The organism is Candidatus Solirubrobacter pratensis (assembly GCF_000425945.1).
In the GTDB taxonomy this organism is placed as follows: domain Bacteria; phylum Actinomycetota; class Thermoleophilia; order Solirubrobacterales; family Solirubrobacteraceae; genus Solirubrobacter; species Solirubrobacter pratensis.
The window spans coordinates 55,696-110,146 of the sequence record NZ_AUEK01000010.1; the positions used below are offsets into that span (position 1 = coordinate 55,696).

Below are 54,451 nucleotides of genomic sequence, written 5' to 3' on the forward strand. Positions count from 1 at the left end.
TCGAGCAGGCCATGCAGGACTGGGCCGCGATGACGTCGCTGGCGATCGCCGACGGGAAGGCGGGCTTCGACCGCGTCGCGTCGCTGATCGACGCGGGCTTCGCGTTCTTCGCCACCCATCACGACTTCGTCGTGATCTGGCGGCGGGAGGCGATCGAGGGCGGCGGGCGGCTCGAGCAGGCGATGGCCGACCACATGCGGCCGTTCCTCGAGCAGGCCGTCGAGTTCCTCCGGCGCGAGACGGCGGCGGGGCGGCTGCGCGAGCACGACCCGTTCGAGCTGATGCAGGTCGCCTACGGGGCGGTGATGTCGTTCTTCTCCGACGCGGGCTTCCGCGCGCGGTTGCTCGACGAGGATCGGCCCGGCGGCGTGGAGCGGTTCCGAGACGCGCTCAAGGCGATGCTGCGGGACGTGCTCGAGCCTCGTTGAGGCGCCCGGAGCGGAACGGCTCGCGGTCGATCACGGCGTGGGAGTAGCCGGCCTGCTTGAGCCGGGCGACGATCTCCTGCTCGTTGTCGAGCGCGCGCCGCAGGTCGGGCTCGGCGACCTCGAGGCGGCCGAGGATGCCGTGGTGGCGGACCCTGAGGACGGGGAAGCCGAGCTCGCGGACGGCACGCTCGGCCTCGTCGATCTGCTGGAGCGTCGTCGGGTCGACCGCGGTGCCGTAGGGAATGCGGCTCGCGAGGCATGGGGTGGCGGGCTTCTCGGCGCTCGGCAGGCCGAAGTGGCGCGCGAGGCGGCGCACGGTGACCTTGTCGACGTCGTGCAGCGGATGGACGACGCCATGCTCCGCGGCGGCTCGCAGGCCGGGGCGCCAGTCGCCCTGGTCGTCCTGGTTGGCGCCTGAGAGGAGCGCGTCGAAGCCGCGGCGGGTCGCAAGCTCCGCGAGCCGGTCATAGAGCTCGGTCTTGCAGAAGTAGCAGCGGTCGCGGCCGTTGGCGCGGTAGCCGGGGCGCGCGAGCTCGTCGGTCGCGATCGTCTCGTGGGCGATGCCGATGTGCGCGGCGACCCGGCGCGCGCCCTCGAGCTCGCCCTGCGCGACGGACGGCGACACGGCGGTGACCGCGAGCGTGCGGTCGCGGAGCGCGGCGTGGGCGAGCGCGGCGACGACGGAGGAGTCGACGCCGCCGGAGAAGGCGACGACGGCGGAGCCGAGCGCGGCGATGCGGGCAGCGAGCGCGTCGGCGAGCGCCGCGATCGCGACCGGGTCGCCGGCCGGAGCGTCTGCGGGCGCCGCGATCGCGACCGGGTCGCCGGCCCGCGCGTCTGCGGGCGCCCCCGCCCGCGGGTCTCCGCTCGCCCTCACGCCGGCACCTCGTGGGCCGCGGCCAGCGCGCGGGCCCAGACCGTCTTCACCGGCTCGCCGAGGATGCGGGCGGCGCGCTCGCAGTCGGCGTGCTCGGGCGCGAGGTTGACGATCTTCCCGCCGAGCCGGCCGACCTTGATCCGGATCGGCTCGCCCTCGACTTCCACTGTGTGGCTCTCGCGGTCGAGCTCGATGCGGTCGTAGTGGGCGACGCGGACGCCGAGCGTGCTCGTCTCGCGCAGCATCGCCTCGGCCACCGCGTGCTCGTCCTCCGGGCGGGCGAGGGCGGACATGACGAAGCCGGGGCGACCGCGCTTCATCTGCACGGGGACGGTCCAGACGTCGAGCGCGCCGGCGGCGAAGCAGGCGGCCGCGGCATCAGGCGCGAGCTCGGGGAGCAGGTCGTCGAGGTTGGCCTCGATCAGCGAGACCGGCGCTGCTCGGCGCGCCTCGACGCCGACGATCGCGCGGACCACGTTCGGCACGGCCTCCAGGTCGCGCGTGCCGGCGCCGTAGCCGGTCGCGGCGAGCGTCATCCGCGGGATCGGCCCGTATTCCTCCGCGACCGCCGCGACCAGCGCGGCGCCGGTCGGCGTGACCAGCTCCAGCTCGATCTCCACGCCGTACACCGGCGCCCCCTCGAGCAGCGTCAGCGTCGCGGGCGCGGGCAGCGGCAGCCGCCCGTGGGCCGCGTTCACGAACCCGCGGCCGGCGGGCAGCGGCGAGCAGACCACGCGCTCGATCCTCAGATCGTCCAGCGCGAGCGCGACGCCGCACACCTCGCCGATCGCGTCGACGGCGCCCACCTCGTGGAAGTGCACCTGCTCGGGATCGATCCCGTGAATCCGCCCCTCGGCGTGCGCCAGCCGCCGGAACGCCTCCTGCGCGACGACACGCGCCCGCTCGGGCAGGCCGGCCGCGTCGATCTGCGCGCGGATCGACGACCAGTGCCGGTGCGGCTGCTCGTCCGCGCCGCGCACGATCGCGCGCGTCGCCGCGATCCCGTGGCGGACGGCCGGCTCGGTCTCCAGCTCGAGCCCGTCGACGCCGAGCCCCTCGAGCCCGCGGCGCACGGCATCAACGTCCGCGCCGGCGTCGAGCAGCGCGCCGAGCAGCATGTCGCCCGCGACGCCGCCGATGCAGTCGATGTAGAGCAGCCGGCCCCGGGCTCTCCACGGCCCCGAGGGATTCCCTGACGGCACGCTCCGGGCCCTCCACGGCCCCGAGGGATTCCCTGACGGCGCGCTCACGACGCCGCGGCCCGCGCGATCCGCGCGGCGATCGTCCCCGCGCCGAACCCGTCGTCGATGTTCACGACCGCGACGCCCGCCGCGCAGGACGTCAGCATCGAGAGCAGGGCGCTCACGCCGCCGAACGCCGCGCCGTAGCCGGTGCTCGCCGGCACGCCGATCACCGGCGCCGCCACGAGTCCGCCGACGACCGACGCCAGCGCCGCGTCCCAGCCCGCCACGACGATCACGCAGTCCGCGCGCCGCAGGTCCTCGACCGCCGGCGCCAGCCGGTGCAGGCCGGCGACGCCCGCGTCCTCGTGCACGACCACCTCGGTGCCGAGCAGCTGCGCCCGCACGCGCGCCTCGTGGACGACCGGGCCGTCGCCCGTCCCGCCGGACACGATCGTCACCAGCCCGCGCGATTCGGGCACCGACCGCGCGACCCACGCCAGCCGCGCGCGCTCGTGCTCCTCCGCTTCGGGCGCCGCGCGCCGCAGCGCCGCGCGCGCGTCCGCGTCGGCCCGCGTCACCAGCACGCTCCCGGCGCCTTCGTCGAGCAGGACGCGGGCGATCGCCTCGATCTCCTCCGGCGTCTTGCCCTCGGCCATGATCGCCTCGGGCGCGCCCTGGCGCGCCTCCCGGTCGGTGTCGACCCGCGCGAACCCGAGGTCCGTGAACCCGGTTCCGCGCAGCTGCTGGAGCAGCGCCGTAAGGGATTCCTCGACACCGGACACCACCAGCAGCCTATCCGGGCGCCTTCGTGAGAAGATGCCGGATGCCATGCCGACGGACCTGACGGTGATCCTTCAGGACCGGCCTGGGGAGCTTGCGCGCCTTGGGGAGATCGCCGGCGCCGCGGGCGTGAACATCGAGGGGCTCGCCGCGTTCACCGGCGAAGGGCGCGGGATCGTGCATGTGCTCATCGACGACGGGGCGCTGGCGGCGGCGCGGACGGCGTTGCAGCAGGCCCATCTGGGCGTGGCGGACGAGCGTGAGGTGCTGGTCGTCGACGTCGCCGACCGCCCCGGATCGCTCGGGGAGCTCGCGCGCACGCTGGCCGAGGCCAACGTCAACGTGGACCTGGCATACACGACGTTCGGCGGAGTGCGGATCGTGATCGCCACGGACGACCTGCTGAGCGCTCGCGCGGCGCTGGCCTGACGAGCTTCACGACGGCGGCGGTCGCGACGGCGAGCCCGCGATCGAGACGGTGCAGCCACCTCCGCCGGCTCGAGCCGCGCGTCGCGATCGTGGCAGGATCGCGCGCGTGATCACCCGGAAGACGCTGACGTTCGACCATCCCCTGCTGCGCGATCTCGAGCACCCGTGCTTCGAGGCGCGCGGCGCGCACGACGGCCCGCGGCTGACGCTCATGGCGGGCGTCCACGGCTGCGAGTACAGCTCGATCGCGGCGGCGACCCGTTTCATGCGCGAGCTCGACACCGCCGAGCTGTCGGGCACGATCGTGGCCTTGCCGATCGCGAGCCTGGAGTCCTTCCGCCGCCGTTCGCCGTTCGTGGTCCCAATCGACGGCAAGAACCTCAACCGCTCGTTCCCGGGCGACCCGGACGGTGGCTACACGGACGCGCTCGCCGCCGCGATCCTCCAGACGCTGATCGCGCCGGCCGACGCCGTGATCGACCTCCACGGCGGCGACATGGTCGAGTCGCTCGAGCCGTTCGCGATCTACGAGAGCGACGAGTCCGAGGCGCTCGCCCAGGCGTTCGGGCTGCCCTACGTGACGCGCGCGAAGGCGCCGTCGGGGATGACGTGCTCGGCCGCGGGCGGTCCCGCGATCATCGCCGAGGCCGGTGGCATCGGGCAGCTCGAGGAGGCGGCGGTGGAGCTGCTCGTGGACGGCACCCGCAATGCGCTGCGCCACCTCGGCATGCTCCCCGGCGGCGCCGAGCCCCGGTCGGTGACCACGCTCGGCGAGCACCGCTTCGTCAACGGCGTGCGCGGCGGCTGGTGGGAGACGGCGGTCGCGACCGGCGCGAGCGTGCGCGAGGGCGAGTCCCTCGGGGTCATCAAGGACCTGTTCGGCGACGTGGTCGAGACGGTCGCCTCGCCGCAGGACGGCGTCGTGCTGTGGCAGACCACCAGCCCGGCCGTCGGGGAGAACGGGCTGCTGCTCGGCCTGGCGTGATCAGGCGCCGTGCTTGAGCAGGTAGTCGATGTAGATCGGCCGCTGCGCCTCGACGCGCTCGTCGTCGTCGTCGAACAGCTCCATCACCTGCCGGCTCCAGTGCTCGGTCTGCTCGGCGCCCTGCTCGACGTCGCCCCCGGCCGCATCGGCGGCCGGCGTCTCCTGCAGCAGGCGCCAGAAGAAGCCCACGTCGAGGTGGCGCTTCGCGCGGCTGACCGCGCGGTCGTGGAGCTCTCGCGAAGAGAGCGCGTCGAGTTCCTCGAAGGTCGTCACGCGGGTGAGCCTAGGTCATCGAGGTCCTGGGCGGTGAAGCGGATGACGCCGAAGCCGGCGCGCTTGAGGCCCGCCTCGCGGATCGCGTCCTCGCGACGGGTGCGCAGGCGCGTGTGCCCGGGACCGTCGATCTCCACCACGGCGCCGGGCCACGCGAAGTCCACCTCGAAGCCCGCGATGCGCGTGTTGATCGCGGGCGGCGGGAGCTCTGAGACCAGCTCGAGGAACCGGTCCTCGAGGTCGCTCTTGGTGCCGGCGCCGTCGGCTTGCAGTGCCTCGAGGAGCCGGTGGAGCTTGCGGCGGCCGTTGGCGCGCTCGATCGCGGCGTAGGTGGAGATGCGGTCGAAGCGCTTGCGGAACGCGGCCTCGTGGATGACGTTGGCCAGCTGGGGCGCCGTGAGGGTGTCGGTGAGGTCGACGAGGGTCCGCGCCATGGTGGTGACGGGGATGCCGTCGTGGGTGGTGAAGTCGCGGGCGTGGAGGTGGCGGGTCCGCTGCACGCGAAAGCTCGCTCGCAAACGGCGATTGCCGGGCACGACGACGTGGATCTCGGGAACCTTCCGGCGCCACGCCTGCCACAGCTTCGCGGCGCTCAGGCCGGCGAGCACCGCGCCTTCGCCGGCGGCGAGGACCGCGGCCATGTAACGGCCCTTCTCGGAGAGCTTGGCGTGGCCGACGGCGTACACGCCGCGGTGAAGACGGTGCAAGGTGCCGGCGCTGACCCGCACGCTGAGCGCGGCGTGGGTCAGGCCCAGCGCGGCGAGCTGCGCCGCGGTGACCACTCCATGTTGGCGCGCGGCGAGCTTGGCCAACTGCGCATTAAGGGGCGCGGCAAGGGGTGTGCCACGTTTCTCAACTCCTGCTTGAGGTTCGTGGCGCACCCCCTGAATGTGCCACGCAAGCCGTTGCGTGTCTCGCGCGCTTCGTGCCGTTTCAGCCCATTCTCGGCCCGGGCATCCCGAACAGGAACCCCTGGGCGAACGGGCACCCCAGCTCGCGCAGCACGCGCGCCTGGACCACGTCCTCGACCCCCTCGGCGACGGCGTCGAGCCCGAGGGCGGCCGCGAGGGAGACGATCGCGGCGACGATCGCGGTGTCGCCGTCGGAGACGCCGAGCTCGGAGATGAACGAGCGGTCGATCTTGACGCCGTCGACCGGGTAGTCGCGCAGGTGGCCGAGCGACGAGTAGCCGGTGCCGAAGTCGTCGAGCACCAGGCCGGTGCCGAGCTTCTTGAGCTCGGCCAAGTTGCGGACCCCGGTCATCGGCGCGTGCAGCAGGATCGTCTCGGTCAGCTCGAGGTTCAGGCGCGCGGGCTCGAGCCCGGCAGACGAGAGGCACGACGACACCAGCGCGGCGAGGTCGGGCTGCGCGAGCTGGCGGCCGGAGAGGTTGACCCAGACGGTCGCGCCTGACGCCGCCGCTTCCTCGCACGCGCGCCGCAGGACCCAGGCGCCGATCTCGACGATCAGCGCCGACTCCTCGGCGACCGGGATGAAGTCCGAGGGGCTCGAGGTGCCGCCGTCGGGGCGGTCCCAGCGCAGCAGCGCCTCGTAGGCGATCGCGCGGTCGTCCTGCAGCGACACGATCGGCTGGAACGCGAGCCGGAGCTGCCCGAGCGAGAGCGCGCGCTCGAGCGTCTCGGCCGTGCGGCGGCGCTCGTCGGCGTGCCGGCGCAGGCGCGTGTCGAACACCTCCACGCGCGAGCGCCCCTCGGCCTTCGCGCGGTACGCGGCCGCGTCCGCGTCCGCGAGCAGCGCGTCGGGGCCGACGTCCTCGCTGCCCAGCGCGATCCCGATCGAGGCCGACATCCGGTGCTCGGCGCCGGACACGACGATCGGCTCGCGGATCGCCTCCTCCAGCCGCGCGCCCAGACCGACGGCGCCCTCCTCGGTGATCTCCTCGCAGACGACGACGAACTCGTCGCCCCCCAGGCGCGCGACCGTGTCCGCCGGCCGCACGGTTGCGGCCAGCCTTCGCGCGATCGCGATCAGCAGGTCGTCGCCGGCCGCGTGCCCGTAGACGTCGTTGACGCGCTTGAAGTTGTCGAGGTCGATGAACAGGACGCCCGCGTTCTCATGCGCTCGCGCCGCGCGCGCCAGGGCGTGCGTGAGACGGTCGTAGCAGAGCGCGCGGTTCGCAAGGCCCGTCAGCGGATCGTGCAGCGCCTCGTGCCGCATCCGCGTCTCGTCGCGCCGCCGCCACATCGCCGTGGCGAGCACCGTCGAGACCGCGCGGACGAAGCTCTGCGCGTCCTCGTCCAAGGCATCCGCGGGATGCACGGACACGGCGCCGTCCTCGTGCACGTCGACGCGCTCGATCGGGAGCGTCTCGAGCATCCGCTCGATCGCCTCGGCGGCCAGGTCGGCCGCGTCCGCCCCCGCCAGCGCGCGCTCGCCGAGCGCCGCGACGGCGGCCTGTTGCCCCGACTGCCGCGCCAACCGCGCCTCCGCCTCGCGCCGTTCGGAGATGTCGCGGCCGATCGCCAGCAGCAGCGGCCCGCCGTCGGTCTCGACGATCCCCCAGCTCATCTCGCCGATGAACTCGGTGCCGTCGGCCTTGAGCCCGTACGCGCGCAGCGTGAACCGCAGCGGATGCTCGGTCGAGAAGTACAGCTCCGCGTTGCGCGTGTACTGCTCGCGGCGGCGCTCTGGCCACAGGATCTGGATCGGCTGCCCGATCATCTCCTCGCGCGGGCGCCCGAAGAGCTCCTCCGCAAGTGCGTTGGCGAACACGATCCGCAGGCTGCGATCTGCGGCCACCGTGGCGTCGGGCAGGCCTTCGAGCACCGCGCGGAGCGCGGTCGGCGCGAGGAACAGCCCAGGTTCAGCCACTCGGTCGCAGCCTACGAGGCGCGGGTCCGCGACGGCAATGGGGCGCGTGCCCCATAGACGCCCGCGCCGATGCCTTCTCTGCTCCCGCGCGTCGAGCAGCGGGCCGCCATCGGGCTTGACAGATCCCCGATGAGGTGTACTGTATCGATTAAGTCTAGATCGATTCAGAACGGGAAAGGACAGCCATGATCGACCTCATCTACGGCCCCCGCGCAGTCGCCCGCCTCGCCCACTCGGCCCGGCCTGACGCGCCCGTCGTCCGGGACGCCGCCCCTGCTCGCGCGCGTACGCGGTCCGCCGCCGCCGCGCTCCTGCGCCGCGCCGCCGACCGTCTTGCGCCAGACGCCCGAGGACTCCCCGCGTAATGATGGAGGGGTGGGAGAGCGGCCCACCCTCCAGACCGTCGCGGATCGCCTGGGCGTCTCGCGCGCCACGGTGTCCAACGCCTACAACCGGCCTGACCAGCTGAGTCCCGCGCTGCGCGAGCGCGTGCTCGCCGCGGCGCGGGAGCTCGGCTACGCAGGCCCCGACCCGGCCGCGCGCGGGCTGCGGCTGCGCCGCACGGGCACCGTCGGCGTGCTGCTGGGGGAGTCGCTGACGTATGCGTTCACCGATCCCGCCGCCGCGCTGTTCCTCGAGGGCATCGCGCGCACCGGCGAGAAGCTCGGCACCTCGATGCTGCTGATCCCCTCGCCGGTCGGCGACGACGCGACCAGCGCCGTGCGCAACGCGGTCGTCGACGGCTTCTGCATCTATTGCGTCTCGAACTCGCGCCATCAGCTGAGCGCGGTGATCGAGCGGCGGCTGCCGACGGTGCTGATCGAGGGCGACCCGATCCCGGGCGCCGGGCGCGTGGACATCGACCAGCGCTCGGGCGCGCAGGCCGCCGCCGAGCACCTGCGGCAGCTCGGGCACGAGCGCGTCGGCATCCTCGCCGAGCGGCTGCAGACCGACGCCTTCCGCGGCTGGGTCAGCGACGAGCGGCTCGCCGGCGCGACCGAGCCGGTCAGCCGCGGCCGTGTGCTCGGCTACCGCGAGGCGTTCCCCGACGCGCCCGTGTTCGAGGCGCGCGGCAACCGCTTCGAGGCCGGCTACCAGGCCGCGGCGGAGATGCTCGACGCGCATCCCGAGCTCACCGCGATCCTCGCCGAGACCGACATGCTCGCGTTCGGCACCCAGCGCCTCGCGGCCGAGCGCGGGCTGCGCATCCCCGAGGACCTCTCGCTCGTCGGCTTCGACGACATCCCGCCGGCCGCGCGCAACGAGCCGCCGCTCACGACCGTCCGCCAGCCGCTCGCCGAGAAGGGCCAGGTCGCCTACGACCTGCTGCAGGAGCTGTTCGCCGGCGAGGCGCCGCGCAACGTCATGCTCCCCGTCGAGCTCGTCGTCCGCGAGTCGACGGCGCCGCCGCGCGCGTGATGGGGCCCGGCAGGGCGTTTCGACGGGTTCGGCCCGTCGAGCCCTGCCGGGCCCACTTCCGCTAGCGCTTCGCGCGTGCGAGCAGCGCCTGCTGCGGCGCGGCCAACGTGCGGGCGCCCGCGCCCGCGGGCGCGACGGTCCAGTCGGGATGCCCCGGCATCGGCGGCGTCTTGGTGCCGTAGACCCAGTCATTGAGGAACGCCGTCAGATCCTGCCCGGAGACCTTCGACGCCAGCGCGATGAAGTCCTGGGTCGAGGCGACGCCGTCGCGATGGCGCGACACCCATGCGCGCTCGAGGCGCTGGAACGCGGCATCGCCGATCTGCTGGCGCAGCGCGTAGAGCACGAGCGCCCCGCCCCAGTAGACCTGGACGCTGAACAGCTGGGACGCCTCGCCGCTCAGCGGCCGGCCCACGGGCCCGTCCTCGGCGCGCAGCAGATCGCTGATGTTGTAGACGGCCCGCATCGTGTCGTCGAAGCCCGGGATGCCGATGTCCTCCCCGAGCTCCCCATGCTCGGCCGCCCACGACCACTCGTACCAGGTCGCGTGACCCTCGTTGAGCCAGACGTCGTCCCAGGAGTACGGCGCGACGCTGTCGCCGAACCACATGTGCGACAGCTCGTGCACCATCGTCGGCTCCCAGATGCCGCGCCCGCCATAGGTGCCGTCGAACCAGGGTTTGTCGAACAGCGACAGCGTCTGCGTCTCGAGCGCGAAGCCGAGCGTCGCGTCGACCACCAGCGAGCCGTACGCGTCGAACGGGTAGTCGCCGACGTGATCCTTCATCCAGTCGAGATGCGTCAGCTCGGTCGGCAGCTTGTCCGACAGCAGCGTGGCGAGGCTCGGCGCGATCGCGTCGCGCACGATGATCCCGTCGTGGACGCCGCGGCTGATCGTGTCGTAGCGGCCGACCGCGAGCTGCAGCAGCTCGGTGGCCATCGGCTGGCGCTGCAGGAAGGCGTACCGCGTGCGGCCGCCGGAGGTGGTCTGCGAGACCTTGACGCCGTTGGCGATCGCGGTCGTGCCGGCCGGGACGTCGAAGCGGATGGTGAACGAGGCCTTGTCGCGCGGGTGGTCGTTGGACGGCAGGAAGACGTGCGTGCTGTCGGGCTGGCCGGCGGTCGCCGAGCCGTCGGGCGTGGTGAAGAACGCCGTCGACAGCAGCACGTTCGGATCCGGCTCGCGCGGGTGGGCCGTGTAGTGCGAGACCTGGACGACGAACGCGCGCCCATCGGGCAGCGGCGCGCGCGGCGTGATGACCAGCTCCTCCCCGTCGCGGGCGAACGTCGCGGCGCGGCCATTGACCGACACGCTCCCGACCGAGTCGCCTGCGAAGTCGAGGTCGAAGCGCGACAGCGACTGCGTGGCGCGCGCCAGGATGGTGACGGTGCCGTCGATGCCCTGGGCCGGCGACGCCGTCGCATAGCGCAGGTCGAGGTCGTAGTGCTGGACGTCGTAGCCCCCGTTGCCGAGCGTCGGGAACAGACGGTCGCCGATTCCGGCAGAGCCGGGTGACGGGCGCTGGGACGCGCTCGCCGACGCCGGCAATGCGAGCGCCATCAGCGCCGCGAGACAGATGAAGAACCCTCTCATCCGCGGGACCCTATGCGTTCTGCCGATGCTCAGTGGAGCGTCACGGTCGCTTCGCCGACAGAGTGTCAGCCGCACCGCGCGGTCGCAAACTTGAGCCGACGCCGGACCCGGATGCCGCGACGTCGGCGCCCAGCTGTGGGATCCGCCGGCGCCCGCGTGGCTCGACGAGCCCGGCGACCCGTGGTGCTCGTGACGTGCTCGACCGACTACGAGGGCGACGAGCGGCTCGCGGAGACCGCGGTCCAGGCGCCGTGGTGTGCCACGGCGGCATGGGCATCGTGCAGAAGGCGATCGCGGCCGCGGGTGTCGCGGTGCCGCTCAAGCGCCTGAGCGCGGAGCGGCTGCGTCCCGCGGCGGAGTCCGCGTCCCGGCGACTGCGCGCCGGCGGCGGCCCGGATTCCTTCGCCGATGCCGCCGAGGAGTTGGCGGCAGGCTCGGGACTAGTACTTGAAACCCATGATGCGCTCCTTCGCGGGTAGGGGTGCGCAGCACCTTCGAAGGTGCCGCGTTGCAGGTATTTTCGCTGTCGGCTGCGACCGTGACAGCGGGCTTGATGCCTTCATCGGTCGCCTCGCGCGCCCGCTGAAGGCCTGTAAACGGAATTACCCCGTTCTGGGGAGTAGCCGTCGCCGGTGGGCGTAGCGCTGGACGCGGCGCCCGAAGCCGAGCTCGGCCTCGAAGTCCGCGTCGTCGCCGTGGCGGAACGACAGATCGCCCGACATGAGCAGGCCGGCGAACAGCTCGACGACCTCGCCGTCGAGCTGCTTCCCGGCCACGCGGCGCAGCTCCGCGATCGCCGCCTCCGAGGAGACCGGCTTGCGGTAGGAGTCGCGCGCCGTCATCACGTCATACGTGTCGGCGACGGAGATCAGCCGCGCGGCCTCGGGGATCTCCTCGCCCTCGAGGCCGCGCGGGTAGCCGTTGCCGTCCCAGCGCTCGTGGTGGCTGAGGATGATGTCGGCGACCGGCGCGTACCCGTCGATCCGGCGCACGATCCGCGCGCCGTCGGACGGGTGGCGCTGGACGACCTTGCGCTGCTCCTCGGTCAGCCGCGAGCTGGCGAGCAGGATCGAGTCCGGGAAGGCGAACTTGCCGACGTCGTGCAGGAGCCCGGCGGTGTGCACGACCTCGAGCTCGGACTCCGACCAGCCGAGCGCCTCCGCCATCGCGCCGGCGTAGCGAGCGACGGCGGCGGAGTGGCGCGCCGTCATCCGGTCGCGCAGCGCCAGCGTCTCGATCATCGTCGTGAGCAGCCCGATCTGCATCGCGGCGAGGCGCTCGGCCCGCTCGCGCGAGAGCAGCAGCTGCGTGAGCAGGTACTGGAAGACGACCAGCACGACGACCATCAGGACCATCGCCGCGACGCCGGTGCGCACGTACACGGCGGCGACGAGCGCGCACAGCAGCGCGCTGATCAGCTCGCTCGGCAGCACCGGGACGAAGATCGCGCGGAACTCGTGCGCGAGCGGCTTGCGCTCGTGGAAGCAGTGGTCGCCCGCGATCATCAGGAAGTCGAGCAGGATGGTCACCATGAAGACGGCGAGCACGAGCAGCGGGAAGCCCGCGCCCTCGAGCGAGATGCCGAACGTGTCGATCGCCCACCGCGACAGCAGGCCGCCGACGAGCGGGAACGTCGCGAACGTCGCGACGTTGGTGACCAGCCGCGGCAGCGGGTTGCGCGCGCGGACGTGATCGGCGAGCACCGAGGCGACGCCGATCGCCGCCGCGGGCGCCGGCCCGAGCAGCGTCATCGCGAGCACCAGCGCCAGGAACGAGCCCGAGATCCGCTGGCCCTCGTGGCTGACGGCGAACAGGTCGCTGCCGAGCGCGAGCGCCGTCAGGACCGCCACGAGCCCGGCCGGCTCCCAGTCCGAGCCGGTCGAGCTGAGGGCGGCGATGGCCGCAGCCACGACCAGCAGCGCCCCCTCCGCCGCGACCAGCGCTGTTGATGGCTTCGACATCGAAGCCGCATTTTGCACGCCGCGGGGGCTCGGCAGTCTCGATGTCGGCCCGCTGACGGGGACGGCCGGCGGCGGCGACCGGCCCAGCTTGGGAAGATGCCGGGGAATGGACGTGGAGCTTGATCCGGCCGAGGCCGGGTTCGACGCCGGGCGGCTGGCGCGCATCGACCGCCATTTCGTGCGCTACGTGGACGACGGGCGGCTGGCCGGCTGGCTGGCGGTCGTCGCGCGGCGGGGGAAGGTCGTCCACGTCGCGCAGGCGGGCGTGCGCGACGTCGAGTCCGGCGCGCCGGTGGAGCACGACACGGTCTGGCGCATCTACTCGATGACCAAGCCGATCACGTCGGTGGCGGCGATGATGCTCTATGAGGAGGGCGCCTTCGAGCTCAAGCAGCCCGTCGCGGACTTCATCCCGGCGTTCGCGGACGCGCGCGTGTTCACCGGCGGCTCCGAGCTCAAGCCGGTGACCGAGCCGCTGACCGAGCCGGTGCGGATGTGGCATCTGCTGACGCACACGTCCGGACTCACCTACGGGTTCCACTGGGCGCATCCCGTCGACGCCATCTACCGCCGCAAGGGGTACGAGTGGAGCACGCCGCCCGGCCTGGATCTCGCGGCCTGCTGCGAGCAGTGGGCGGCCATGCCGCTGCTGTTCCAGCCCGGCAGCGAGTGGAACTACGGCGTCTCGACCGACGTGCTGGGCCGCGCCGTGGAGGTGATCTCCGGACAGACGCTGGACGCCTTCTTCCGCGAGCGCATCTTCGCGCCGCTCGGGATGGACGACACCGGCTTCACCGCCCCGGCCGGCCGGCTGGCCACGCTCTACGGCCCGGGGCTCGTGCGCGACGACGCCCTCGGCGAGCTGATCATGCGCGCGCCAGACGCGTTCTTGGGCGGCGGCGGGCTGGCTTCGACGGCCGCCGACTACCAGCGCTTCGCGACGATGCTCCTCAACGAGGGCGAGCTCGACGGCGTGCGGCTGCTCGGCGCGCGCACCGTGCGCTACATGGGGCGCAACCACCTGCCCGGCGGCGCCGACCTCGAGCAGTACGGGCGCCCGCTGTTCTCGGAGACGACCTACGACGGCGTCGGCTTCGGGCTCGGCTTCTCGGTCGTGCTCGACCCCGCTGTCAACCGCGTGCTCTCATCGCCCGGCGAGCTCGCCTGGGGCGGCGCGGCGAGCACGGCGTTCTGGATCGACCGCCAGGAGGCGATCACCGTCCTGTTCTTCACGCAGATGCTGCCCTCCAGCACCTACCCGCTGCGCACGCAGCTGCGCCAGCTCGTCTACCAGGCGCTCGTATGAGGGCGGTCCTCTACGGCACGCCGGGCTCGCACCCGTCGATGAGCGCGGAGCTGATGCTGCGCCACAAGGGCGTGGCCTACCGCCGCCGCGACCTGCCCAACATGACGCACAAGCCGCTGCTGCGGCTGATGGGCTTCGGCGCCCGCACGGTGCCGGTGATGACGCTCGACGGGCGGCGCGTGACGACGACCATGCGCATCGCCCGCGCCCTGGAGGCGGCGGTGCCGCAGCCGGCGATCCTGCCGGTCGACGAGGCGCTCGAGCGGTGGGCCGACGACGACCTGCAGGAGTGCGTGCGCGCCCTCGGCCGCTGGGGTGCGGTGCGCGATCCGGCCTCGATGGCGACCTTCCTCGAACGTCCCGTGCTCGGCATGCCGCCCGGCGCGGTCAAGGCGTCGCTGCCGGTCGTGGGACGGCTGACGGCGCTGCAGATGAAGGTGCCCGACGACGTCGCGCTGGCGCAGCTCGCCGTGCTCCCGGGCCACCTGGACCGTGTGGACGCGCTGCTGGCCGACGGGACGATCGGCGGCGAGCGGCGCAACGCGCTCGACTTCCAGATCGCTCCGTCGGTGCGGTTGGCGATGGCGTTCGACCAGCTCCGCGAGGAGATCGCGGCCCGGCCGGCGGGAGCGTTCGCGGTGCGCGTCTGCCCTGAGTTCGCCGGCCGCTTCGGAGCCGTGCTGCCCGCGTAGGGTTCGCGCGGACTAGCTGATCTCCATGCGCGACACGAGCCCGTCGCGGAACTCGTAGGTGTGGGTCACATGCGTGTCGGACAGCAGCTCGCCGTCCGGCGTGCGCACGACCTGATGCACCTCGACCGCCGTCCTGCCGTCCGGCAGCTCGGTGATCGCGACCGGCTCGACGTGCCCGTCGATCTGCGTGAACTGGTTCGTCCAGTACTCGCGGACCGCCGCGCGCCCGTGCACGCGGCCGCCCGTCATCCCGTTGGCCCAGTCGACGTCGTCGGTCAGGTGCTCGAGGACCGCCTCGATGTCGCGCGCGTTGAACTTGGCGTAGAGGTCGCGGAGCATCCCGTCATCATATGCAACTCGTAGGTTGCGCACAGGGGTCAGGTAGAGGCGCGCGATGAACGGCACGTCGCGCAGGACGTCGTCGCGCACGCGCTCGAGCGTCGCGGGGATGTCCGAGCAGTCGACCACCACGTCGGCGGCGACGAGCGCCTCGCGCGGCCCGAGGTAGACCGACTCCATCTGGCGTACGGCAACGATGCCGTCCTGCCGCAGCAGGCGGTCGCGGACCCGCTCGGCGATCCGCGGCGAGACCGCCTGGTTGGCCAGCAGCGCGCGGTTGCGGCTCGACAGCCGCACGGCGACGTAGGACAGCAGCCCGCCGATCATCAGCGAGGCGACGGCGTCGGGCCATTCCAGCCCGGTGGTCTTGTGCAGGATCAGCGCGACCAGCGCGAGCGCTGCGCCGAGCACGTCGATCGTGTCCTCGAGGTAGATCGTCGTGACCGTCGGATCCGGGCTCTCGCGCAGGAGCTGGCGCATCGAGATGCCCAGGCGCGAAGCCTGCCGGCGCAGCGTGCGGATCGCGACGATGCGGCTGGAGCCGTCGAGCACGAGCGCGATCACGAGGACGGCCACGCCGACCCAGAAGGACTCGAGCTCGGGCGGGTGGAGCAGCGCCCGGATGCCCTGCCAGATCGAGACGGCGCCGCCGACCACGAACATGCCGACGGCGGCCAGCAGCGCCCAGTAGTAGCGCTCCGGGCCGTAGCCGAGCGGGTGCGACGGGTCGGCCGGGCGCCCGCTGCGGCGCACGGCGATCCAGAGCAGGATCTCGTTGCCCGCGTCGGCGATCGTGTGCAGCGTCTCGGCGAACAGCGCCGCCGAGCCCGTGAGCGCCGCGGCGACGCCCTTGGCCACGGCGATCGCGGTGTTCGCCGCCAGGGCGGCGAGGACGCTCAGCAGGCTCTCGTCTTGCACCTGCCGACCATGATGGCGGTGCGCGGGAATAGGCCCGCGGCAATGGCGGCCCGACATGATCCTGCGCGAGACGTGCGAGTTCGCGTTGGTGTACGTCTCCTTCGGCTCGATCGCGCCCGGCATCGGGTTCTTCCCCGACCTGTACCGCCGCGCGATCGACGCGCTGGCGTGGCTGCCGATCCGGCTGCTCGTGACCGTTAGCCGAAGGTGAACGCGTAGCCGGCGACGCCGCTCGAGAAGCGCAGGGCGATCGTGTGCGTCTCCAGCTTCGGCGCCGAGAAGAGGTGGTAGAGCTTCTGCGACGTGATGCGGAGCGTCGTGGTGGGCCTGCCGTCGACGGCGACCTTCACCGTGCCGTCGCCCCGCGCCGGCGGCGAGAGCACGAGGTAGACGTCCTTGCCGGCCACGCGGCCGGTCAGGGACGCGTTCGCGCCGGCGGTCGCCGCCTCGCCGGTGAGCGTCCACGTCCCGCCGAAGGAGAAGTGGCTGAGCGGCAGCTGCCCGCTGTACGGCGTGTAGGTCTTCGTGCCGGCCGTGCTCTTCGCGGGCAGGAAGCGCTCGGCGCGGGCCAGCCCGAGGTAGGTCTCCGGCGTCGCCTGTGCGGCGGGGTCGTAGGTGCGGTCCGGCTTCGCGTCGCCACCGAGCCTCGCGGCGCCCGCCTCCTGCAGGAGCGACCGGATCGCCGCCTCCGTCTTGTCGTAGTCGCCCTCGCCGAAGCCGGCATAGCGAACGTGCCCGCGTGCGTCGATCAGGTACTCGGCCGGCCAGTACTGGTTGCTCCACGCGTCCCAGGTGCCCATGTCGTTGTCCTGGGCGACCGGGTAGCGGATGCCGTCCTGCGCGATCGCGCGCTCGACGTTGGGCGTCTCCTTCTCGAACGAGAACTCCGGCGAGTGCACGCCGACGATCGTCAACCCGTCGCCGCGGTAGGCCCGGTCCAGCGCCGTGAGGTGCGGGAGCGTGCGGATGCAGTTGATGCACGTGTAGGTCCAGAAGTCGATCAGGACGACGCGGCCGCGCAGCGAGGCCAGCTTCAGGGGACGGCTGTTGAGCCAATGCGTGATGCCCGCGAACTCCGGCGCCGGCCCGTAGTCGGGCAGCCCCGAGGACTTCACGCGCGCGGCGTGGGCGAAGCGCGACTCCGGCCGCAGCTCCGTCAGCCGGCTCGCGACCGCGCCGGAGTCCTCCAGCGACTTCGTCGGGTTCACGACCGCCGCCGGGAGGTGGTTCGCGATCGCCGATTGGAAGCGCACGTCGAGCTGGAGCGCCATCGCCACCGCGGTGAGCACCATCACCCCGCCGAGCACGCGCTGCAGCGACGGCCCGCGCGGCACGCGGGCCAGGACCGCCCGGCCCGCGAGGGCCAGCACGAGCAGGACGACGGCGCTGCCCGCGGCGTAGGCCAGGCCGACCGGCAGCGTGCGCCCGGAGGCCGCGCCGACCGACACCACGGCGGCGAGGATCGGCCCGGCGCACGGCGCGTAGACGAAGCCCAGCGCGGCGCCGACGGCGATCCCCGACCAGAAGCCGCGGCCGACCGTGCGCGGCCCGAACCGCGCCAAGCGCGAGAGCGGCGCCTCGAGCCGCGCGGCCACGGCGGGCATCGCGATCAGCAGGCCGAACGCCAGCAGGACCGCGATCGCGACGTCGCGCGTGGCAGAGTCCCCCAACCCGACGCCGTCGACGACCGTCGCGAGCCCGACGATCGTCCCCGTGAAGGTGACGGCGAGCCCCAGCACGATGCCCAGCGGACGCCGCCGCCCACCGGTCGCGCCCGCGCTCAGCAGCGCCGGGAGGACGGGCAGCACGCAGGGGCTCACGGCGGTGCCGGCGCCGGCCACGAACGCGAAGAGGACGAGCAGGGCGATGCCCGATCGTACGCACGCTCAGGCCGGTTGGATCAACGCCTTATGCTGAATTTCGATGGCGTTCATGATCGAGATCTGGTCCGACGTCGTGTGCCCCTGGTGCTACATCGGGAAGCGACGCATGGAAACGGCGCTGGAGCGCTTCGAGCACCGCGGCGACGTCACCCTCACGTGGCGCTCGTTCGAGCTCGACCCGGCGGCCGAGCGCGACCCCGAGGGGGCGCCCGCCGAGCGGCTGGCGTCCAAGTACGGCATGAGCGTCGAGGAGGCCGCGGCCCGGCAGGCGCAGATCGCCGCGCTCGCCGCCGAGGAAGGGCTCGAGTACCACATGGAGCTGACGCGCGGCGGGAACTCGTTCGACGCCCACCGGCTGATCCAGCTCGGCAGGGAGCGCGGGATCCAGGACGCCGTCAAGGAGCGCCTGATGCGCGGCTACTTCACGGAGGGCGCGCGCATCGGCGATCCGGAGACGCTCGTGAGGCTGGCTGTCGAGGCGGGGCTTCCGGAGGCCGAAGCGCGCGCCGTGGTCGAGTCCGACCGGTACGCCGACGCGGTCCGCGAGGACGAGGAGCTCGCCCGCCGCATCGGCATCAACGGCGTCCCGTTCTTCGTGCTCGGCCGCCGCTACGGCGTCTCGGGCGCGCAGCCCGCCGACGTCCTGGTGCAGGCGCTCGACCAGTCCTGGTCGGCGCTCGGCGAGGCGGCGTAGTCTCCCGCACGTGACGCCGCCAGACCGACTGCACTTCACCGACGACGACGCCGCCAACGCGCTGATCGCGACCGACCCCTTCGCGCTTCTGGTCGGCTTCGCGCTCGACCAGCAGGTGACGGTGATGAAGGCGTTCGCCGGCCCGCTGGTGCTCAAGGAGCGCCTCGGCACGCTCGATCCCGCCGCGGTCGCCGCGGCCGACCTCGAGCCGCTGTTCCGCCAGGTGCCGGCGATCCACCGCTTCCCGGGCGCGATGGCGGCGCGCGTGAAGGAGCTCGCCCAGTACATCGTCGACAACTACGACGGCGACGCCGAGCGGGTGTGGACCGACGCGAGCACGCCGGAGGAGTTGCGCGCGAACATCGCGGGGTTGCCCGGCTTCGGCGAGATGAAGATCAAGTCGCTCGGCGCGGTGCTGGCCAAGCGGTTCGGCGTCGAGCATGCCGGGCCGCTCGTCCCGTGGCACCCGACCCTCGGAAACGTCGACTCGCGCGACGCGCTGCGCGAGTATCAGGCGCTCAAGAAGGTCCATAAGGCCGAGTGGTCATCCGCGGCGGGCCCGCCGGCTGCGTAGCGACGCCTTCTCGCCCGGCTTCTTGCAGTCGCCGTCGGGCTTGGAGCCGAACGCGCAGAAGTGCCGCACGCGCTCGCAGTTGCGGACCGTGTAGGCGCTGCTCTGCCAGCGCGTCTGCGCGTAGTCGTGGTCGCCGGGCCCGCAGTCGATCAGCCCGTGGCCGTAGTAGGCGATGATGCGGTCGTTCCCCGTCCCGCCGTAGAGGTTGTTCTTGCCGTGGCTGGGATAGAGGAAGTCGTTGCCGTCGCCTCCGCGCAGGACGTCGGTCTGGTTGCTCGTGTTGCCGTCGAGCTCCCAGTCGCCCCACAGGACGTCCTTGCCGGCGCCCCCGACCACGATGTCGTCGCCGTGGTGGCCGAGCAGCTCGTCGTTGTCGGCTGTCCCGGTGCGCTGATGGTCGCCGCTGTCGAGCACCTTCCACAAAATCCCGGTGATCGGCGGCCAGCCCTTGTGCGAGACGTTGCCGGTTCCGGCGCCGCCAGGCGTCTGGCGCCCGTTGCCCTCGCCGCACTGCTCGCCGGCCTTCGGCGGGCCGCAGCGGCCCTCCTGGTCCTGGGCGAACGCGGGCACGGCGAGGCCGGTGGCGAGCACCAGCGCCAGGGCGAGCTTGAACATGAGAGCGAGACTAACCGCTCCACCAGAGCACGTGCACGGGATCCAGGCGCAGCAGCGGACCGCGCGGCGGCCGCTCCTGGTAGGCGGGATAGCGGGCCGCGAGGGCGGCGACGACGTCATCGCGCAGCTCGAGCACGGCAGCGTTCGCGACGACCTGGATCCACGCCAGCCGCGTCCAGTCGTCGTCGTAGCGGTCGACGGTCAGCGCGCACGCCGGGCACGCGCGCAGCCGCCGCACGCGCGCGAGCTGCTCGCCCGTGCGGCGCTTGGGCTTGTCGTCGACCGCGCTCCACAGCGCCTCGCCGATGCGCGCGAACGTGACGGGCTGCACGCGCGGGCGGCCGGACTCGTCGAGCAGTCCCAGGTGCCCGACCGGCCGCTCCACCAGCAGTGCCTGCGCCCAATCGGGCGCTTCGCTGAGCGAGGCGGCCGCCATCGGCGTCCACGGTAGCCGCCCGCATCCCGGCGTAAGTAGCATCGATCGGGTGAGCGCCACCCGCCTCCGTGGTCCCGATCTCCTGCGCGCCGTCGCGGAGGGGACGGCCGGCGCCGTGGGCGAGGAGTTCCTGCGCTCGCTCGTCCGCAGCGTCGCGGAGGCGTTCGGCTCCAAGCTCGTCTTCGTCGGCGAGGCCCACGACGCGCACGTGACGGTCGTGGCGGGCTACTTCGACGGCGAGTTCATCGGCCCCTTCGGCTACGACACCGAGGGCCAGCCGTGCGCGCTGATCACCGAGTACCCGGTGGTGGCGATCCCGGAGGCGCTGACGGCCGCGTTCCCCGAGGACGTCGCCGCCGCCGACCTCGGGCTGGAGAGCTATCTGGCGGTCTGCCTGCGCGCGTCGGACGGGCGCCATCTCGGCCACCTCGCGGTGCTCGACTCGCGCCGGATGGAGGCCGAGGACGACGACCTGGCCGCGCTGCGCATCTTCGCCGCGCGCGCCGCGGCCGAGCTCGAGCGCCGCGCGCAGGCGGCCGAGCTGGAGGCCTCGCGGGCGCGCGTGGTGGCCGCCGCCGACGCCGAGCGCCGCCGCGTCGGGCGGGATCTGCACGACGGCGCGCAGCAGCGGCTGCTCGCCGTCTCGAACCTCCTCCGCGTCGCGCGCAAGCAGGTCGACGGGCCGGGGCGCGAACTGCTCGACACCGCCGCCGAGGAGCTCCAGCTGGCGCACGCCGAGCTGCGCGAGCTCGCGCGCGGGCTGCACCCCGTCGCGCTCGCCGAGCGCGGGCTGCCGGAGGCGCTCGCCTCGCTGACGGCGGCCGCGACCGTCCCGGTCGAGCTCGAGGTGAGCGACGAGGAGCTGCGCGAGCCCGTCGCCACCGCCGCGTACTTCCTCGTCGCGGAGTGCCTCGCCAACGCCGTCCGCCACGCGTCGGCGCGCGGCATGGCGGTGCGCGTGCAGCGCTCCGCCGAGGCGCTCGAGATCGAGGTCGCCGACGACGGCATCGGCGGTGCCGACCTCACCGCCGGCACCGGCCTGCGCGGGCTGGCCGACCGGCTGGACGTGCTCGGCGGCCGGCTCTCGCTCGACAGTCCGCCGGGCGCCGGCACCCGCGTCCGCGCGACGATCCCGCTCTGACGGGCTAGAGCTCGCCGACGAGGCTCGCGCAGACCCAGTTGCGCGCGCCCGCGCCGCCGTTCCAGAGGCGCCCGGCGAGCCGGTCCTGCTCGGCCTTGGATGCCTGGTAGGCGTGCGCGGTCGAGCCGCCCAGGCCCTTCCAGGTCGAGTCGAGCATCTGGTAGTAGCCGGAGGCGGTCGCGTAGTTGGGCGGCAGGTTCTGCCCGCCCGACTCGCACTGCACGATCGGCCACGGGATCGCCCACGGGCCGCCGGGACCGGCCACGCTCGCGGCGCGGGCCCGGGCGGCGAGCAGCCGGCTCAGCTCCTTCTCGGCCGAGCGCCGGCGCGAGCGCACGTGCGAGAGCGCGGCGAGCCGGGCGGCCTTGGCGCGGGCGAGCGTCTGGCGGCGGGCCTGCAGGCCGGCGGTCATCGTCGCGAGCGCGTCGCGGCGCGCGCGCACTGCGGCGGCGGCCTTCTGCCGGCGCACCTCCAGCGCGGCCAGCTGGACCTGCTCGCGGCCCGCCTCGGCGCGCGCGGCGCGCACGATGTCGAGCACGTTGGTGTCCGCGCGCTCGACGCGGCGCACGAACGCGAGCGTCTCGAGCAGCTGCGGGAAGCCGTCGCTGTGCAGGACGACCGTGAAGACGTCGGGGTGGTCGCCCATGTAGCGCTCGCGCAGCAGGCCGGCGAGCTTCTCGCGCACCTGGGCGAGCCGCTGCCGCAGCCGCGCCACGCGCCTGCGGGCGGCGTCGAGCTGCGCCTGCGTGGTGGCCAGGCGCGTCTCGGCGGCGGTCGTCGCGGCCTGGGCGGCGGCGAGCCGGCCTTCGAGCAGCGTGACCTCGCGCGCGGTCTCGCGCTCGAGCCTCCCGAGCCTGGCGGCGGCGGACGCCAGCGAGCGCTCCTGCGCCTTGCCGGCGCCGATGCGGTTGCGCAGCGTGCCCTCGCTCTGCGCGTGGGCGGGACGGGCCGACAGCGCGACGGCGAGCAGCAGGATGGGGACCAGGCGGCGAGGCAACGGCCGGGTGACGCTAGCGCCGGGGCGCCTCGAGGCCTGCAAGCGTACTGTCAGAGGGGATGCCGAAGCTGTGGACGATCGGGTACGAGCGGCTGCTCCCGGCCGAGCTCGTGGCAGAGCTCGAGGCCGCCGGCGTACGGCGGGTGCTGGACGTGCGCTTCCGGCCGCAATCGCGCCGGCCGGGGATGTCCAAGACGCGGCTCGGCGAGCTGCTCGGCGCATACGGGATCGCGTACGAGCACCGCAAGCCGCTCGGGACGCCGCCCGACCTGCGGGTGCTCTTCCACCAGGGCAAGGTCGCCGAGGCCGCTCCCGCGTTCCGCACGCACGTGGAGGCGACGGCGGGCGACCAGCTCGACAGGCTCGCCGCCGAGCTCGACCACGGGCCCCCGACCGCGCTCCTGTGCCTGGAGGCCGACGCCTCGGTCTGCCACCGGCGCGTGCTCAGCGATGCGCTGCGCGAGCGCCGCCCGCGGCTCGTGGTCGTGGACCTGTAGTCGTATAGGGGCGCCTACACCGCTGAATAGTCTTTCTTGACCGAGGGGGCTTCGCCGGAGAGATTCGTATCGGCGTGTGCCCCTGTATCGGCGTCGGGGGCACACGATCTCCTCCGCAAGGACGCGACAGGGGCGACGGGCGATCGCCCCCGATAGCGTCTATGTCTCATGTCCGCCACCTCGAGGCGTACGAGGACGGTGCCGGGGCCGCTTCCGCCCACCGCGCTGCGCGGCCTGCTGGACGCCACGCCGGCCGCCGTGGGCTGCTTCGACGCCGCCCTGCGGACGGTCTATGCGAACACGGCGTTCACGATGGCGACCGGCCTGCAGGCCGGCAGCGTCGTCGACGACGACCAGCGCGACCTGGCGCCGGCGCTCAAGGAGATGGTGGCGGGGTCCTCCGCGCCCCGCCGCGTGCGGCTCGGCCGCGCGCGGATGCCGGTCTCGGGCACGCTCTTCCGGCTCGACGACGCCTACATCGGCATGGTGCTCGACGCCGGAGCCCACGAGGCGCTCGCGGCGCTGGCCGACGAGCAGTCGGCGTTGCGGCGCGTCGCCGTGCTGGTCGCCGCGGGCTCAGAGCCGGAGGAGATCTTCACCGCCGTCGCGGAGGAGGTCGGGCGCCTGCTCGGCGGCAAGTCGGCCGCGACGATCCGCTACGACGGCGACCTCGCGTGGACGGTGGGGCGATGGAGCGAGGGCGAGACGCGCGGCTTCGCCGTCGGGACCGCCGTCCCGCTGGCCGACAGCGAGGGGCTGACGGCGATCGTCGCGCGCACGGGCGAGCCGGCGCGGATCGACGACTACGCCGGCGTCAAGGGGCACGCCGCCGAGCTGATGCGCCAGAACGGCTACCGCAGCGCGGTCGCGGCGCCGGTCGTGGCGGGTGGGCGGACGTGGGGCCTCGTGCTCGTCGCGTCCTCGACGGGCTCGCTCGGCCAGGACGCCGAGCGCCGCCTTGCGGGCTTCACCGAGCTGCTCGCGCTCGCGCTGGAGAGCGCCGAGACGCGCACGCAGCTCAACGCCTCGCGCGTCCGCATCCTCGAGGCCGGGATCGCGGAGCGGCGCCGCCTGGAGCGCAACCTGCACGACGGCGCGCAGCAGCGGCTCGTCGCGCTGGCGGTCCAGCTGCGCGTGCTGCAGAAGCGCGTCGAGGACCCGGAGCTGGCGCGCACGCTGCTGAGCGCCGCGTCGGAGGAGCTCGAGCAGGCACTCGGCGAGCTGCGCGAGCTCGCCCGCGGCCTGCATCCCGCGGTCCTCGCGGACCGCGGCCTCGCGCCCGCGCTGGAGACGCTCGCGTCGCGCTCGCCGCTGCCGGTGATCGTCGAGGGCGTGCCACAGGAGCGGCTGGCCATGGCGCTCGAGGCCGCCGTCTACTTCGTCGTCGCCGAGAGCCTCACCAACACCGTCAAGCACGCGGAGGCAACCGAGGTGCATGTGCAGATGGCATGCACGAGCGGCGAGGTGATCGTGGAGATCGCCGACAACGGCCACGGCGGCGCCGATCCCGCGGGCGGGTCGGGCTTGCGCGGGCTCGCAGATCGCGTCGAGGCGCTCGGGGGAAGGCTCGCGGTCGAGTCGAGCCCGGGCAGCGGGAGCGTCGTGCGCGCGCAGCTGCCGCTGTCGGAATGACGCCCATTGCGGGGTGTGCTGACATCCGCGGTTGCGGGATTCGCGCATTCGCGCAATCCTGTGCGCATCGACACGAGCGATCCGCCGGACAGTCTAAGGACATCGTCCACTTGCGGCGGGATAACCGCTTGAACCTGGCTCTACAGCCTGGCGGCCGTTAGGCCCCCATATTGAACGGAGGCAGCCCGGGTGGGTGACAGCACCCGGGCGCCCCGCACGCTCAGCGCAGGGTGAAGTCGAAGCTCTTCGCGACGTCGGGCCGCTGCTTCACGAGCCCGATGCCGGCGTCGAAGTCCGCCCAGCGGTCGAGCACGCCCCGGTCGAGCTCGAGGCCCGGCGCGAACACGGGCAGCACCGCGTCGAGCTGGGCGCGCACGAGCGCGGTGTCCTTGGTCTCGGCGGCACGGGCGATCATCGAGACTGCTCCGCCCGGGTCGCGGCGCGTGGCGTCGAGCCCGCCGGCGATCGCCGCGAGCGCGCCCTTGATGCGATCGCGGTGCTTCTTCAGCGTCGCGCCCGAGGTGATCAGCACCACCTCGGGATACGGCGGCGCGCCGTAGTCCTCGACGCGGAACTCCTTCACGTCCAGGCCCGAGCGCTTGAGCGCGACGCCCTCGGCGTTCCAGAACGCGGGCACCGCGTCGACGCGCTTGGTCAGCAGCCGGCTGACGGCGGCGAAGCCGATCGTGACCTGCCTGATCTTGGAGACGTCCCCGCCGTCGTGCTCGACGATCGCCTTCAGGAACGCCGGATCCGACGGCAGGCCGGAGACGCCGACCGTCTTGCCCGCGAGCGCCCGCGGGCGGGAGATGCCCGGCTGCGCGACGAGCGCGGCCAGCGGCTTGCCGACCAGCGCCGCGACGCCGACGACGTCGACACCCTGCTGGCGCGCGATCGCGAGGTCGTGGATGTCGGCGACGCCGAGATCCACCTTCCCGCTCGCGACGAGCTTGAGCGAATCCGGCCCGGAGCCCGGCTTGCGGATCCGGAGGCTGATGCCGTGCGACGGCGCCTTCGCCGCCTCGTAGATCGGGGCGTGGACGGGATTGGGAGTGAAGTCGAGCGCGATCGTGACCGGCTGCGCGCCCGGGGAGGCGGAGTCCGAGCCGCAGGCGGCCGCGAGGAGCGCGAGGATGGCGACGACGACCAGACGCATGCGGGCAGCACCGTAGCCTGTCCGCCGTGCCGGGCTTGTGCGAAAGCGTGCGTCGCCATTGCGCGGCCGTGGCCGGGTCGGCCCGCGACGTGACGATCGACCCGTCCGTCGAGGTCGCCGCCGGGGGCGTCAGCGGGCTCGACGCCGCGCTGCACTTCCTCGAAGGCGAGCCGGAGGACGTGGCGCGCTACGTGCTGATCCTCGACGCGATCAACTTCGGCTCCGGCTGGTTCGCCGCGCTCGGCACCGACACCAACGCGCTGACCGAGCGGCTGACCGCGCACACGCGCGCCCGCGGCGCTCCTTGGAGTGCGTTCGAGCTGCGCGCGCTGACTCCGGCGGACGTCGGCGCGGCGCTCGGGCTCGACCCGGCGTACGAGCTCACGCGCCTGTACGCCGAGGGGCTGGTCCAGCTCGGGTTCTGGCTGGGCGAGCGCAGCGTGATGTCGCGCCTCGGCGACTCCGCGGAGGCGCTCGCGGAGGATCTCGCCGCGATGCCGTTCCTCGCCGACCGCGGCTTCTACAAGCGCGCCCAGATCGCGGCCCACGACCTGCACCTCGCCGGCGTCGTCAGCTTTCCCGACATCGGCCGGCTGACGGTCTTCGCGGACAACCTCGTCCCGCACGTCCTGCGCTCGGAGGGCGTCCTGCGCTACTCGGACGAGCTCGCCGCGCTCGTCGACGAGGGCGTCGAGCTGCCGGCCGGCAGCCGCTACGAGCAGGAGATCCGCGCGTGCGGCGTGCACGCGTGCGAGCTGATCGCGCGGCGGCTGGAGGTCGCACCGGCGCTGCTCGACAACTGGCTCTGGAACCGCGGGCTCGAGCTGCCCGGCCGGCCGCACGTCACGCGCACGACGTTCTATTGAGCGGCGCGCGCCTTGTCGATCGCCGCCTGAAGCGAGTCCTTGTAGCTCTCGCTCGTGTAGGTCGCGCCGGAGACCACGTCGAACCTGGCGCTGCCCGCGGCGAGCGCCCGCCGGCGCAGGATCGGCTCCGCGCGGGCGTTGAGCGCCTGCGTGTGCGCGCCAGCGCCGGTCAGGATCAGCGTGCGGACGTCGGCGAGCCTGCCGTGCCTCATCACGACGCCGACCTGGATCGCCGAGAAGGGCGTCGTGAAGATCGGGCCGGCGACGACGTCGCCCGGTGCCTTCGCGGCCGGGCGCTTCGGCGGCGCCGGCGGGTGCGTCTCGTAGCGCGCCAGCCAGATCACGGCGGCGGCGGTCACGACCAGCGCGGCGATCGCGCGGCGCATCAGAGCGCGAACCGCTCCGTGACGATCCGCCGCACGCCCGCCGCACGCAGGCGCGCGCGCATCGCGTCGACCATCTCCGGCGGGCCGCAGACGTAGACGTCGCGCTCGGCGATGTCGGGGACGAGCGCGAGCAGCCCGTCGCGGTCGCCGCCGACGACATAGTGGACGGAGAAGCCGCGCGCGGCAGCCAGCGCGTCGAGCTCGTCGCGCAGGATCACGTCCTCGGCGCGCGGCGCGCGGTAGACGACGACCAGGTCGCCCGGCATCTCCTCCAGCAGCGCGCGGATCGGCGTGATGCCGGCGCCGCCGGCGATCAGCGCCGCCCTCGGGCGGCGCCGTGCCGCCCTCGTGAACCCGCCGAACGGCCCGTCGGCGAGCACGCGCGTGCCGGGGCGCAGGTCGCGCAGGCCGCGGCTGTGGTCGCCCACGCCCTTGACGGTGATGCGCGCACCGTGCCCGTCCGGCGTCGCCGACAGCGAGAACGGATGCGCCTCGAACCAGCGCCCGCGGGTGAGGAAGCGCCAGCGGAAGAACTGGCCGGGGCGCGCGCGCAGCCGCCCCGCCAGCTCGATGTTGACCACGCCCGGTCCGGCGTCGACCACGCGCTCGACGCGCAGCGGACGCGCCCGCGCGTAGCGCCAGACGATCGCGGCGAGCGTCACCCCGTAGAGCGCGTACCAGTACGTCCGGGCCACGGAGTCGCCCACGAACTCGGTGCCGGTCGCGAGCTGGTGGCTGAACGCGAGCACGATCGCCAGGTAGGTGTACAGGTGGATGAAGTACCACGTCTCGTAGCGCAGCCGGCGCCGCAGCGCGGAGGCGATCACGACCCCGATCAGGATCGCCAGCCCCGCCGTCGCCGTGATCACGCCCGGGAACTCCTCGATCAGCCGCCGCGCCTGCGCGAGGAGCCCGCTGTCGTCGGACCTGGCGTAGCCGGTGGTGATCAGCACGGTGTGGGCGATCAGCAGCCACAGGACCGCGTGGCCCGCCCAGCGATGCCACGCGGACGTCCGCGGCCCGCGCGCCAGCACCAGCAGCTCGACGAGCGAGAGGTAGGCGCCGAGCAGGCCGGTGAGCCGGCCCAGGCTCGTCAGCGGCTCATCGTGCAGCCCACCGCCGTGCAGCCACAGCGCCACCACGGCCACGGCGTTCGCGAACCCGAGCAGCGCGAGCATCCGTGGCACCATCGGGCGGATCTTAGGCGGCTCTTAGCCGCTGCTGAACGTGCCTTGCGATGGTCGCGGCTACGTTGGGGCCGCGATGCAGACTTCCCTCCGCGTCGTGATCATCGGCGCTTCGGCGGCCCTTTCCTTCCCTGGGGCCGCCGAAGCGGCCGCCTTCCGCGATCGCGTGATCTCCAGGGCCGGGCCGACCGCCCGCGCGGCGCAGATCCAGGGCGTGACCAAGCGCTGGCCGGCGGCCGAGACGACGATCCCCGTCACCGTCGCGAGCAGCTTCAAGGGCGATCCCAACGTCGCGGGCACGTACGCGGCGTTCATCGGCACGCTCCCGCACGGGTCGGAGATCGACAGCCTCAAGCTCGCCGTCGTGCCGGCGGCGGAGATCAACGGCGACTGCGGCGGCCAGGACGGCGACGGCATCCTGGCCTGTTACTCGGGCGACGACCAGACGATGATCATCCCCGGCGATCCGCCGCCGGACTCGACGGTCTCGGTCGACTACGTGATCGCGCACGAGTACGGGCACCACATCGCGCGCCATCGCTCCAACGCGCCGCTGTCGGCGCTCGACTTCGGCCCCAAGCGGTGGTCCTCGTACGAGCTCGTGTGCGACAAGGCCGACGACAACAAGGTCATGCCCGGCGACGAGGGGCAGAACTACGCCTACAACCCCGGCGAGGCGTGGGCGGAGACCTACGCGCGGCTGGTCTTCCCCGAGCAGGCGTGGCGGCTCGCCCCGGTGCTCGCACCGGACAAGGGGGCCTACCTCGCGGCCGCGGCAGACGTGTTCCAGCCCTGGACGCGGCGCACCAGCACGACGCTCAGCGGGAGCGGCACGAAGACGTTCAGGCTGCCGGTCACGCTCGACGGCGCCTTCACGCTGCAGGCCTCGCGCACGCCGGCGCAGATCGTCGTCAAGTCGGGCTCCCAGCTCGCGGAGCGCGCCGTCGGGCGCAAGCGCATCCACTACTCGATCGCCTGCCGCGACAAGGGCACGGAGACCCTGCGGATCACGGTCAAGGCCACCGGCAGGTACACGCTGAAGGCGACCTACGCCGGCTGATCCGCCGGCGGGGTGACTCACTCCACTCTCCGGGGTGATGAGGCGAGCGGCCGCGCGGACTTAGTGTTCGACTCGACCCGCCCGACCGCACGGAGGCCCCTGATGATCCACTCAATCCATCCCGCCGTCGCCCGCGCCCAGGCCGCGGAGATCGCTCTGTCCGCCGGCCGGCAGCCCCACGTCCCGCCGGCGCGACGCACCGACGGCCCTCGCGCCGAGGGGCGTTTCAGCCGGCTGGCAAGGCGTCGATGAGGAACAGCCGCGCGGGCTCTGCGCCCTCGTTGCGCCCGCGGTGGCGGGGCGTCTCGGGGAGCGCGAAGGCGTCGCCCGCCGCGAGCACGAGCGGTTCCCGCCCGTCTTCGAAGCTGTAGGTGAGCGTGCCGCTCACCACGAACCCGGCGTGGGGGGTGTCGCACCATTCGACCCGTCCCGACCCGGGCGAGTACTCGACCACGGCCCAGCGCGTTCCGGCGACGTCGACCTCACGATCGAGCACGCCCGGGTCGTGCGCCGCCGGCTCCGCCGTCGAGAAGTCGATCGCGCGCGGCTCGGTCATGGCCGGATCTCGCGCTCCGCGGCGTCCTGTGCGACACGGCGTGCGTAGTCCTCGAGCGCTTCCTCGCGGGCGCGCCGCGGGTGGGGATGCGTGCGCGCCCATGCGATCACGCAGAGGCAGACGACGATCACCACGAGCGAGACGGCGGTGACGACGGCGTCGGCGGTGCCGATCAACAGCATCTGCTCAGCATGACGGAACGTCGCGCTAGTGGGGATCGCGTCGCGCCGCTGGTCGTCGCGTGGTGCTCGCCGTCCAACGACCAGCGGAGTGCGACGGCCGCGACGAGCGCCTGCGAGCGCGTCCACAGCTCGGATGCAAGCCGGTCGTTCCGTGCGGCCGGACTCGGCTGTACGCCGGACGGCGTCTGCGGCTGCCCATGCGACCAACCCCCCAGCGCCTCCGGATGCGGGGCCTCACGGCAGGACGTCGTCGAGCGTCGCCTCGAAGCGCCCACCCGTCTCCTCGAGCCCGCCCTCGATGTGCAGCCGCGCCGGGCCGTTCTCGGTCCACAGGTCGAGGAAGTAGGTCCAGCCCTCGTCGCCCGGATCGTCGGCCTTGGTGATCGCCTCGACCCGATACACCTCGCGCGGCGGCAGCACGAGCGCCTCCGGGCAGTCGTCCTCGACGCGGCGGCGCAGGTCCTCGACCTCGAGCCGGTTGCGGGACACCTCGCGCAGCTCCTCGTAGTCGCCGTCCACGACGAGCTCGACGATGTCCTCCAGTACCCGGTACATCGGCTCGGGCAACAGCTCGAGCCCGTCGCCGATCGCTGTCGGCCGTCGCAGCACGTAGCCCGGCGTCAACCCCAGCCGGTTGTAGAAGTAGTCCTCGCACGCAGCGCGCGCCTGGCGCCGGACGCCCCGGTTCACCTCGGCGGCGCTGAGCCCGAAGATCCCCGCGTCGATCGCTTCCTCGAGGGTCCCGTGGCGGCGGGTCAGCTGCGCGGTGACCGCGCGGCCATGCTCGGTGTCGCGCGCCACCGACGACCCGTGCATCAGCATCGACGGGGCCTCGTGGCGGTCGTAGCCGGGGCAGGCCCGCGCCGCGGAGTGAAGGACGATGAGGTGATCTCCCACGGCGGTGCATCCTACGAACGCCGGGCGCACGCGCTACGCTGCTTGTGTCAGACAGCGAAGGCAACCAGAGGGCGAGACCTTCTCATGAACGTCCCCTTGCCAGCGAAAGCCGCCTGATCTTCTGATGGCCGAGAGTCCACCCACGGGTGGGCTTTCCGCGTTTAACGGCCGGTGATGCGGGGCGAGACGTGGGGGCAACCGCAGGGCGAGAGTCTGCCAAGCGCGGACCAGGCCGGCTTCTCGGCGGCGCGTGAACGTCTCGCTTCTCGACGGAGTCGCCACTTCCTCCAAGTCGGCCGTCGCTAGCGAGGCCCCGCCGTCTCGAGGCCCGCCGGCTTGAGCCGCACCCCCACAGCTGGCTCAGCGCGCCCGGGCCGGGCACCTCCTTCACCTCTCCGAGTCGATCAACACGGCGAGGCGCGTCGTGTTCGTTGGGGGCCGCACACCCTCGCCACGCCCGCCCGAACCGATCACGCGGCCTCGCGAACCGCCCAGGCACACTGACCCATCCCCTTACCAGCGCAGTTCGCCGATCCCGAGAAGCCGCCGCGCGGAGAACCCGGCGGCCCGAAGCCGGCGCCGCCGGCCGACAGTCAGCCGCAGGAAGCGTGCGCCATTGCTCCGGTGAAGCGGGTGAGCGCGACCGGCTGCGCCGCGCTCTCGCCCCGACGGCGCTGGCCGCCTAGCCGCGCCCGGGTTGATCGGCGGGCGACTTCTCCGCGCGCCGCGACCCTGAACGCACCCGAGCCCGAACGGCTCCGCTCCGCCCAGAAAAAGGCGCGGGAGCCTCTTAGCCACGGCTAATGCTGCGCTCATGCACGGACCGCGCCTCCTCAGTAATGTCGGCCCAGTGGTGAGTGATGGCCAAGTCGCTCACGGCACTCGCAATCATCGAGGAGGGTGAAGTAATGCGTCCGTCACTGCGATCGCTGTCCCGCCGACGCGCTCCCGTGTTGGGTGTCGCGCTGACAGCGGCGCTGATCCTCGCCGGCGCCGCCGAAGCGGCCGTGCTGCCGGTCAGCTCTGACCCGTTCACTCAGGCGACCTGCCGCGCGTCGAGCACGACGAACCACCAGACCGAGGTCGAGCCTGACACGTTCGCGAACGGCTCGACGATCGTCTCGGCGTTCCAGGTCGGGCGCATCTACGACGGCGGCGCGTGCGCCATCGGGTTCGCGACGTCCACGAACAACGGCGCCAGCTGGACGAGCGGTCTGCTGCCCGGCATCACCAAGTACGCCGGCGGTGGACCGAACGACCGCGCGACCGACTCCTCAGTCGCCTACGACGCCGCGCACGGTGTCTGGCTGGTTTCGTCGCTGACACTGCTCGAGGCGGGTGGCGTGCACGGCAACGCAGTCGTCACCAGCCGCTCGACCGACGGGGGCTTGACGTGGAGCGCGCCGTTCACGACCGCGACCGGCGGCGACCTCGACAAGAACTGGATCGTCTGCGACAACGCCGCGACGAGCCCGTTCTACGGCCACTGCTACACCCAGTGGGATGACCACGGGGCCGGCAACCTGCTGGAGATGAGCACGTCGACTGACGGCGGCAAGACGTGGTCGGCGGCGGCGAGCAACCACACCGGCGTGATCGGCGGCCAGCCCGTCGTGCGGCCCAACGGCACCGTGATCGTGCCGATCGCGAACGCGAACGAGACCGCCATCGGCGCGTTCAACTCCACCAACGGCGGCGCGAGCTGGAGCGCGGTCACCACGATCGCGACGATCCGCCACCACACGGTCGCGGGGAGCCTGCGCGAGGGGCCGCTGCCGTCCGCTGAGATCGACGGCAGCGGGACGGTCTACGTCGCGTGGTCGGACTGCCGCTTCCGCCAGTCCTGCAAGGCGAACGACATCGTCCTCAGCCACTCGCTGAACGTGACCGGCACCAGCTGGTCGTCGGTCGCTCGCGTCCCGATCGACGCGACCAACAGCGGCGTCGACCACTTCATCCCCGGCCTAGCCGTGAATAAGGCGACGTCGGGTGCGGGCGCGCAGCTCGGCCTGACGTACTACTTCTACCCCTCCGGGGGTGCGCAGCTCGCCGTCGGCTTCATCTCCTCCACCAACGCGGGGAGCACGTGGAGCGCGCCGCAGACCGTGGCCGCCGGCATGCCCACGACCTGGGCGGCGACGACCAGCCAGGGCAGAATGGTGGGAGACTACGTCTCGACCTCATACGGCTCCGACAACCTCGCGCACGGGGTATTCGCCGGCGCCTCGGCGCCCACGACCGGGACGAGCTGCAGCTCGGTCCTCGACAACTGCCGGGAGCCGATGGACACCTTCGTGTCGGGGCTCGGAGCGAGTGGCTCGGTCTCCGGCGCAGCGTCCCCGGTGCTGTTCTCCGGCCACGGCGGCGCCAACGCGAACAGCCTCTGGAACGTCGTCGACAACAACGGTTCCCAGCACCGCGACTGACACACATTGACGGCAGGAGCGCGGGCACCGTACCCTGGGGCGATGCCGACGGTCGCCCGCGATCCGGCCGCGCCGACAGTCACGACGTCGGCGCCCCGCGCGCTCGTGCGCGTCGAGCGCGAGGGCGACTTCGTACGCGTGACGATGGACGTGCCGGAGCGCCGCAACGCCCTTTCGCTCGATCACATGCGCCAGTTGCTGGCCGCCGTGCGCCAGGTCGGGGCAAGCGATGCTCGCGGCCTGCTGCTTGCCGCGGAGGGGCCGGTCTTCTGCGCCGGCCACGACTTCAGCGACATCGTCGGGGCCGACCTGCCCGCGATGCGCGAGCTGCTCGCGCTGTGCACCGAGCTGATGACGACGCTGCAGTCGATCCCGCAACCCGTGCTCGCCCGGGTCCACGGTCTGGCGACGGCCGCCGGTTGCCAGCTCGTCGCCACGGCGGATCTCGCCGTCGCGTCAGACGAGGCGGCCTTCGCCATACCGGGGGGCAAGGGCGGCTGGTTCTGCCACACCCCGCTGGTCGCCGTCGCCCGCGCCCTGCCGCGCAAACGCGCGCTCGAGATGGCCTTCACCGGCGACATGATCGACGCCCGAACAGCCGCGGCCTGGGGCCTGGTGAACGCGGTGGTCCCCGCCGCCGAGCTCGACGCCGCCTGTCTGGACCTCCTGCGCCGAGCCACGCGCGGCAGCGCGAGCGCGAAGGCCCTGGGCAAGCAGGGCTTCTACGCCCAGGTCGACCTCGACCAGCACAAGGCCTACGCCTACGCGACCGAGCTCATGGCCGCCTCCAGCCAGACGCCCGACGCGCGCGAGGGCATGGTCGCGTTCCTCGAGAAGCGCGCGCCGCGCTTCGACTGATCGTCCCGATCGCGTCGAGGCGGGTGGCCACATTCGGCCTCGCGGCCACGTCGGCGCATGCCCCGACCTCGAGCTGTAGACGGCTGGAGGCCCCTACTCGTCCGCGTAGCGCTCGGCCATCGCCTCGAGGCCCCGCACCAGCAGCTCGATCGCGAACTCGAACCGCTCGTCGGCGTCGCCGGCCGTCAACTCGGACGCGAGCGACGCGAGCGTCGGGAAGCGGTCGCGCGGCAGCGACGCGAAGTAGGCGCCGAGCGCCGCGGGATCGCCGCGCGGCGGCATGCTCTCCTCGTAGGCGAAGCCTCCGACGTAGAGCGCGAACATGTCGGCCGCATAGGAGATCACGCGTGCCGGCAGGCCGGCGGCGGCGAGCACCGCCAGCGTCCGCTCCATCACCGGCAGCGAGTTCGGGCCGGCGGGGATGCGCCCGAGCGAGATCTGCGCCGCGTCGCGTCGCTTGCGCATCAGCCTGCGCGTCGCCCGCAGCATCTCCTTGACCTGCTCCTGCCAGTTCTCGGGGTCCGGCTCGATCACCTCCGCCTCGCCGACGATCCGGTCGAGCATCAGGCTGAGCAGCTCCTCCTTGTCGCCCACGTGCCAGTAGAGCGACGCGGCGCCGGTGCCGAGCTCCTGCGCGAGCCGGCGCATGCTCAGGCCCTGGAGCCCGTCGCGCTCGAGCAGCGCGAGCGCCGCCTCGACGATCGCGTCGCGCGTGAGCGGCTTGCGCTCGGCGCGGGGCGACTCCTCGCGCCGGCGCCACCAGGGAGGGTCCGGGACGGCGGCCATTTGACACGAACACTGTACCGCGGTAGAACACCGTTCGGTATGACTCGTACAGTGTTCGAGAACGCGATCGAGGCCACGGGCCTCATCAAGGGCTACGGCGACGTGAAGGCGCTCGACGGGCTGGACCTGACCGTCGAGGCCGGCACCGTCCTCGGCCTGCTCGGCCCCAACGGGGCGGGCAAGTCCACGACCGTGAAGATCCTCACCACGCTTTCGCACCCCGACGCGGGAAGCGCCACGGTGGCGGGGCACGACGTGCTCGCCGAGCCCGCCAAGGTCCGGCACGCGATCGGCGTCGTGGGCCAGAAGCACGGCTGCGACCTCGAGGCGACCGGGCGCGAGAACCTCGTCCTCCAGGGTGAGCTCTACGGCATCACCGGCGCGGAGCTGCGGCGCCGCGTGGACGAGGCGCTGGAGCGCTTCGGCCTCCCCGGCGACCGGCAGGCGAAGACGTACTCCGGCGGCATGCAGCGGCGGCTCGACGTCGCGCTCGGCCTCCTGCACCGGCCGCAGGTCCTGTTCCTCGACGAGCCGACCACGGGCCTCGATCCCGAGGCGCGGGCCCAGATGTGGGGCGAGATCGAGCGGCTCGCGCGCGACGAGCGGATGACCATCCTGCTCACGACGCACTACCTGGAGGAGGCCGACAAGCTCGCCTCGCAGCTCGCGATCGTCGACCGCGGGCGGATCGTCGCGCGCGGCACGCCGCACGAGCTCAAGAGCGAGCTCGAGGGAGACACGATCCACGTCGAGCTGGCCGAGGTCGACGGAGGCGCGGCCGGCGCGCTGGAGCGCGTCTCCGGGCTCGCCGACGTCCTGCTCGACGGCCGCACGCTGCGCGCCCGATCGCGCGACGGCGGCGCGGCGATCCCGGCTGTCCTCGCGGCGCTGGAGGCCAACGGCGTCCGCGCGGCGTCGGTCACGCTCGCGCGGCCTTCGCTCGACGACGTCTACCTACGCTATGCCGGACGCGCGTTCGAGGCGACCGCATGACCGCCGCGCGGCAGACCTGGCAGGTCACCCTGCGCTACCTGCGCGTGCTGATGCGCCAGCCGGCGTTCATCATGATCACGCTCATCCAGCCGATCATCTGGCTGCTGCTGTTCGGCGCGCTGTTCAAGGCGGTGACGCGGATCCCCGGCTTCGCGGGCGACTCCTACGTGAACTACCTGATGCCCGGCGTCGTCGTGATGCTCGCCGTGTCGAGCGCCGGCTGGACCGGGATGGGCTTCATCGAGGACATCAACGGCGGCGTGATGGACCGGATGCTCGTCTCGCCCGCATGGCGGGGCGCGTTCAACCTCGGGAGCGTCGCGCAGGCGGTGATCTCGGTGTCGATCCAGACGGTGCTGGTCGTGCTGCTCGCTTGGGCGCTCGGCGCCGACTACACGCACGGCATCGGCGGGATCGCGATCCTCGTGCTGGTCGCCGGCCTGCTCGCCGCGGCGTTCGCGTCGCTCTCGAACGGCATCGGCGTGCTCGCGCGCCAGCGGGAGACGCTGATCGGCGCCGTCTCCATGCTCCTGCTGCCGCTCACGTTCCTGTCCTCGGCGCTGATGCAGCCGAGCCTCGTGCCCGGTTGGATCCGTATGATCGCGACATTCAATCCGGTCAACTGGGCCGCCGAGGCGTCCCGCTCGGCCGCGATCGGCTCGCTCGACTGGGGCCTCGTGGCCGGCCGCGTCGGCCTGCTCGTCGCATTGGTGGTGATCAGCGCATGGTTCGCGACGAAGGCCTTCAACGTCTACCAGCGGTCCCTGTGAGGGCCGGCGACGACGACCGCGACCGCACGATCGCGCTCCTGCGCGACGCGGCGGTCGCCGGGCGGCTGACGCTTGAGGAGTTCGCCGGCCGCGTCGAGCGGGCGGAGCTGGCGCGCACGCAGTCCGAGCTCGAGCCGCTCACGGCCGACCTGCCGGCGGCCGGCGCGGCGGACCTGCCGCTGCGCCACAGCGCGATCTTCTCGCGGCTGGAGCGGCGCGGGCGCTGGGAGCTCGCGCCGCGGGCGACGCTGCGCTGCGTCTGCGGGACCGTCGTGCTGGACCTCGGCCGCGCGACGCTGCACGGCGCTGAGACGTCGCTCGACATCCGCAACTGGTTCGGGACGGTGACGATCCTCGTCCCGCGCGGCGTCCACGTCGAGGTCGACGGCGGCGGCCCGTTCGGGACGCGCGAGATCGACCTGCCCGACGCCGGGCCGGTGGCGGACGCGCCGAGGCTGCGGATCCGCACCTCCGGCCCGGGCGGCACGCTGCGGGTTGCGATGAGCTCTCGCGAGCGCGACGGTCTATAAGGCCGATGGCGGATGACTTCGAGCAGACGGTCGCGCCCTACCGGGCCGAGCTGCACGCGCACTGCTACCGGATGCTCGGCTCCCTGCACGACGCCGATGACGCCCTCCAGGACGCGCTGCTGCGCGCCTGGCGCGGGATCGACCGCTTCCAGGGCCGCAGCTCGCTGCGCTCATGGCTATACCGGATCGCGACCAACGTCTCGCTCGACCTGATCGCGCGCCGGCCGAAGCGCGTCCTGCCGCTCGACTACGACGAGCGCGAGGGTCCGCTGTGGCTGGAGCCTTATCCGGCGGAGCTCGAGGACGCGTCGCCGGCGCCCGACGCGCGCTACGAGCAGCGCGAGAGCGTCGAGCTCGCGTTCGTCGCCGCCGTCCAGCACCTGCCGCCGAACCAGCGGGCGGCGCTGATGCTGCGCGACGTGCTGGGGTTCCGCGCCCGCGAGGCGGCCGAGACGCTCGACACGACGGTCGAGTCGGTCAACAGCGCGCTCGCCCGCGCGCGCCGCACGCTCGAGCGGCGGTTGCCCGAGCGCAGCCAGCAGCAGACGCTGCGCGCACTCGGCGACGACGGCGTGCGCCAGGTGGTCGAGCGCTACATGGACGCCATGGAGCGCGCCGACGTCGAGGCGATCGTCGGGCTGCTGTCGGAGGACGCGGTGTGGTCGATGCCGCCGCTGCCGGAGTCCTACCGCGGCGAGGAAGCGATCCGCGCGTTCCTCCACGCCGGCCCGCTCAACCAGCGCTGGCGGCACCTGCCGACGCACGCCAACGGCCAGGCGGCGGTCGGCTGCTACATCCTGCACAAGGATCGCTATCGCGCCGCCGTGATCGACGTCCTCACGCTCGACGGGCCGCGCATCAGCGCCATCACCGCGTTCATCGACCCGCGGCTGTTCAAGCCCTTCGGGCTGCCGGAGTCATACGCGGCGTGACCTACGACGTGATCACCTCCGGCGAGAGCGCGGACGCGCCAACTCGGGGGAAAGCGCTAGAGATCTGCGCGCGTCCTGCCGATATTTGAACTACGAGCCGCTCCGTTCACCGGGGCGGCTTGACTCGTTGTAGGGTCGCGCACCAATGCGAACGGAGGCGGGTCAGATCGGCGCGCGATCCGCCGGTCGTGCGGGGAACGATCACCGCCGCGAGCTGCGCGCGAGCGTGATCGATCATGCGCGAAATCACCGCGCAGCCGCGCGATTGGCGCAAGCTCGCTCGCCTGGCGCGACACCCTGACCCGCCTCCCTCGATGCCCGCCGTTCGCCGGGGCACCGAAGCCGCCCGCCGAGACCGCGCGCGGGCCGTCGCGCCACCATGAGCCGCCTCCCGCCGCAGCCCTACGCCGGCGGCGCGGGCTGCTGCGGCGACGCTAGGGCAGGATCAGGTGCGAGTCGCCGAACTCGTGCCAGCGGTAGCCGCGGGCGACGGCGGCGGCGTAGGAGCGCTCGAGCAGCCCGCGGCCGGCGATCGCCTCGAGCATGAGCAGGTGGCTGGCGTCGGGCTCGTGCCAGCCGGTGAGCAGGCCGTCGACGGCGCGGACGCCGCGCTCGGGCGTGACCGTCAGGCTCGTCCAGCCCTCGCCCGCGTGCACGGTGCCGTCCTCGCCGGCGACGGTCTCCAGCGCGCGCACCACGGTCGTGCCGACGGCGATCACGCGCCGGGCGGCGTTGACGCGCGCGGCGGTGGCGGCGGGCACGCGGTAGCGCTCCGGGTAGGGGCGCTCGCCGCGCTCGAGCGAGCTCACGCCGGAGTGCAGCACGAGCCGGGCGATGCCGACGCCGCGGGCGCGCAGCGCGGCGATCGCGCGGCGCGTGAACGGGCGGGCGGCGCTGGGCATCTCGGCGCTGCCGGGCTCGGTCGCGAAGATCGTCTGATGGTCGACCAGCGGCCGCGCGTGGGGCTCGTGGGCGTAGCGGATCGGGGCGCCGTAGGCGTCGAGATAGCGCTCCAGCGGCTCCGGGAGCCTCAGCCGCGCGACCCAGAGGCGGCGGGAGGCGAGGTAGGGCGCGAGCAGTTCCGCGCTGCCGGCCGCGGGGAGCGCGAGCGCCTCCCCGGCGGTGCCGGGGAAACGCTCGCCACCGCGGCGCAGCTCGACGATCCAGCGGTCGGGCCGTCCTGCCGGCGGGGGTTCTGGCGTCGACAGGTGCAGCTCGGCCGCCGTTCCGTCGGAGCGGCGGGCGGAGAGTGCGGCGGGGATCGTCGCCGAGGCGTTGACGACGAGCAGGTCGCCGGGGAGGAGGTGCTCCGGGAGGTCGAGGAAGCGGCCGTGGACGAGCGGCGCCTCGCCGCGCGCGACCATCAGCCGGACCTCGTCGCGGACGGCCGGCGGCTCGCCCGCCTCGAGCGTGCGCGGGAGCTGGAAGGAGAGCGCTCCGCGCGCGGGGGCGGACACAGGGCCGGCCGAGGCGCCGCGATCGGGCGCCGCGTTCACGCGCTCGCCTCCTGCAGCGCGGCGGCACGGTAGCGGCCCGACGGCAGGTCGCCCTCGACCAGCGCGAGCAGGCCGGGAACGCTCTCCTCCGGCGGCGGCCGGTCGGAGATGTCCTCGCCGGGGAACGCCTCCTGGTGCATGCGCGTGTTCATGTCGCCGGGGTCGACGGCGTAGATGCGCAGCTCCGGATGCTCGATCGCGAGGATCGCGCTGAGCTGCTCGAGCGCTGCCTTGGATGCCCCGTAGCCGCCCCAGCCCTCGTACGGCTCAGAGCCGGCGTCGGAGGTCACGTTGATCACGCGCGCGCCCGGCGCGAGCTCTGCGAGCTGGAACAGCGCCAGCGGGGCGAGCGCGTTGACGCGCAGGACGTGCTCGAGCACGTCGAGCGGATAGTCGGCGAGGCGCGGCTGCGGGCTGGGTCCGAGCACGGACGCGTTGTTGACGAGCAGGTCGACCGGGGCGCCGGCGGCGGCGACGAGCGCCCGGCGGTGAGCGGGATCGGCGACGTCGCCCGCGACCGCGATCGCCCCGATCTCGTCGGCGACGAGCCGCAGGGGCGCTGCGTCGCGGGCGTCGAGCACGAGCCGCCAACCGCGCTGTGCGAGCGCTCGGGAGAGGGCGAGTCCGAGGCCGCGGGAGGCGCCGGTGACGATGGCGGTGGGCATGTCCACGACCGTACGCCCGGGCCCGCGCGCGCACCATTGGCAATTGGACCTAGGTCCGTGGTCCTTGACCGCGCGGCCGCGGCCCCGTAGACATGGCCGGTGACCGACACCCACGACGGCCCGGGAACCCGCAAGGCCGGCGAGCGCGAGATGGGGCGGGGGTCCCAGATCGCGCTCGGCCTGATGCTGCTCGTCCTCGGCGTCCTGCTGCTGTACCTCACCGTGACGCTGTGGCCGGCGGTCGACGCCGCGAAGTCCAACAAGCCCGGTCACGTCACCTGGTTCTGGCGGAGCTTCACGCTCGTGCCCGACGCGACGATGATGCTGCTGGTCGTGTTCGTCAGCGCGCTGGGGAGCTACGTCCACGCGACCGTGTCCTTCAGCGACTTCGCGGGCAACCGGCAACTCGCGAGCAGCTGGATGTGGTGGTACCTGCTGCGCGTGTTCGTCGGCAGCTCGCTCGCCGTCATCTTCTACTTCGCGATCCGGGGCGGCTTCTTCTCCGGCGCGTCGACGAGCGCGGAGGTCAACGTCTACGGCATCGCGGCGCTGTCCGGGCTCGTCGGGCTCTTCTCCAAGCAGGCGACCGACAAGCTGCGCGAGATCTTCGACACCGCCTTCAAGACCGGTCAGGGCTACGGCGACGATGCGCGCGGCGACAGCATCGCCAACCCCGAGCCGCTGCTCGTGAGCTCCGAGCCGCCGACGCTCAAGCCCGGGCACGTGGAGGCCGTGACGCTCGTCGGGACCGGCTTCATCAAGGACTCGCTCGTGACGGTCCGGCGCCCCGGCGGCGCGCCGCAGCCGCGCAAGGTGGAGATCAGGAGCCCGACGAAGCTCGTGGTCACGCTCGACGCCGGCGACGCCCTCCAGGCCGGCGAGCTCACCTTCACGATCACCAACCCGCAGCCGGGGGGCGGCACGTCGCAGCCCTTGACCGTCGAGGTGGCGGACCCCGTCCCGGCTATAGGCCCTGTCTGACCGCGTACAGCGCGGCCTGCGTGCGGTCCGAGACGCCGAGCTTGGCCAGGATGTGGCTGACGTGCGTCTTGACCGTCTTCTCGGCGACGCCGAGCTCGCGCGCGATCACCTTGTTCGAGCGCCCGCGGGCGATCAGCGCCAGGACGTCGAGCTCGCGCGGCGTCAGGTCGTCGTGCGCGCTCACCCCGCCCTGGGCGACCTCCTCCACGACGCGCGTCGCGATCGCGGGCGAGAGCGGTGACTCGCCGGCATGGGCGGAGCGGATGGCGCGCACCAGCTCGGTCGGCTGGACGTCCTTGAGCAGGTAGCCGGCGGCGCCGGCGCGCAGCGCGGCGAACAGCTTGTCGTCGTCGCCGAAGCTCGTGAGGACCAGGATCCGCGCGCGACCGTGTCGCAGGCTCTTCAACGCGCCGAGTCCGTCGAGCCGCGGCATCACCAGGTCGAGCAGGACGATGTCGGGGTCCAGCTCGGCCGCCGCCGCGACCGCCTCCTCGCCGTCGGACGCCTCGGCGACGACCTCGATGTCCTCCTGGAGGTCGAGGAACGTCCGCAGCCCCTGCCGCACGACTGCGTGGTCGTCGGCGAGCACGACGCGGATCACGCGGGCACCTCCAGCCGGACGATCGTGCCCTGCGCGCCGCTGTCGACAGCGAGCTTCCCGCCGAGCTCCGTCGCGCGCTCGTGCATCGAGGTCAGGCCCAGCCGCCTGCCGCGGACGGCGCCCGGGTCGAACCCGCGGCCGTCGTCTGCGACGCTCAGTACGAGCCGGCCCGAGCCGTTCTCGAGCGCCACGCGGATGTGCTCGGCCTCGGCGTGGCGCAGGGCGTTGCCGAGCGCCTCCTGGGCGATCCGCAGCACCTGCGTCGCGGGGCCGGACGCGAGCCGCGGGAGCTCGCCGACGCAGAGGTCGATGCGCTGCCCGGACACGCGTCGCAGCACGTCGACGTGCTTGCGCAGCACGGTCGCGAGGCCCTCCGCCTCCAGGCTGGCGGGGCGCAGCTCGAACACGACCGCCCGCAGCTCCTCCATCGCGCCGTGCGCGAGCTCCCCGACGCGCGCGAGCTCGGCGGCCACGGCGGCCTTGTCGCGGTCCAGCAGGGTGCTGGCCGACTCCGCGGCGAGCGCGACGCCGAACAGCCGCTGGGTCACGTTGTCGTGCAGCTCGCGCGCGAGCCGGTTGCGCTCCTCGACGATCGACAGCTCGCGGCTGCGCTCGTGCAGGCGCGCGTTCTCGATCGCGATCGCGGCGTGCGCGGCGAGCAGCGCGATCAGCTTCTCGTCCTCGGCCGAGAAGCCGCCGTCCTTCTCGGTCAGGTACAGCGCCCCGATCACCTCGCCGCGCGCGACGATCGGCACGCCGAGGAACGAGCGCATCTTCGGGTGCGCACGCGGCCACCAGCCGCGGAAGCGCGGGTCCTTGGAGATGTCCTCCGTCCGGTGCGGCCGCGGCGACTCCAGCATCGCGCCGAGCATCCCGTGCGTGCGCGGGAGCGGTCCCATCGCGGCGATCAGCTCGTCGCTCATCCCGGACGTCAGGAAGCAGCTGAAGGCGCCCTCGCCGTCGGGGATCCCGAGCGCCGCGTAGCGGGCTCCGGACAGCTCGCGCGCGGAGTGCACGAGCCGCTGCAGCACCGGTTCGACCTCGTGCTCGGACGCGAGCGCCAGCACCACGTCGCTCAAGGCCCTGAATGCGGTGTCCTGCGTGGCCACGCACGACACGTTACGCGCCGCGCGGCCGCCCGGCATCGGGCGCCGGACCTAGGTCCTTGGCCCTGGTCTCCGGTCAGTCCTCTTCGCAGGCCACGTTGACGTAGCCGCTGCGGAACGGCGCGCTCGTCTTGGCCTCCGGGTCGAAGGTGTGGCGCCAGACGCAGCCGGTGTCGTTGGTCAGCAGGTGGATCGACACCGAGGTCTCGGGCGAGGTCGTCCGCACGCGGTGGATGTCGTCGCGCGGCGGGAGCAGCGCGTAGAAGTCGCCGGGCGCGAGCGCGCGGCGCTCGCTGAGGGTCAGCGCGGTGTCGAAGATCTCCTCGTCCTGCGCGCCGCGGTAGAGGCCGACGAGGCCCCAGGCGAGGTGGTCGTGGACCGGCGTCTCGCTCCCGGGCGGGACGACGAGCGCGAACAGCGTGAGGCTGCGATCGGCGGCGCGGAAGAGCAGCCACTGGCCGATGCCGCCGCCCATGCCGGACTCGGGGTTCGGCTGCGCGTAGGCGTCCGGCAGCCACTCCGGGTCCTCGAGCAGCGCGGCGAAGCCGGGGCGGATGCGGTCGCAGGCGTCGCTCGCCGAGGCCGCCTGCGCGATCGCGTCGCGGACGCCCGCGATGAAGCCGCGGACGACCGGCGTGTCGAGGAAGTACTCGTCGCTCATGACGTGGTTGTACTCGCGTTGACCAGCCGCGGCAGCTCGAGGTCATAGCGGGCGAGCAGCTCGGCGTCGGCGAGCAGGGCATCGGTGGGCCCGTCGGCGACGACGCGGCCGGCGGCGAGGATGACCGTGCGCTCGCACAGCTCGGCGGCGAACAGGAGGTCGTGCGTCGTGACGAGCAGCGTCGCCTGGATCGTCTCGAGGATCTGCAGCAGCTCGCGCCGGCTGCGCGGGTCAAGGCTCGCGCTCGGCTCGTCGAGCACGAGCAGCGCGGGCCGCATCGCGAGCACGGTGGCGATCGCGACGCGGCGCCGCTCGCCCATCGAGAGCTGGTGCGGCGCGCGCGCCTCGAAGCCGTCGAGGCGGACCGCGGCGAGCGCCTCGGCGACGCGCGCCGGGACGTCCTGCACCCCGAGGTTCGCGGGGCCGAACGCGACGTCCTCGCCGACGGTCGGCATGAAGAGCTGGTCGTCGGGGTCCTGGAACACGAGCCCGACGCGGGCGCGCAGCTCGCGCAGGTTCGGCTTGATCACCGGGAGCCCGGCGACCTGGAGCTCGCCTTCGCCCTTGAGCAGTCCGTTGAGGTGCAGCATGAACGTCGTCTTGCCGGCGCCGTTGGGGCCGAGGATCGCGACGCGCTCGCCGCCGGCGACGTCGAGGTCGACGCCGTCGAGCGCCGCGTGGCCCCCGGGGTAGGCGTAGCGCAGGCCGCGGGCGCGCAGGGTCATGCGGCGATCCGGACGGCCAGCAGGACCGCGGCGATCGTCGCGGCGAACGCGACGTCGGCGGCGCCGAGAGCGCGCGACTCGCGCGGGAGGCCGCCGCTGAAGCCGCGCGCGAGCATGGCGCGGTGGACGCGCTCCCCGCGCGCGTGGGCGCGCAGGAACAGCGCGCCGGCGACGTGCCCGGCCGGTGCGGCCTTGAGCGCGTGGCGCGGGCGGTAGCCGCGCGCCGCGAGCGCGGTGCGCATGCGCGCGGCCTCGTCGCCGAGGACGAAGAGGTAGCGGTGCATCAGCGCGGCGATCAGGACCAGCGTGCGCGGGGCCTTGAGCGCGTCGAAGCCGCGCAGCAGGTCGGGCGCCGTCGTCGTGGCGGCGAGCAGGACCGCCGCGACGGTGCCGATCGTCGCCTTCGCCGCGAGCTGCGCGAACGTGCGCAGCCCGGCCTCGTGGACGGTGAAGGGGCCGAGATCGGAGGTCGCGCCGCCGGTCCGCACGAACGGGACGAGGACGCCGGCCAGCAGGACCAGCGGGAGCACGATCCGCGCGCGGCGGGCGATCGCCCGCGGCGGGACGCGGGCGGCGGCGGCGACCGCGGCGAGGACGAGCGCGCAGGCGACGTAGGTCGGCCACGCGTCGACGGGCGCCGAGACGGCGATCAGCGTGATCGCGAGCAGCCCGGCGATCTTCGCGCGCGGGTCGAGCCGGTGGACGCGGGAGTCGCCGGCGACCTCGGGCGCACGGTGCGCGCCGCTCATCGCGCTCCCGCGGGCGCCCGCGTCATCACGGCGCGGCGACCGGCCGGCGCCGGACGGCGTACGCGACGCCCCAGCCGAGCGCGAACACGGCCAGCGTGCCGGCGAAGCCTGAGACGCCCTTCGCGACGTGCCGGTTGCCGATCCCCGGGAACGCGTAGCCGGCGATCGGGCCGTCGCCAGCGTGCGCATGCGACGCGAACCCATGGTCGCTCGCGACCTTGCTCAGCCCGTCGGGCGACGACGACGCGAACGGCGAGACCGCGGTCGCGATGCCGATCGCCAGCGCGAGGGCGAGGACGAGGAACGCGCGCGCCGGCATCACGCCTCCGCGACCGCGTGGACGCGCGGCGCGGCCGCCACCAGATCGGGTCGCGCGGACAGGACGGCGCCGACGGCGGCGACCGTGATCACGGCCTCGCCGGCGCCGATCAGCGCGTGGACGCCGAGCATCGCCGGCAGGACGGTGCCCAGCGGGATCGTGCCCGAGACGGCGAGCTCGGCGCTGGTCAGCGCCGAGCCGGCCATCACCGCGAGCCACGAGGCGACGGCGACCGTCCCGAGCAGCGCGCGGCGGGTGGCGGGCAGCAGCCGGCGCCCGGCGGCGAGCACGCCGGCGGCGACGATCGCTCCCGACACGCCCATGTTGACGATGTTCGCGCCGAGCGCGGTGACGCCGCCGTCGGCGAACAGCAGCGCCTGCACGACGAGCACCACGGTCAGCACGAGGAATGCGATCCGCGGCCCGAGCAGCGCCGTCACGAGCGCCGCGCCGAGCAAGTGCCCGCTGGTCCCGCCGGCGACCGGGAAGTTGAGCATCTGGACGGCGAACACGAAGGCGGCGAGGACGCCGAGGAGCGGGATCGACTCTTCGTCGAGCTCACGCCCCGACCGCAGCGCGACGGCGACCGCGACGATCGCGACGCCGCCGAGGACGGCGGCCACCGGGTTGCTGAGGAACCCGTCGGGGATGTGCATCGCGAAGAGGGTCACTGTTGCAAGCCCGTCGCAATAGGCTACGCTCCGTGCAGGGCGGCCGCAACGGCGGCCTGCCCGTAGGAGATGCCGCCGTCGTTGCACGGGAGCCGCACCGGGGTCAGGACGCGCGCGGGCCGCAGCGCCTCGGTCGTCCGGTCAAGCAGCAGCGCGTTCTGGAACACGCCGCCGGAGAGGACGACGGCGGGAGCGCCGACCTCGCGGCACGCGGCGGCCGTCGCCCGCGCGACGGCGTTGTGGAAGCGCGCGGAGACGAGCGCGACGCCGGCGCCGCGCGCGAGGTCGTCGACGATGGCGGCGATCGCCGGGCGCGGGTCGAGGACGAGCGCGGCGCCTTCCGTCACCGGCAGCGGGTATGCCGCCGTCTCGTGCGCGTCCGCCGCGGCCTCGAGCTCGATCGCCGCCTGGCCCTCGTAGGTCACCGTCTCGCGGAGGCCGCACAGCGCGGCGACGGCGTCGAAGAGCCGGCCCATGCTCGTCGTCACCGGCGACGCGAGCCCGGTCTCGGCGAGCCGGCGGACGTTCGCCCACGCCGGCGGCGTCTCGAGGCCGGACTCGGCGAGCCAGGCGCACGCCATCCGCCACGGCTCGCGGATCGCGGACTCGCCGCCCGGCATCCGCACCGGCCGCAGGTGGCCCGCACGGGTGAAGCCCCCGGGTCCGCCGAGCAGCAGCTCGCCGCCCCAGATCGTGCCGTCGGTGCCGTAGCCGGTGCCGTCGAAGATCGCCCCGAGCGCCTCGGGCTCGCCGTGCTCGGCCAGCGCCGCCGCCAGGTGGGCGTGGTGATGCTGCACCGCGACGTGCTCCCCCTCGCGGGCGAGCGCGTACGACGTCGACAGGTAGTCGGGATGCATGTCGTGGGCGATCAGTTGCGGGGCGACGGCGAACAGGCGCTCGAAGTGCTCGACGCCGTCCGCGAAGGACGCGAGCGTCTCGACGTTGCGCAGATCGCCGATGTGGTGCCCGACCCACGCGCGCCCGTCGCGCGCGAGCGTGAACGTGCTCTTGAGCTCGGCGCCGGTCGCCAGCAGCGCAGGCGCCGCCGGGAGCGGCAGCGGCTCCGGCACGAACCCGCGCGAGCGGCGCACGACGCGGCGGCCGCGCAGGACCGAGTCGTCCGTGCGCGTGCGGATCGGCCGGTCGTGCAGGAGGAAGAGATCGGCGATGCCCGCCAGCCGCCTCAGCGCGTCCTCGTCGGTGAACGCGATCGGCTCGTCGGAGACGTTGCCGCTGGTCATGACGAGCGGGACGCCGGCGTCGGCGAGCAGCAGGTGGTGCAGCGGCGAGTAGGGGAGCATCACGCCGAGCTCGCGCGAGCGAGGCGCGACTGACGGCGCGACGTCGCCGCGCCGCGGCGCGATCACGATCGGCCGCGCGCGCGAGCGGATCTCGTCGCCGTCGAGCTCCACGAGCGCGCGGGCGGCGTCGAGGTCTCCGACCATGATCGCGAACGGCCGGTCCTCGCGGTGCTTGCGCGCCCGCAGGGCCGAGACGGCCGCCTCGTCGTCGGCGCGGCAGGCGAGGTGGAACCCGCCGATGCCCTTGACGGCGAGGATGGCGCCGGAGCGGACGGCGGCGGCGGCGGCGGAGATGGCGTCCCGGGGGCCGCCGGCGATCGCCTCGCGCCGGCGCCCCGCGGGGATCCGGTCGGCGACGAGCCGGACCCGCGGGCCGCAGTCCGGGCACGCGTTCGGCTGCGCGTGGAAGCGGCGGTCGCCCGGGTCCTGGTACTCGGCGCGGCACGCCCGGCACATCGTGAACGCGGCCATCGTCGTGCTCGGGCGGTCGTACGGGACGGCCGTCACGATCGTGAAGCGCGGGCCGCAGCCGGTGCAATTGATGAACGGGTAGCGGTAGCGGCGGTCCGCCGGGTCGAAGAGCTCCGCCAGGCAGGCGTCGCACGTCGCCGCATCGGGGGAGACGGCGGCGTCCGGCGGTCCGCCGCCCGCGCTCGCGCGGATCGTGAAGCCGGACTCGCCGGTCGGCGGCAGCGCCTCAGTGGCGAGACGCTCGACGCAGGCCAGCGGAGGGGCATCGGCCACGAGGCGGGCGAGGAACTCCTCGACGCCCTCGCCCTCGACCTCGGCGAGAACCCCGAGCGAGTCGTTGAGCACGAAGCCGGCGAGCCCCAGCCGGCGGGCGAGCGCGAAGACGAAGGGGCGGAAGCCGACGCCCTGCACGCGCCCGGTGACGCGCACGCGGACGCGCCGCGAAGGGGCGGGCGGTGACGAATCGGGAGCGGGCGGCGGCACGCCGCGGCGGGCCGGCGGCACCCGCGTCACAGCGCCTCCACCAGCACGTGATACGCGCTCGCCTGCGCCTCCTGGATCCGAGGGATGTGCTCCGACCGGGTCACCACGACGAAGTCGGCGAGCGACTCGGCCGCGATCCGCCCGCCGCCGTAGCCGACCAGCGCGATCGTCGCCATGCCGCGCCGCCGCGCCTCGCGCAGCGCCGCTATCGCGTTCTCCGAGTTGCCCGACGTCGACAGCGTCAGCAGCGCGTCGTCGGCCCGCCCGTAGGCGATCACCTGGCGGGCGAAGATCGCCTCGACGCCGATGTCGTTGGCGATCGCGGTCAGCACCGCGGAGTCGGCCGTGAGGTCCAGCGCACGGCGCCCGCGCGCCCGCAGGTCCGCCACGACGTCCATCGCATCGGTCGCCGACCCCCCGTTGCCGAGCGCCAGCACGCGCCCGCTCCTGCGCAGCGCATCGGCGGCGCCCGCAAGCGCCTCGGCGTTCTCGGTCAGCGTCTGCTCGCGCAGCGCGGCCGTCTCCCGGGCCTTGTCGAGCACCGACCGGCGGACGTCCTCGGTGACCGACTCCAGCGACTGCTGCCCGGCGCCCAGGAACGGGTAGAGGAAGCTCGACGCGCCCGCGTCGTGCCCGCGCCGCTCGCGGTGCTCGATGAACACGTGCACGAGCTCCCACAGCACGTGGTAGAGCGTCTCCATCAGCTCCTGGCGGACGAGCGCGTCCGCGGAGGGGGGCGCGAAGCCCTCGATCATCAGGCAGCCGCGCTCGCGCGCGACCGACGCGTCGCCGTCGAACGCGATCACGATGTCGCCGGGCTCCGCCTCGGCGGCCAGGTTCTCGACCGCGAGCGCCGGCAGGGCGCGCTTTCCCACGATCACCGGGTGGACGAACTCGACCGCGACGTGGTGCGCGTCCGACCGCGCCGCCCCGCCCGTCCCGGAGGCGAGCAGCCGCCCGCCGGCCAGGAACCGCACCGCCATCTCGTCGCACAGCCGCGCGAGCCGCTCGGCCTCGGCGGCGAAGAACTCGGCGTTCGCGCGCGTACGCTCGGCGAGCGCCGCCGTCAAGCCGAGACCATGCGCCGGCCGGGCAGCCGCGCCAGCCACTCGCGCCACGCCTCCATTCCCTCGCCGGTGCGCGCGCTCACCTGCAGGCACGCGACGCCCGGGTGCACCGTCTCCAGCCGCGCGAGGAACTTCTCCACGTCGAAGTCGACGTACGGCAGCAGGTCGATCTTGTTCAGCACGACCAGCTCGCACGCGCGGAACATCAGCGGGTACTTCAGCGGCTTGTCCTCGCCCTCGGTGACCGAGGACACCATCACGCGCGCGTCCTCGCCGACGCGGAACTCCGCCGGGCACACGAGGTTGCCGACGTTCTCGATCACCAGCAGGTCGAGCGGGTCGAGCTGCAGCGAGGGCAGCGCCGAGCGGACCATGTTCGCGTCCAGATGGCACTCGCCGCCGAAGCCCTGGCTGGTCTGCAGCTGCACGACCGGCACGTGCAGCGACGCGAGCCGGTCGGCGTCCAGCGACCCCTGCACGTCGCCTTCGAGCACGCCCGCGGACACGCCCAGCTCCCCGATCACCCGCTCCAGCAAGGCGGTCTTGCCCGCGCCGGGCGCACCCATGAAGTTCACGACGGTCACGCCCGCGCGATCGAAGTCGTCGCGGTTGGCGCGCGCGATCGTCTCGTTGGCGTCGAGCGCGTCCTCGACGACCTTGACCTTCACCCGGTGCATCTACATCGACCGCATCTTGAGATAGCGGCGGATGTCCGGGTACTCGGCGGCCGCCAGCGCTCCGGCGGCGAGCAGGATCAGCAGGGCCATCAGGCGCTTCATCGCGGATCTCCTCTCATGACTTCCTCCAGCAGCGACTCCACGAGCCGCTCGGCCTCGTCGAGCGCCGCCTCGACCGGGGCCGTCAGCTCGGCCACGACCTCGTCCTCGTCGCCGCTCATGCGCGTGAGCGGCTCGCAGCCGAGCACGAGCGCCCGGGGCGGCGCGCTGCCGAGCGCGCGGGAGAGGCCGAGCACCTTCACGGGGTCCATCCCGTGCGCGTCCATGACCGGCTCGATCGCCTCGATCTCGGGCTCGATCACGTACAGCGTCCCGGGCGTGCCGCCGCGCGGGGCGGCGTCGAGCAGGATCACCGCGTCGTAGTCGGCCAGCGCGTACGCGAGGTCCATGCCGCGGATGCCGTAGTCGACGATGTCGACGCCCTCCGGCAGCTCGCGTCGTGCCAGGCGCTGGGCGAGCGTCACGCCGAAGCCGTCGTCGCCGAGGAACACGTTGCCGATCCCGGCGATCAGCACGCGCAGCGGCTCGACCTCGGCCGGCGAGAAGAAGAAGCGGTGCCCGGGCAGGTCGCCGCCGGGGTCGCCCTCGACCACGACGGCGAGCAGCAGCTCGCCCTCGAGCGTCTCCTCGACCGCCTGCACGACCGCCGTCCGCCCCGCGAGCGCGATGTCCCAGACATCGCCTCCGGGACGCGGCCGCAGCCGCACGCGGGTTCCGGTCGCCGGCGTCATCGCTGCATCCTGTAGCCGGACAACCGCAGCAGCTGCTGGGGGCTGAGCGCCTCGGTGCGCTCGAGGATCTCCCGCGTGCGCGGGTCGGATGCGCGCATCTCCGCTTTCTCCGCGTCGGTCAGGGCAAGGATGTTGAGCGCGAGCAGCCCGTCGATCTCGCCGCCGTCGAAGAGGTCGCCGGGGCTCTCGGGGGCGATCCGCGGATGGTCCTCGAGGATGATCGGCGACGAGAGCATCGCGTCCTCGCCGACCAGCACCGGCCAGGTGCCGACGTTCTCGCAGCCCTCGGCCTCGGTCGCCGACACGAAGCGCGCGCCGCGCAGGATCGTCTGCGTCGAGCAGAGCGAGTGCCGCAGCGCCTCCTCGCGCGACGAGCTGGCCCAGTCCGAGGTGTTGCGCACGATCACCGTGAGCCGGGAGCCGTCGGCCGTCACCTCCACACGCCCGAGCCCGTCGATCTCGCCGGGCCCGACTGAGCGCTCGACGGCGTCCTCCCACTCGTCGTCGCGGGGCACGACCTGCAGGAAGCGCACCGTGACCTCGACCGCCCCCGGGTCCGAGCACTCGACCTGTGTCTGCATCACGCAGGGGTCATCCGGGTGCGCGGCGGTCCAGGCGGGCGGGAAGACGCCGCCCCAGGTCCAGCGGCGCCGGTTCTTCAGCGCCGAGCGCCGGTATGGCCACAGCACGTAGCCCTCGTAGAGGACGGCGTCGGCGATCGCGCGTACCGGATCGGTCATCCGAGCAGCGCCTCCACCGCGTCGTCCCAGGTCGCGAGCGCGTTGCGTGACTTGTACGCCGACAGGCGGTCGAAGCTCTCCTTGCGCAGCCGCAGCCAGGCGGTGCCGCGGAAGTAGCGCTCCATCGTCTCGCGCCACACGCGCACGGGCAGCGCGTACTCCGCCTCGCTCTCCCACGACAGCCGCGCGGTCTGCAGGCGCCCGTCCTCACCGCCGTAGAAGACGCTGCCGCTGAAGAGGAACTCGAGCGGCACCGTGCCGTCCTGGAGCGCGTCGAGGTAGCGCGAGGCGGCGACCTCGAGGTCGTAGCTGCAGGCGACGGGCAGCTCGACCTCGGTCTCCTCCGAGAACGGCGGGACGACGAGCGTGGTCCGCGTCCAGAGCAGGGTCCGCAGCGTCGTCCCCCAGTCGGCCGGCGCGCCGAAGAGCTCGAACAGCCGGTCGTGCGCGTCCGTGTCGTACGCGCGCCGGCGTGCCGCGATCTGCACCTGGGCGTCGAGCAGGAGCGACCGCACCGGCGCGGAGCTGGTCACGCGCAGCGTGAAGCGCAGGGTCGGCACGGCCGCGTACTCCAGCCGCGCGGCGTCGACGACGGCGAACGACAGCTCCGGGATCATCCGGGCGACAGGTTCGGCATCCGCGGGTCGATCGGCTGGGCGCCCTGCGGGTTGATCCCGGTCGAGCGCTCGGCGGTCGACGTGCCGTCCGGGTTGTGTCCCGCCTGGCGCTCGTAGCTGCCCTTCGAGTTGCCCGACGACGTGCCCTTCACGTGCGCCGGCAGGTCCATCTTGATCTTCATCGACACCTCCGGTCGAGCCGTTCGTAGAACTGGGCGAGCTGCCGCCAGACCTCGGCGCCGCCGGTGAACCCGCGCCAGTGCGTTCGGATCAGCCCGACGAGCGCGTAGCACTCGTCGATCGGGACGATCCAGGCCTGCCGCGCGCCGCGCACGCGGTTGACCAGCAGCGCCTCGACGTCGGGCGCCAGCGTGCGCAGGATCGGGTTGGCCTGCTCGAGCTCGTTCCAGGCCTCGAGGGTCAGCAGCGACTCGGTCGGCCCCATCGGGCTCGGGTAGTACGCCTTGCGGTTGACGAAGAACGCGACGTCGACCGGCAGCCGCAGCTGCTCCCACATCACGTCGGTGACCTGGAGGTCGACCGCGACCCGCCGGTCGCCGATCAACCGCAGGCGCCCGTCGCCGCGGTCGAAGAGGATCGAGCACGGCCGGCACGCGCACAGCACGTTGCGGCTCTCGACCTCCAGGACATGGCGGTGCTCGGCGCCGATCGGCGCCCCGCACAGCTCGCACCGCTCCTGCGCCTCGGGGGCCGGGCGCCGCGCGAGGCGCATCAGCCCACCGGCGGCACCGGGCATGCGATCTCGATCTGCAGGAGCCCGGGCTCGGGCTCGCCTTCCGCCTCGATGCGCTCGACGTCGGGCGCCGCGCGCTGGATCGCCTCCTCCACGGCGTGCTTGAGCGTCAGCGCCGAGGAGGGGCAGCCGTGGCAGGCGCCGAGCAGCCGCAGCCGCACGACGCCTTCGTCGATCGCGAGCAGCTCCACGCCGCCGCCGTGCGCCACGAGGTACGGGCGCACCTCGTCCAGCGCGCCGTGCACGCGCCGCTCGAGCGGCACGGGATGCAGGCCGTGCAGGAGCAGCACGTGGGCGACCAGCTCGTCCTCGACGGGCGGGTCGCCGCAGCGCTCGAGGATCCGTGCGAGCCCCTCGCCGTGTAGGTCGAGCACCGCCTGCACGAGCTCGGTCGCCGTGTCGCGGCCGTGCGGGTCGAGCGCCTCGACCTCGTCGAGCAGCTGCTCGATGCGGGCGATCCGGCTATCCATGCTCGCCGAACATCGGGGAGTGCACCTGCCGCAGCGTCTTCCCCTTGCCGAGGTACATGTGGACGCCGCACGGCAGGCACGGGTCGAAGCTGCGGACCGCGCGCATGATGTCGATCCCGCGGAACTCGTCCTGTCCGTTCTCCTCGAAGATCGGCATGCCGTTGCAGGCGTCCTCGTAGGGGCCGGGCGTCCCGTAGGAGTCGGTCGGGCTGCCGTTCCACGGCGTCGGCGGATACGGGTGGTAGTTCGCGATCTTGCCGTCGCGGATGACGAGGTGGTGCGAGAGCACGCCGCGCACCGCCTCGTGGAAGCCGCAGCCGATCGCCTCGTCGGGGACGTCGAAGTCCTCGAACGTCTTCGTCCGCCCGTTGCGGACCTCGTCGAACGCGCGGTCGAGGAAGTGCAGCGCCATGCCGGCCGCGTAGGCGACGAAGTAGATCCGCGCGCGGTCGCGCTCGATCGCGTTCGACCACTGCGGGATCCGCCACTCGAGGTCGGCCGCGGGGGTGTCGGGCGTCTTGGGCAGGTGGATCTGCACGCTCGATCCGGTCGCCGACACGTACGGCGTGTGGACCTTGTTCGCCAGCGCCGTCACCCAAAGCCGCGCGAGCGCGCCGCCGCCGGTGTCCAGCGCCAGGTTGTCGCCCGTGCGCCGGTCGTACCAGCGCGGGCTCATCACCCACGAGTAGTTGCCGCCCTCGAGGTCGCGCTTCTGCGGCTTCGGGATCGTCGTCTGGTTCCACGGGTGGCGCTTGTCGACGGGATTGCCGAGCGGGTCGCGCTCGACGAAGGTCTCCTCGCCGACCCAGTCCTGGTAGTACGAGCTGCCGAGCAGGATGCGGATGCCGAGGTTGATGTCGACGAGGTTCGTCGTCACCAGCTCGCCGTCGACAACGACGCCGGGGGTGACGAACATCTCGTTTCCCCAGTGGTCCATGTTCTGGTAGGAGTAGTCGACGTGATCGGGGTTGTTGAACGCGCCCCAGCAGCCGAGCAGGATGCGCCGGCGCCCGACCTCCTCGTAGCCCGGCAGCG

Annotated in this window: 62 protein-coding genes (2 of these 62 running past the window's edge); 22 read left to right on the forward strand and 40 right to left on the reverse strand. The window is 73.3% G+C overall.

Translation table 11 applies throughout. The features are described from left to right. On the forward strand, positions 1–428 hold the 3' portion of the coding sequence (locus tag H958_RS43440; RefSeq protein ID WP_051324332.1) for a TetR/AcrR family transcriptional regulator. The gene continues 160 nt to the left of window position 1, outside the view; only the last 428 of its 588 coding nucleotides appear in the window; its start codon lies off the left edge, out of view; it ends in the stop codon at positions 426–428. Here the strand turns inward: H958_RS43440 and larE are convergent. From larE to larB, 3 genes are read right to left on the reverse strand one after another with little or no spacing between them, the layout of a single operon-like run. After that, positions 391–1,305 carry an ATP-dependent sacrificial sulfur transferase LarE gene (gene larE, locus H958_RS0115735; RefSeq protein ID WP_196807382.1) on the reverse strand — a complete coding sequence of 305 codons (915 nt, stop codon included), beginning with the start codon at positions 1,303–1,305 and terminating at the stop codon, positions 391–393. The two genes, H958_RS43440 and larE, sit on opposite strands and share 38 nt — an antisense overlap. Beyond that, the gene (larC, locus tag H958_RS0115740) at positions 1,302–2,507 is read right to left on the reverse strand and encodes a nickel pincer cofactor biosynthesis protein LarC (RefSeq protein WP_156028014.1); all 1,206 of its coding nucleotides are present in this window, start codon (positions 2,505–2,507) and stop codon (positions 1,302–1,304) included. The genes larE and larC overlap by 4 nt, the downstream gene beginning before the upstream one ends. A 44-nt stretch (positions 2,508–2,551) precedes the next feature. Next, positions 2,552–3,271 (reverse strand): nickel pincer cofactor biosynthesis protein LarB, encoded by a 720-nt coding sequence (larB, locus tag H958_RS0115745; RefSeq protein ID WP_196807383.1) that lies wholly within the window; start codon positions 3,269–3,271, stop codon positions 2,552–2,554. A gap of 46 nt (positions 3,272–3,317) precedes the next feature. Here larB and H958_RS0115750 point away from each other — a divergent pair, with 46 nt between their 5' ends. Together H958_RS0115750 and H958_RS0115755 are read left to right on the forward strand one after the other, a co-directional pair. Then, a complete protein-coding gene (locus H958_RS0115750) occupies positions 3,318–3,698 on the forward strand; it encodes an ACT domain-containing protein (RefSeq protein ID WP_037410323.1) in 381 nt (126 codons plus the stop codon). Between the two features lie 106 nt (positions 3,699–3,804). Beyond that, positions 3,805–4,683, forward strand: a complete 879-nt coding sequence (locus H958_RS0115755) for a succinylglutamate desuccinylase/aspartoacylase family protein (RefSeq protein WP_051324334.1) — start codon at positions 3,805–3,807, stop codon at positions 4,681–4,683. On the opposite strand, the gene H958_RS0115760 is transcribed toward H958_RS0115755, so the two are convergent. The 3 genes from H958_RS0115760 to H958_RS37710 all read right to left on the reverse strand — a co-directional run bounded on the left by H958_RS0115760 (position 4,684) and on the right by H958_RS37710 (position 7,788). Beyond that, positions 4,684–4,956 carry a hypothetical protein gene (locus tag H958_RS0115760; RefSeq protein WP_028059378.1) on the reverse strand — a complete coding sequence of 91 codons (273 nt, stop codon included), beginning with the start codon at positions 4,954–4,956 and terminating at the stop codon, positions 4,684–4,686. Further along, positions 4,953–5,768 (reverse strand): type IV toxin-antitoxin system AbiEi family antitoxin domain-containing protein, encoded by an 816-nt coding sequence (locus H958_RS0115765; RefSeq protein WP_156028015.1) that lies wholly within the window; start codon positions 5,766–5,768, stop codon positions 4,953–4,955. Before H958_RS0115765 ends, H958_RS0115760 begins: the two co-directional genes overlap by 4 nt. Positions 5,769–5,889: 121 nt before the next feature. Beyond that, positions 5,890–7,788 (reverse strand): putative bifunctional diguanylate cyclase/phosphodiesterase, encoded by a 1,899-nt coding sequence (locus tag H958_RS37710; RefSeq protein WP_051324335.1) that lies wholly within the window; start codon positions 7,786–7,788, stop codon positions 5,890–5,892. A 375-nt stretch (positions 7,789–8,163) separates the two neighbouring features. Here H958_RS37710 and H958_RS0115780 point away from each other — a divergent pair, with 375 nt between their 5' ends. Next, positions 8,164–9,207 carry a LacI family DNA-binding transcriptional regulator gene (locus H958_RS0115780; RefSeq protein ID WP_028059381.1) on the forward strand — a complete coding sequence of 348 codons (1,044 nt, stop codon included), beginning with the start codon at positions 8,164–8,166 and terminating at the stop codon, positions 9,205–9,207. Between the two features lie 61 nt (positions 9,208–9,268). Here H958_RS0115780 and H958_RS37715 read toward each other — a convergent pair whose 3' ends face one another. After that, complete coding sequence (locus H958_RS37715; RefSeq protein ID WP_051324336.1) at positions 9,269–10,801, reverse strand: M1 family metallopeptidase; 1,533 nt, start codon at positions 10,799–10,801, stop codon at positions 9,269–9,271. A gap of 269 nt (positions 10,802–11,070) precedes the next feature. Between H958_RS37715 and H958_RS47570 the strand changes: the two genes are divergently transcribed. Next, a complete protein-coding gene (locus tag H958_RS47570; protein ID WP_196807384.1) occupies positions 11,071–11,280 on the forward strand; it encodes a hypothetical protein in 210 nt (69 codons plus the stop codon). A gap of 123 nt (positions 11,281–11,403) precedes the next feature. Here the strand turns inward: H958_RS47570 and H958_RS0115795 are convergent, their stop codons facing one another. Beyond that, a complete protein-coding gene (locus H958_RS0115795; RefSeq protein WP_028059383.1) occupies positions 11,404–12,762 on the reverse strand; it encodes an HD-GYP domain-containing protein in 1,359 nt (452 codons plus the stop codon). Positions 12,763–12,868: 106 nt separating this feature from the next. Here H958_RS0115795 and H958_RS0115800 point away from each other — a divergent pair, with 106 nt between their 5' ends. Further along, positions 12,869–14,068, forward strand: a complete 1,200-nt coding sequence (locus H958_RS0115800) for a serine hydrolase domain-containing protein (protein ID WP_037410325.1) — start codon at positions 12,869–12,871, stop codon at positions 14,066–14,068. After that, entirely contained in the window at positions 14,065–14,760 is a 696-nt protein-coding gene (locus tag H958_RS0115805) for a glutathione S-transferase family protein (protein ID WP_028059385.1), read from the forward strand. Before H958_RS0115800 ends, H958_RS0115805 begins: the two co-directional genes overlap by 4 nt. Positions 14,761–14,772: 12 nt before the next feature. Here the strand turns inward: H958_RS0115805 and H958_RS37720 are convergent, their stop codons facing one another. Further along, positions 14,773–16,017: a cation diffusion facilitator family transporter gene (locus H958_RS37720; protein WP_051324337.1), complete on the reverse strand. Its 1,245-nt coding sequence runs from the start codon at positions 16,015–16,017 to the stop codon at positions 14,773–14,775. A 55-nt stretch (positions 16,018–16,072) separates the two neighbouring features. On the opposite strand from H958_RS37720, the gene H958_RS47575 reads away from it, so the two are divergent. After that, complete coding sequence (locus tag H958_RS47575; protein WP_196807385.1) at positions 16,073–16,228, forward strand: hypothetical protein; 156 nt, start codon at positions 16,073–16,075, stop codon at positions 16,226–16,228. Here the strand turns inward: H958_RS47575 and H958_RS0115820 are convergent. Continuing rightward, entirely contained in the window at positions 16,215–17,885 is a 1,671-nt protein-coding gene (locus H958_RS0115820) for a cytochrome c biogenesis protein DipZ (protein WP_456064417.1), read from the reverse strand. The two genes, H958_RS47575 and H958_RS0115820, sit on opposite strands and share 14 nt — an antisense overlap. Before the next feature lie 55 nt (positions 17,886–17,940). On the opposite strand from H958_RS0115820, the gene H958_RS0115825 reads away from it, so the two are divergent. Both H958_RS0115825 and H958_RS0115830 read left to right on the forward strand, forming a co-directional pair. Beyond that, positions 17,941–18,594 (forward strand): DsbA family oxidoreductase, encoded by a 654-nt coding sequence (locus tag H958_RS0115825; RefSeq protein ID WP_028059387.1) that lies wholly within the window; start codon positions 17,941–17,943, stop codon positions 18,592–18,594. 10 nt (positions 18,595–18,604) lie between these two features. After that, a complete protein-coding gene (locus tag H958_RS0115830) occupies positions 18,605–19,168 on the forward strand; it encodes an HhH-GPD-type base excision DNA repair protein (RefSeq protein WP_028059388.1) in 564 nt (187 codons plus the stop codon). On the opposite strand, the gene H958_RS43445 is transcribed toward H958_RS0115830, so the two are convergent. Both H958_RS43445 and H958_RS37730 read right to left on the reverse strand, forming a co-directional pair. Further along, positions 19,139–19,783, reverse strand: a complete 645-nt coding sequence (locus H958_RS43445; RefSeq protein ID WP_051324338.1) for a calcium-binding protein — start codon at positions 19,781–19,783, stop codon at positions 19,139–19,141. The genes H958_RS0115830 and H958_RS43445 overlap by 30 nt on opposite strands. A gap of 10 nt (positions 19,784–19,793) precedes the next feature. After that, entirely contained in the window at positions 19,794–20,219 is a 426-nt protein-coding gene (locus tag H958_RS37730) for a pyridoxamine 5'-phosphate oxidase family protein (RefSeq protein WP_037410327.1), read from the reverse strand. Positions 20,220–20,268: 49 nt separating this feature from the next. On the opposite strand from H958_RS37730, the gene H958_RS43450 reads away from it, so the two are divergent. Next, on the forward strand, positions 20,269–21,360 hold the full coding sequence (locus H958_RS43450; RefSeq protein WP_051324339.1) for a sensor histidine kinase: 1,092 nt from the start codon (positions 20,269–20,271) through the stop codon (positions 21,358–21,360). Between the two features lie 4 nt (positions 21,361–21,364). On the opposite strand, the gene H958_RS0115850 is transcribed toward H958_RS43450, so the two are convergent. Beyond that, positions 21,365–22,357, reverse strand: coding sequence for a transglycosylase family protein (locus H958_RS0115850; protein WP_028059389.1), 993 nt, complete (start codon positions 22,355–22,357; stop codon positions 21,365–21,367). 59 nt (positions 22,358–22,416) lie between these two features. Between H958_RS0115850 and H958_RS0115855 the strand changes: the two genes are divergently transcribed. Next, the gene (locus H958_RS0115855) at positions 22,417–22,854 is read left to right on the forward strand and encodes a DUF488 domain-containing protein (RefSeq protein WP_028059390.1); all 438 of its coding nucleotides are present in this window, start codon (positions 22,417–22,419) and stop codon (positions 22,852–22,854) included. Between the two features lie 168 nt (positions 22,855–23,022). Further along, positions 23,023–24,486: a GAF domain-containing sensor histidine kinase gene (locus H958_RS37740; RefSeq protein WP_156028020.1), complete on the forward strand. Its 1,464-nt coding sequence runs from the start codon at positions 23,023–23,025 to the stop codon at positions 24,484–24,486. A gap of 220 nt (positions 24,487–24,706) precedes the next feature. Here the strand turns inward: H958_RS37740 and H958_RS0115865 are convergent, their stop codons facing one another. Further along, the gene (locus H958_RS0115865) at positions 24,707–25,642 is read right to left on the reverse strand and encodes an ABC transporter substrate-binding protein (RefSeq protein ID WP_028059391.1); all 936 of its coding nucleotides are present in this window, start codon (positions 25,640–25,642) and stop codon (positions 24,707–24,709) included. Between the two features lie 68 nt (positions 25,643–25,710). Between H958_RS0115865 and H958_RS37745 the strand changes: the two genes are divergently transcribed. Continuing rightward, positions 25,711–26,508, forward strand: a complete 798-nt coding sequence (locus H958_RS37745; protein WP_051324341.1) for a queuosine salvage family protein — start codon at positions 25,711–25,713, stop codon at positions 26,506–26,508. On the opposite strand, the gene H958_RS43455 is transcribed toward H958_RS37745, so the two are convergent. After that, a complete protein-coding gene (locus H958_RS43455) occupies positions 26,502–26,894 on the reverse strand; it encodes an FMN-binding protein (protein ID WP_051324342.1) in 393 nt (130 codons plus the stop codon). The two genes, H958_RS37745 and H958_RS43455, sit on opposite strands and share 7 nt — an antisense overlap. After that, complete coding sequence (locus H958_RS0115885) at positions 26,894–28,084, reverse strand: ferredoxin reductase family protein (protein WP_028059392.1); 1,191 nt, start codon at positions 28,082–28,084, stop codon at positions 26,894–26,896. The genes H958_RS43455 and H958_RS0115885 overlap by 1 nt, the downstream gene beginning before the upstream one ends. A 73-nt stretch (positions 28,085–28,157) precedes the next feature. Here H958_RS0115885 and H958_RS0115890 point away from each other — a divergent pair, with 73 nt between their 5' ends. Continuing rightward, on the forward strand, positions 28,158–29,141 hold the full coding sequence (locus H958_RS0115890; RefSeq protein ID WP_028059393.1) for a hypothetical protein: 984 nt from the start codon (positions 28,158–28,160) through the stop codon (positions 29,139–29,141). 226 nt (positions 29,142–29,367) lie between these two features. Here the strand turns inward: H958_RS0115890 and H958_RS43460 are convergent, their stop codons facing one another. The 3 genes from H958_RS43460 to H958_RS0115910 form a co-directional block, all read right to left on the reverse strand. Beyond that, positions 29,368–29,697 carry a cupin domain-containing protein gene (locus H958_RS43460; RefSeq protein WP_051324343.1) on the reverse strand — a complete coding sequence of 110 codons (330 nt, stop codon included), beginning with the start codon at positions 29,695–29,697 and terminating at the stop codon, positions 29,368–29,370. Further along, positions 29,694–29,879: a hypothetical protein gene (locus H958_RS47580; protein ID WP_028059394.1), complete on the reverse strand. Its 186-nt coding sequence runs from the start codon at positions 29,877–29,879 to the stop codon at positions 29,694–29,696. Before H958_RS47580 ends, H958_RS43460 begins: the two co-directional genes overlap by 4 nt. 234 nt (positions 29,880–30,113) lie before the next feature. Beyond that, the gene (locus H958_RS0115910) at positions 30,114–30,776 is read right to left on the reverse strand and encodes a DUF7668 domain-containing protein (RefSeq protein ID WP_156028021.1); all 663 of its coding nucleotides are present in this window, start codon (positions 30,774–30,776) and stop codon (positions 30,114–30,116) included. A gap of 950 nt (positions 30,777–31,726) precedes the next feature. Here H958_RS0115910 and H958_RS37765 point away from each other — a divergent pair. Then, positions 31,727–33,202 (forward strand): sialidase family protein, encoded by a 1,476-nt coding sequence (locus tag H958_RS37765; protein ID WP_407641151.1) that lies wholly within the window; start codon positions 31,727–31,729, stop codon positions 33,200–33,202. 42 nt (positions 33,203–33,244) lie between these two features. Continuing rightward, complete coding sequence (locus H958_RS0115920; protein WP_081685943.1) at positions 33,245–34,060, forward strand: enoyl-CoA hydratase-related protein; 816 nt, start codon at positions 33,245–33,247, stop codon at positions 34,058–34,060. A gap of 93 nt (positions 34,061–34,153) precedes the next feature. On the opposite strand, the gene H958_RS0115925 is transcribed toward H958_RS0115920, so the two are convergent. Next, a complete protein-coding gene (locus H958_RS0115925; RefSeq protein ID WP_028059397.1) occupies positions 34,154–34,846 on the reverse strand; it encodes a TetR/AcrR family transcriptional regulator in 693 nt (230 codons plus the stop codon). Positions 34,847–34,885: 39 nt separating this feature from the next. Between H958_RS0115925 and H958_RS37770 the strand changes: the two genes are divergently transcribed. Genes H958_RS37770 through H958_RS37780 form a run of 4 tightly spaced genes read left to right on the forward strand, consistent with a single transcriptional unit; the run spans position 34,886 to position 38,071 of the window. Next, positions 34,886–35,839: a daunorubicin resistance protein DrrA family ABC transporter ATP-binding protein gene (locus H958_RS37770; protein WP_037410330.1), complete on the forward strand. Its 954-nt coding sequence runs from the start codon at positions 34,886–34,888 to the stop codon at positions 35,837–35,839. Then, on the forward strand, positions 35,836–36,609 hold the full coding sequence (locus H958_RS0115935) for an ABC transporter permease (RefSeq protein ID WP_028059398.1): 774 nt from the start codon (positions 35,836–35,838) through the stop codon (positions 36,607–36,609). The genes H958_RS37770 and H958_RS0115935 overlap by 4 nt, the downstream gene beginning before the upstream one ends. Continuing rightward, complete coding sequence (locus tag H958_RS43465) at positions 36,606–37,139, forward strand: DUF1707 SHOCT-like domain-containing protein (protein ID WP_051324345.1); 534 nt, start codon at positions 36,606–36,608, stop codon at positions 37,137–37,139. The genes H958_RS0115935 and H958_RS43465 overlap by 4 nt, the downstream gene beginning before the upstream one ends. A gap of 5 nt (positions 37,140–37,144) precedes the next feature. Next, positions 37,145–38,071, forward strand: coding sequence for a sigma-70 family RNA polymerase sigma factor (locus tag H958_RS37780; RefSeq protein WP_037410332.1), 927 nt, complete (start codon positions 37,145–37,147; stop codon positions 38,069–38,071). Between the two features lie 434 nt (positions 38,072–38,505). Here H958_RS37780 and H958_RS0115950 read toward each other — a convergent pair whose 3' ends face one another. Beyond that, the gene (locus tag H958_RS0115950; protein WP_196807387.1) at positions 38,506–39,567 is read right to left on the reverse strand and encodes an S-adenosylmethionine:tRNA ribosyltransferase-isomerase; all 1,062 of its coding nucleotides are present in this window, start codon (positions 39,565–39,567) and stop codon (positions 38,506–38,508) included. Beyond that, complete coding sequence (locus H958_RS0115955) at positions 39,564–40,232, reverse strand: SDR family NAD(P)-dependent oxidoreductase (protein ID WP_028059400.1); 669 nt, start codon at positions 40,230–40,232, stop codon at positions 39,564–39,566. The genes H958_RS0115950 and H958_RS0115955 overlap by 4 nt, the downstream gene beginning before the upstream one ends. Before the next feature lie 99 nt (positions 40,233–40,331). Here H958_RS0115955 and H958_RS43470 point away from each other — a divergent pair, with 99 nt between their 5' ends. Further along, the gene (locus tag H958_RS43470) at positions 40,332–41,213 is read left to right on the forward strand and encodes a hypothetical protein (RefSeq protein ID WP_051324346.1); all 882 of its coding nucleotides are present in this window, start codon (positions 40,332–40,334) and stop codon (positions 41,211–41,213) included. Here the strand turns inward: H958_RS43470 and H958_RS0115965 are convergent. From H958_RS0115965 to H958_RS0116050, 18 genes are all read right to left on the reverse strand, one after another. Further along, a complete protein-coding gene (locus H958_RS0115965; protein ID WP_028059401.1) occupies positions 41,197–41,814 on the reverse strand; it encodes a response regulator in 618 nt (205 codons plus the stop codon). The two genes, H958_RS43470 and H958_RS0115965, sit on opposite strands and share 17 nt — an antisense overlap. Next, positions 41,811–42,923: a GAF domain-containing sensor histidine kinase gene (locus H958_RS0115970; protein ID WP_028059402.1), complete on the reverse strand. Its 1,113-nt coding sequence runs from the start codon at positions 42,921–42,923 to the stop codon at positions 41,811–41,813. Before H958_RS0115970 ends, H958_RS0115965 begins: the two co-directional genes overlap by 4 nt. Positions 42,924–42,996: 73 nt before the next feature. Then, a complete protein-coding gene (locus H958_RS0115975) occupies positions 42,997–43,581 on the reverse strand; it encodes a cysteine dioxygenase family protein (RefSeq protein ID WP_028059403.1) in 585 nt (194 codons plus the stop codon). Then, a complete protein-coding gene (locus H958_RS0115980; protein WP_028059404.1) occupies positions 43,578–44,306 on the reverse strand; it encodes an energy-coupling factor ABC transporter ATP-binding protein in 729 nt (242 codons plus the stop codon). The genes H958_RS0115975 and H958_RS0115980 overlap by 4 nt, the downstream gene beginning before the upstream one ends. Next, complete coding sequence (gene cbiQ, locus H958_RS0115985) at positions 44,303–45,055, reverse strand: cobalt ECF transporter T component CbiQ (protein WP_028059405.1); 753 nt, start codon at positions 45,053–45,055, stop codon at positions 44,303–44,305. Before cbiQ ends, H958_RS0115980 begins: the two co-directional genes overlap by 4 nt. Before the next feature lie 25 nt (positions 45,056–45,080). After that, positions 45,081–45,374 (reverse strand): PDGLE domain-containing protein, encoded by a 294-nt coding sequence (locus H958_RS47585; protein ID WP_028059406.1) that lies wholly within the window; start codon positions 45,372–45,374, stop codon positions 45,081–45,083. Beyond that, on the reverse strand, positions 45,374–46,045 hold the full coding sequence (locus H958_RS0115995; protein ID WP_231379263.1) for an energy-coupling factor ABC transporter permease: 672 nt from the start codon (positions 46,043–46,045) through the stop codon (positions 45,374–45,376). The genes H958_RS47585 and H958_RS0115995 overlap by 1 nt, the downstream gene beginning before the upstream one ends. A gap of 23 nt (positions 46,046–46,068) precedes the next feature. Continuing rightward, positions 46,069–48,246 carry a carbamoyltransferase HypF gene (gene hypF, locus H958_RS0116000; RefSeq protein ID WP_028059408.1) on the reverse strand — a complete coding sequence of 726 codons (2,178 nt, stop codon included), beginning with the start codon at positions 48,244–48,246 and terminating at the stop codon, positions 46,069–46,071. An 80-nt stretch (positions 48,247–48,326) separates the two neighbouring features. Then, complete coding sequence (locus H958_RS0116005) at positions 48,327–49,370, reverse strand: D-sedoheptulose-7-phosphate isomerase (protein WP_028059409.1); 1,044 nt, start codon at positions 49,368–49,370, stop codon at positions 48,327–48,329. Beyond that, the gene (hypB, locus tag H958_RS37790; protein WP_051324347.1) at positions 49,367–50,044 is read right to left on the reverse strand and encodes a hydrogenase nickel incorporation protein HypB; all 678 of its coding nucleotides are present in this window, start codon (positions 50,042–50,044) and stop codon (positions 49,367–49,369) included. Before hypB ends, H958_RS0116005 begins: the two co-directional genes overlap by 4 nt. After that, on the reverse strand, positions 50,045–50,146 hold the full coding sequence (locus tag H958_RS49085; RefSeq protein ID WP_407641155.1) for a DUF6893 family small protein: 102 nt from the start codon (positions 50,144–50,146) through the stop codon (positions 50,045–50,047). Continuing rightward, the gene (locus H958_RS0116020; protein WP_081685946.1) at positions 50,143–50,835 is read right to left on the reverse strand and encodes a hydrogenase maturation protease; all 693 of its coding nucleotides are present in this window, start codon (positions 50,833–50,835) and stop codon (positions 50,143–50,145) included. The genes H958_RS49085 and H958_RS0116020 overlap by 4 nt, the downstream gene beginning before the upstream one ends. Beyond that, positions 50,832–51,575, reverse strand: a complete 744-nt coding sequence (locus H958_RS0116025) for a hypothetical protein (protein WP_051324348.1) — start codon at positions 51,573–51,575, stop codon at positions 50,832–50,834. Before H958_RS0116025 ends, H958_RS0116020 begins: the two co-directional genes overlap by 4 nt. After that, entirely contained in the window at positions 51,572–52,192 is a 621-nt protein-coding gene (locus H958_RS0116030; protein WP_196807388.1) for a DUF6084 family protein, read from the reverse strand. Before H958_RS0116030 ends, H958_RS0116025 begins: the two co-directional genes overlap by 4 nt. Next, positions 52,189–52,374 carry a hypothetical protein gene (locus H958_RS47590; RefSeq protein WP_051324349.1) on the reverse strand — a complete coding sequence of 62 codons (186 nt, stop codon included), beginning with the start codon at positions 52,372–52,374 and terminating at the stop codon, positions 52,189–52,191. Before H958_RS47590 ends, H958_RS0116030 begins: the two co-directional genes overlap by 4 nt. Further along, positions 52,371–52,949 (reverse strand): DUF5947 family protein, encoded by a 579-nt coding sequence (locus tag H958_RS0116040; protein ID WP_028059414.1) that lies wholly within the window; start codon positions 52,947–52,949, stop codon positions 52,371–52,373. The genes H958_RS47590 and H958_RS0116040 overlap by 4 nt, the downstream gene beginning before the upstream one ends. After that, positions 52,925–53,416 (reverse strand): NifU family protein, encoded by a 492-nt coding sequence (locus H958_RS37795; protein ID WP_051324350.1) that lies wholly within the window; start codon positions 53,414–53,416, stop codon positions 52,925–52,927. Before H958_RS37795 ends, H958_RS0116040 begins: the two co-directional genes overlap by 25 nt. After that, on the reverse strand, positions 53,409–54,451 hold the 3' portion of the coding sequence (locus H958_RS0116050) for a nickel-dependent hydrogenase large subunit (protein WP_051324351.1). Its footprint extends 745 nt past the window's final position; only the last 1,043 of its 1,788 coding nucleotides appear in the window; its start codon lies off the right edge, out of view — the gene reads right to left on this strand; the stop codon is at positions 53,409–53,411. Before H958_RS0116050 ends, H958_RS37795 begins: the two co-directional genes overlap by 8 nt.

Bases quoted from the DNA above. Each gene is read 5' to 3' on its own strand.
- H958_RS37780 (WP_037410332.1), top strand. From the start codon at position 37,145: ATGGCGGATGACTTCGAGCAGACGGTCGCGCCCTACCGGGCCGAGCTG.
- H958_RS0115890 (WP_028059393.1), top strand. From the start codon at position 28,158: ATGCAGACTTCCCTCCGCGTCGTGATCATCGGCGCTTCGGCGGCCCTT.
- H958_RS47570 (WP_196807384.1), top strand. From the start codon at position 11,071: ATGGGCATCGTGCAGAAGGCGATCGCGGCCGCGGGTGTCGCGGTGCCG.
- H958_RS37770 (WP_037410330.1), top strand. From the start codon at position 34,886: ATGACTCGTACAGTGTTCGAGAACGCGATCGAGGCCACGGGCCTCATC.
- H958_RS0115750 (WP_037410323.1), top strand. From the start codon at position 3,318: ATGCCGACGGACCTGACGGTGATCCTTCAGGACCGGCCTGGGGAGCTT.
- H958_RS0116025 (WP_051324348.1), bottom strand. From the start codon at position 51,575: ATGACCGATCCGGTACGCGCGATCGCCGACGCCGTCCTCTACGAGGGC.
- hypB (WP_051324347.1), bottom strand. From the start codon at position 50,044: ATGCACCGGGTGAAGGTCAAGGTCGTCGAGGACGCGCTCGACGCCAAC.
- H958_RS0115805 (WP_028059385.1), top strand. From the start codon at position 14,065: ATGAGGGCGGTCCTCTACGGCACGCCGGGCTCGCACCCGTCGATGAGC.
- H958_RS0115855 (WP_028059390.1), top strand. From the start codon at position 22,417: ATGCCGAAGCTGTGGACGATCGGGTACGAGCGGCTGCTCCCGGCCGAG.
- H958_RS47580 (WP_028059394.1), bottom strand. From the start codon at position 29,879: ATGCTGTTGATCGGCACCGCCGACGCCGTCGTCACCGCCGTCTCGCTC.
- H958_RS0115935 (WP_028059398.1), top strand. From the start codon at position 35,836: ATGACCGCCGCGCGGCAGACCTGGCAGGTCACCCTGCGCTACCTGCGC.
- H958_RS0115975 (WP_028059403.1), bottom strand. From the start codon at position 43,581: ATGAGCGACGAGTACTTCCTCGACACGCCGGTCGTCCGCGGCTTCATC.
- H958_RS0115980 (WP_028059404.1), bottom strand. From the start codon at position 44,306: ATGACCCTGCGCGCCCGCGGCCTGCGCTACGCCTACCCCGGGGGCCAC.
- H958_RS0115800 (WP_037410325.1), top strand. From the start codon at position 12,869: ATGGACGTGGAGCTTGATCCGGCCGAGGCCGGGTTCGACGCCGGGCGG.
- H958_RS37740 (WP_156028020.1), top strand. From the start codon at position 23,023: ATGTCCGCCACCTCGAGGCGTACGAGGACGGTGCCGGGGCCGCTTCCG.
- H958_RS0115885 (WP_028059392.1), bottom strand. From the start codon at position 28,084: ATGGTGCCACGGATGCTCGCGCTGCTCGGGTTCGCGAACGCCGTGGCC.
- H958_RS43460 (WP_051324343.1), bottom strand. From the start codon at position 29,697: ATGACCGAGCCGCGCGCGATCGACTTCTCGACGGCGGAGCCGGCGGCG.
- H958_RS0115825 (WP_028059387.1), top strand. From the start codon at position 17,941: ATGGCGTTCATGATCGAGATCTGGTCCGACGTCGTGTGCCCCTGGTGC.
- H958_RS43445 (WP_051324338.1), bottom strand. From the start codon at position 19,783: ATGTTCAAGCTCGCCCTGGCGCTGGTGCTCGCCACCGGCCTCGCCGTG.
- H958_RS47585 (WP_028059406.1), bottom strand. From the start codon at position 45,374: ATGCCGGCGCGCGCGTTCCTCGTCCTCGCCCTCGCGCTGGCGATCGGC.
- H958_RS47575 (WP_196807385.1), top strand. From the start codon at position 16,073: ATGATCCTGCGCGAGACGTGCGAGTTCGCGTTGGTGTACGTCTCCTTC.
- H958_RS0115925 (WP_028059397.1), bottom strand. From the start codon at position 34,846: ATGGCCGCCGTCCCGGACCCTCCCTGGTGGCGCCGGCGCGAGGAGTCG.
- H958_RS37715 (WP_051324336.1), bottom strand. From the start codon at position 10,801: ATGAGAGGGTTCTTCATCTGTCTCGCGGCGCTGATGGCGCTCGCATTG.
- H958_RS0116030 (WP_196807388.1), bottom strand. From the start codon at position 52,192: ATGATCCCGGAGCTGTCGTTCGCCGTCGTCGACGCCGCGCGGCTGGAG.
- H958_RS47590 (WP_051324349.1), bottom strand. From the start codon at position 52,374: ATGAAGATCAAGATGGACCTGCCGGCGCACGTGAAGGGCACGTCGTCG.
- H958_RS37795 (WP_051324350.1), bottom strand. From the start codon at position 53,416: ATGGATAGCCGGATCGCCCGCATCGAGCAGCTGCTCGACGAGGTCGAG.
- H958_RS49085 (WP_407641155.1), bottom strand. From the start codon at position 50,146: ATGAAGCGCCTGATGGCCCTGCTGATCCTGCTCGCCGCCGGAGCGCTG.
- H958_RS0115920 (WP_081685943.1), top strand. From the start codon at position 33,245: ATGCCGACGGTCGCCCGCGATCCGGCCGCGCCGACAGTCACGACGTCG.
- H958_RS0115955 (WP_028059400.1), bottom strand. From the start codon at position 40,232: ATGCCCACCGCCATCGTCACCGGCGCCTCCCGCGGCCTCGGACTCGCC.
- H958_RS0115795 (WP_028059383.1), bottom strand. From the start codon at position 12,762: ATGTCGAAGCCATCAACAGCGCTGGTCGCGGCGGAGGGGGCGCTGCTG.
- H958_RS0115865 (WP_028059391.1), bottom strand. From the start codon at position 25,642: ATGCGTCTGGTCGTCGTCGCCATCCTCGCGCTCCTCGCGGCCGCCTGC.
- H958_RS43455 (WP_051324342.1), bottom strand. From the start codon at position 26,894: ATGCGCCGCGCGATCGCCGCGCTGGTCGTGACCGCCGCCGCCGTGATC.
- cbiQ (WP_028059405.1), bottom strand. From the start codon at position 45,055: ATGAGCGGCGCGCACCGTGCGCCCGAGGTCGCCGGCGACTCCCGCGTC.
- H958_RS0116020 (WP_081685946.1), bottom strand. From the start codon at position 50,835: ATGACGCCGGCGACCGGAACCCGCGTGCGGCTGCGGCCGCGTCCCGGA.
- H958_RS37730 (WP_037410327.1), bottom strand. From the start codon at position 20,219: ATGGCGGCCGCCTCGCTCAGCGAAGCGCCCGATTGGGCGCAGGCACTG.
- H958_RS0116040 (WP_028059414.1), bottom strand. From the start codon at position 52,949: ATGCCCGGTGCCGCCGGTGGGCTGATGCGCCTCGCGCGGCGCCCGGCC.